We start from the raw sequence: 57671 nt of genomic DNA, 5'->3' as shown, positions 1-57671 counted from the left end.
GGTCTGCTCTGTAGAGGCAGCGTTCTCCTCTGAGATGGCGGAGAGATCGGAGATGATACCGGTTAGGGATTTCTTGGCCTGATCAAGCCCCTTGATCCTGGATGCGATCTCTGTAACTGCGTCAGCTACGCTGTTTACCTTGTCTCTCATAGAGCGGAGCTCATCTCTTGTCACATTGAGCTTCTGCTCCTGGACGTCGAAGCTTTCGTTCAGCCTGCCCATAGTTTCGACAGATGACTGTGAGCTTGCTAAAAGCTTGTCTACGATAGCAGAGATCTCATCAGCAGAGCTCTTGCTCTGATCGGCCAGATCCCTTATCTCATCAGCCACGACAGCGAAGCCCCGGCCTGCTTCTCCGGCTCTTGCTGCCTCGATGGAGGCGTTTAAGGAGAGCAGATTGGTCTGGCTGGCAATGTCCGTAATCGCTCCGGAGAACTTTGAGATTTCCTGAACGGAATCGTTTGTGGACTGGATGGTGTTTCCGATCTCGGAAACAGATGCGGTGACATCCTCAGACTGGCTTGCCAACTCTCTTATGGCATCGACGGTCTTGTCGCAGCTCTGCTTCATCGCCTTAGCATAGTCGGAAAGATTAGTGACGTTCTCAGAGATCTGGTCGATATCAGAATCCATATGGCTCGTGTCATTTGCGGCAGTCTGCACAGAATCGGCCTGGTTGGTAGCTCCCTTTGCGATATCATCTACCGCAGCCGAGACCTGAGTGGAGGCGCTGTTGGCCTGATCTGACGAACTTGAGAGATTCGCACTTGAGTCATGCAGCTCGGCTGTCATCTTCTTGGTGTCATGGATGACAGAAGAAAGCTTCTGATCGAGAGTCATTATATTTCTTGCTATTACTCCCAGCTCGTCGTTTCTTTCCATTACAGGCTTGCTGATCAGGATGCCGAGCTTACCGCTGCCCAAGGTATCGACTGCATTCGAGAGCTCTGCCATCTGTCCGGAGACTTTTTTGTTTACGAAATATCCGAGCAGGGCAAGGAATATCACACATGCCAGCTCGACAGCTATCATGGAGAACATGATCTTAAGGATCTTTGCCTCTGCCTCACTGGAGTTTTCTCCTGCGAAGGTATATCCGGCGATATTGCCGCTTGAGTCCTTTATAGGGAGATAGTAGGCGAAGTATTTCTGCCTGCCTACCGGCAGTCTCCTGTCAAAGAGATGTCCGCTTTTGGAGACGGCGTTCTTTACCTTAGGAGGGAGGCTTGTATTGCTGGATCCGTCAGGACCGACGTTAGTTATAGTCGAGATCGCATATGTGTCATTAAGGATAACGGCATAATCGAAGCCGGTTTCCTTTTTTGTGCTTGACAGTGTCTGGCCGTATTCCACAGTTACATCCTTGGCACCCTTTTTTACGATACCGTTATCGAAGCTCCACTGGCCGTCATACTCATTTGAGAGAGCCTTCCCCATCATATATGCTGAGGATTTCAGTGAATTCTCGACATTCCCGTAGTAGAGATGCCTCAACTGGTGGATCGCGGTGACAGTGATGAGCGTTGATACGATTATAACGACTAGTATCGTTATTGTGATCAGCCTCTGGATCATCTTCCCTTGTCTGGATTTAGTTTTTTTCATTTATCTGCTTGTCCTTTCCTTCGTGAGAACGAATGGTTAAAAATTAGTACATCTTTCTTTATAGTAATAATTTTTTCTATAATAGTCAAATTAAATCTGAATGTTTGACAAGGGCGGGGTTAGGGTGTAAGGTAGAGGTCAGAGGTCAGAGGTGCGAGGTCAGAGGTGCGAGGTCAGAGGTGAGAGGCCGAAAGCATAGAGATGAAGACGAGCGATAGCGAAGTCTGAATCCTATGCGAGGTCGTTCTCTGAGATTGGTGAGACCGAGCTGATAAGCGAAGGTCGAACCTAGCGAAGAGAACTTCCTTGGCCGAAAGCACAGAGACAAGAACGAGCATGAGCGAGGTGCGAGGTCAGAGGTCAGAGGTGAGAGGTGAGAGGCCGAAAGCTTGTAGGCGAGAGCAAGCTAAAAGCGCAGCTCAAGCCACAAGTGAGGCCGCTGTCTGAGGCCGAAAGCATAGAGATGAAGACGAGCGATAGCGAAGTCTGAATCCTATGCGAGGTCGTTCTGTGAGATTAGCGAAAGCAAGCCGTAGGCGAAGCTTGAGCTTAGCGAGCAGAACTTCATTATTAGCGAGAACGAGTCAAAGGCAATGCTCGAATTAAGCAAAAAAAACTTCCTTGACAAGAGGTGCGAGGTCAGAGGTCAGAGGTGAGAGGTAAACCATAACCCCTCAAACCTCACACCTCACACCTCGCACCTCAGACCTCACACCTCGCACCTCACACCTCGCACCTCATCCCTCACACCTGACAAGAAAGGACCCCCATGACTGAAGAAACAAACTCAATACGACTTGATAAATTCCTGAAGGTCTCCAGACTTATCAAGAGAAGGACTGTAGCGGCGGAGGCAGCGGATGCCGGACGGATAACTGTAAATGACAAGGTTGCCAAGGCTTCGACCAGAGTGCAGTCGGGCGATATCATAGAGATAGGCTTTGGAAACAGGACTGTAAGAGTAAAGGTGAAGAACATACTCTTAAGCACCAAGAAGGAGGATGTATCGGAGATGTATGAGTATTTATAGTGGGTGCCATCCCATATCTAGTGCTTGCAAAGAAACTGCTGCGGCCTTATAATAAAAGTTATCCTGATCACAGAGATTTTAGAAAAGGCGTATAAATGACAGTAGTGCAGGGAACGGTAAACAGCAGACAGATCACAGCTAAGAGAAGGCGTACCAGACGTGGCATCGTCTTTATTCTGTTTGCTGTGATCCTCGTGACTCTTCTCTGCCAGCTTCGCAGCCTGTATGGTAAGTACAGGACATACAGAGTGAGGGAGGCCACGGTCAAGGAGCAGATAGCAGCAGCTAAGGAGAAGCAGCAGGATCTGAAGGATTACGAGAAGTATACAAAGACCAGAGAATACACAGAGAGCACAGCTCGTTCGAAGCTGGGGCTTCTCTATGACAATGAGAAGATTTTCAAGGAAAAGTAGATTGGATTTTACTGAAGCCACATACAGCTTTATCAGAAGCAGCGGAATGTTCAGACAGAAAGGATCCGTAACCGTAGGCATATCGGGCGGCGCGGATTCGGTCTGTCTTTTTTTACAGTTAAATAAGCTGAAGGAACGCCTTGGCATAGACTTAAGGGCTATAACAGTAGAGCACGGTATCAGAGGCAGCGAAAGCGAGAAGGACTCGGAGTTCGCGAGAGAGCTCTGCCAGAGACATGGAGTGAGCTGTAAGGTTGTGAGGGTTGACGCTTCCGCAAGAGCCCGGGAGAAGGGTATTTCACTTGAGGAGGCAGCCAGACAGCTCAGATATCAGGCTTTTTTTGACAATACAAAGGAGGGAGACTATATAGCCATAGCCCATCATCTTGAGGATCAGGCAGAGACGGTCCTTTTCCATATGATCCGGGGAAGCGGGGTCAGGGGGCTGATCGGGATCAGGCCTGTTACGGAGATGAGAGGCAGGCATATAGTAAGACCACTCCTTTTTGCGACAAAGGATCAGATCCTGGCCGAGCTTTCAGTGCTGGGACAGGACTACCGTACCGATAAGACCAATTCAGATATACGTTACGCCAGGAACCGCATAAGAGAGGTCATAATGCCGGAGCTTATGAAGATAAATAAGGGCGCGATCAGACATATATGCGAGTCAGCCGAAAGCGTCGGAGAGCTTTATGACCACTTCATCTCTGAGGAAAAGGAATTGTACCAGAGGGCGCTCGTGCCGGGGGATCGGAAGGAGGAAAACAGGCTTATAGTAAAGGAGCTTATCGCGCTTCCTGACAGCTCGAGACGGATGATCATAATGGAGTATCTACGCGATACATTAAGCAGTATAAAGGACGTGGGGAGGGCGCATATAGAGCGGATCTCAGGGCTGATTGAGGACAGCACCCATTTTTCCTACAGCCTGCCGGGCAGAGCAGAGCTAAAGCTCGAATATGGCATGCTAAGCGTCACCTATCCCGAGGAGCAGACGGGGCTTTATTTGATAGACCTGTCGGGGCTTGAAAGCGATGGAGAATACAGTGCAGAGCTTGGCGGTATCACATTTGAAATGCGCATCATGAAGCCTGAGAGGGCATTAATTGAGCCAAAGACCTATGAAAAATGCCTCGATTATGATAAAATAAAAAAAGGTCTCTGTCTGCGTGATCACAGAGAAGGGGATTTCTTTACGATAGACAGGCAGGGCCATAGGAAAAGCTATAAGGATTACTGTAGAAATCAGAAGATCCAGACGACAGACCGTGGAAGGATCCCGCTGCTGGTATATGAGAATTCACATATAGCATGGGCAGTAGGATACAGGATCAGTGAGGATGTCAAGGTCACTGAGGCGACCAGGCGGGTGCTCTGGATAAAGGCAATACTGGAGGAAGATAATGGCAGACAGAATCAGAGTCATGCTCACTGAGGAGGAGCTTGACAAAAGGATCCGGGAGTTAGGGGCACAGATCAGCGAGGACTATAAGGGAGAGAGCATTTTTCTTGTATGCATACTTAAGGGAGCGGCAATGTTTGCCTGCGAGCTGGCAAAGAGGATCACAGTTCCGGTGACTATGGATTTCATGGCTACGTCTAGCTATGGATCAGGCACGTCATCAAGCGGCGAGGTAAAGATCAAGAAGGACCTTGACCTTCCTATGGAAGGAGCCAATGTCCTTATAGTAGAGGACATCATCGACAGCGGAAATACTCTTAATTTCCTCTCGCAGCTTTTTAAGGACAGAAATGCAAGGAGCGTCAGAATGTGTACAATGCTTGACAAGCCAGACAGACGCGAAGTGGATGTTGATGTGGATTACACTGGATTTACTATACCGGATGAGTTTGTGGTGGGATTCGGACTCGATTATGCACAGAAATACAGGAACCTTCCTTATATCGGTGTCATAGAGAATCCAGGAGAATAAAGAAAGAGGCAGATTTTGGAACAGAAGAGAAGAGGCTTCGGGGGGCTTTGGTTTTATCTGATACTGATTGTTGTGGTAATGGGATTCTGGCTTATGCTCACATCGCACAGGAGCCCCAACTACTCGCTTTCGCAGCTTGAGACTGCCATCGACAATGACAGGGTATCATCAATATCGATCCATCAGAACCGTGAGGTCCCTACAGGGGAGGTCGATGTAAAGCTCAAGCAGGACAGAACCAGCTATTATTTCTATGTGTCTGATGTAAAGGAGATAGAGAAGGAGCTTGCAAGCAGAAACGTAAGCTACTCTCTCGGGGATGTCCCTCAGGATAGCTGGGTTGGCGAGCTGCTGCCAATGCTTGTGATCACAGCCATGATATTCATCCTGTTCACAGTCATGTTCAACGGCAGGGCAGCTCAGGTCGGATCGCAGAATTCGAAGATGACGAATTTCGGCAAGAGCCGGGCCCAGATGATCACCAGGGAGAATGTCAAGGTCAGATTCAAGGACGTTGCAGGACTTGCAGAGGAGAAGAAGGAGCTCGAGGAGGTTGTGGATTTCCTCAAGGCTCCGGACAAATATACCCATATGGGAGCCAGAATACCAAAGGGTATGCTTCTCGTGGGTCCTCCGGGAACAGGAAAGACCCTTCTGGCCAAAGCAGTTGCAGGAGAGGCAGGAGTACCATTCTTTTCGATCTCAGGATCGGATTTCGTTGAGATGTTCGTCGGTGTCGGAGCAGCCAGGGTCAGGGATCTTTTTACCGATGCCAAGAAGAATTCACCGTGCATAGTCTTTATAGATGAGATAGATGCAGTTGCCAGACGCCGTGGAAGCGGAATGGGCGGCGGACATGATGAGAGAGAGCAGACATTGAATCAGATGCTTGTCGAGATGGACGGCTTCGAGGAGAATGAAGGCATTATAGTAATGGCTGCGACCAACCGTGAGGATATCTTAGATCCTGCTCTTACAAGGCCAGGCAGATTTGACAGAAGGATATACGTCGGACGTCCTGATATCAGGGGAAGAGAGGAGATCCTGAAGGTACATGCAGCCAACAAGCCGCTGGCAGACGACGTGGATCTGCATAATATAGCCCAGACGACAGTAGGATTCTCCGGAGCAGATCTTGAGAATCTTCTGAACGAAGCAGCTATTCTGGCTGCAAAGAACAGCAGATCGTATATCACAGAACGTGATATCAAGGACTCCTTCGTCAAGGTGAGCGTGGGGACAGAGAAGAAGAGCCGCGTGATCACAGATGAGGAAAAGAGGATAACAGCCTACCATGAGTCCGGACATGCCATACTTATGCATCTGCTCCCTAAGGCAGGCCCGGTAAACTGGATCTCGATCATTCCTACAGGCCCGGCAGGCGGATACACTATGCCCCTCAATGAAAAGGACAATATGTACGAGACCCGCGGACGTATGCTCGATGATATCATAGTTGATTTCGGCGGAAGGGTAGCCGAGGAGCTGATCTTTGATGACATCACGACAGGCGCCTCAAACGATATCAAGCAGGCTACCAAGACCGCACGCGACATGGTCACGGTCTATGGATTTTCTTCAGATATAGGACCTATCAATTACCAGAATGGGGATCCCGAGGAGATATTCCTTGGCAGGGATCTGGGTCATGCAAGACCATACGGAGAGGCTATAGCCACATCTATAGACGAGGAGGTCAAGCATATTATCGATAAGTGCTACGCAAAGGCCAGGAAGATCATAAGCGAGCACAGAGATGTCCTCGATAAGAGTGCAGCCCTTCTGATCGAAAAAGAGAAGATAAGCAGAGAAGAGTTTGAAGCTCTGTTTGAAGAGTAATGGAGATGACGAGATGAACAGAGAAGCCCTTTTTTCAGACGGTACCAGAGCATATACATCTCCTCCGGAGCCGGAGGCAAACGATACTGTTACACTGCGCCTTCGCAGCGCAAGGGGCGACGAACTCCGTGTTAGCGTGATAAGGGATGACGGACGCGAGTTTGAATGTATAAAGGAGGAGAGAAGACCGGACGACGGTATCTTTGACTACTATTGCTGTGAAATGGTATTAGGGACTGAGATGGTATCCTACTACTTCAAGATAGTCGGGGATGACGGCATTCTTTTCCTTGACAGATTCGGCGTCACTGACACGATGAGACCGCAGTATTTCTTCCGTATCTCACCGGGCTTCCATACTCCGGACTGGGCCAAGGGTGCGGTTATGTACCAGATCCTTGCCGACCGTTTCTGTAACGGTGACCCATCCAACGATGTGGTAAATAATGAGTACCACTATATCAATACCTATGTACATCATGTAGACAGCTGGTCGAAGCCGCCAGCTGATTTTGATGTTCCAAATTTTTATGGCGGGGACCTTGAGGGTGTCAGACAGAAGCTTAATTACCTGAAGAGTCTGGGAGTAGAGGTGATCTATTTCAACCCGCTCTTTGTCTCACCATCCAATCATAAATATGACATACAGGATTATGACCATATAGATCCGCATCTTGCTGTGATAAGGAAGGACGGTGGAGAGGCCCTTGCTGCTGGTGATTATGACAATACCCATGCCAGCAGATATCAGATAAGGACCACTGACCAGGAGAATCTCGACGCATCAAATGAGTTTTTTGCAGGCTTTGTCGAGGAGGCTCACAGCAAGGGCATAAGAGTGATCCTTGACGGAGTATTCAATCACTGCGGTTCATTCAATAAATGGCTGGACCGTGAGAGGATCTACGAGGGGAAGGGAGACTATAAGCCTGGGGCCTATATCAGAAAGGACAGTCCTTATCATGACTTTTTCCATTTCTATGAGGACTCCGATGATAAATGGCCCTATAATAATTCATACGATGGCTGGTGGGGCAATGATACTCTGCCAAAGCTCAATTATGAGGGCTCAAAGGAGCTTGAGGACTATATAATAGGCATAGGCAGGAAATGGGTCTCTGCCCCATATAACTGTGATGGATGGAGACTCGATGTGGCAGCGGATCTCGGACATTCTCCGGAATACAACCATCAGTTCTGGAGACGCTTCCGCAAAGAGGTCAAGGAAGCTAATCCGGATGCGGTCATCCTTGCAGAGCATTATGGAGATGCCAGCTCCTGGCTTTCCGGGGATCAGTGGGATACTATAATGAACTACGATGCCTTCATGGAGCCGTTGTCCTTTTTCCTGACGGGCATGGAAAAGCATTCGGACAGATATGAGGGCGATCTGTACGGAGACGGCAGGGTCTTTGAGATCACTATGAGACATGCCATGTGTGCCTTCCTGCCCGCATCGCTTTACTGTGCGATGAATGAGCTTGACAACCATGACCATTCGAGATTCCTGACCCGCACCAACCATAAGGTCGGTCGTGTGGCCGAGCTCGGAAGTGAGGCAGCAGGTCAGGATGTCGATACAGCAGTGCTTAAGCTTGCAGCTCTTATTCAGATGACCTGGCCGGGAGCACCTACCATCTATTATGGAGATGAAGCCGGAGTAGTTGGTTTTACAGATCCGGACAGCAGACGGACCTTCCCATGGGATAAGGCCTGTACTTATCTTATAGATTACTATAGGGATCTGATCCTTCTAAGGAAATCCGAGCCGGCCTTCAGGGATGGTTCTCTTAACTTCTTAAGCTGCGGAAGGAATTTCATAAGCTATGCCCGCTTCAATAATGAGCAGAGCTTGATCATAGCGGTTAATTCCGGAAATGATCCTATTGATGAGGACATTCCTGTCTGGAAAGGGAATGTGCCGGTAGAATGCACACTTACCCAGCTCTTTGCGACCACTCCAAAGGGCTATTCGCTGATGCCGGTGACTCTTACAGTCCAGAAGGGAATACTGCATATCAGCCTTTCGGGCCGCTCGGGGGTGATATGTTCCTATGAGAGATAAGCTTACACTGGGCATAGTTGCTCATGTTGATGCAGGAAAGACCACTCTGTCGGAAGCCATGCTCTATGGAGCGGGAGTCCTGAAAAGACATGGAAGTATAGATGCCGGCGATACGGCTCTTGATACCGATGAGATAGAGAAGAGACGCGGTATAACCATATATTCCAGAGAAGCCAGATTCGTCTGGGAGGATACTATGGTCCAGATTATAGATACTCCGGGCCATGTGGATTTCGGGACAGAGATGGAAAGGGTCCTCCCTGTACTGGACATAGCGGTGCTTCTTGTCAGTGCCATCTCAGCTATAGATGAGCATACAAAGACTCTTTTTAAGATGCTTTCCTACTATGAGATCCCGGTCATTATATTTGTAAACAAGATGGATATAGCACGGGTGAGCGCCCGGGAGATCTTCTCAGAGATCAGATCGGAGCTGTCGGACGAGGCAGTTGATTTTTCAGCACCAGAGGACAAGAGGGACGAGGAGATTGCTCTTAGCAGTGAAGAATTATTTAAAGAATTTGAAGAGAAAAGAAGCCTTTCAGAAGAATCACTCCGGAAGGCTTTTTCAGAAAGAAGGTTTTTTCCTGTCCTTTTTGGAAGCGCAAAGAGCTACGAGCGGTCAGAGGATGGGAGGGACATGGCGCCGGAAGGCGTGATAAGGCTAATGGATCTTATCGTGACACTGGGGCAGTCAGGGCCAAAGACAGAGGAATTCGGGGCCTATTGCTACAAGGTGACAAGAGAGGGCTCTACCCGTCTGGTCCATCTGAAGCTGACCGGAGGAAGCCTTAAGGTAAGAGAAAACATTGGAGACGATAAGGTCACCCGGATCAGGCTTGTAAACGGCGATAGGTTTGAAAGCGTTCCGGAGATCACAGCAGGTGATACTGCAAGCGTCGAGGGACTTTCTCATGTAAAGGCAGGCCAGACGATTGGACAGTGCAGAATAGAAAGAAAACCCTTGCTGGAGCCGGTCCTTTCATACAGAGTCCTGCCTCCGTCGGATGTCAGTCCTGAGCAGCTATATGATCAGCTGATGATCCTTGGTGAGGAGGATCCTTCCCTCAATGTAGCCTGGATAGAGGAGAGCAGGGAAGTCCATATAAGACTGATGGGTCAGGTCCAGCTTTCTGTAATAACGGAATCGATAAAGAATCGCTTCGGATATGTCGTGACTTTTGATGCCGGAAGGATAATGTATAAGGAGACCATAGGCAGCTCAGCGGAGGGAATAGGACATTTTGAACCGCTTAGACACTATGCCGAGGTGAGACTTCTGATCACTCCGGGAGAGCCCGGAAGCGGTATAGAGGTCGACAGTGAATGCCCTACAGATATACTCGACAGGAATTATCAGCAGCAGATCCTCTCAACACTTAGTGGCTACAGGCATAAGGGAGTCCTGACAGGAAGTCCGCTTACCGATGTCCATCTGACACTTGTCGGAGGCAAGTCGCATAATGCCCATACCATGGGAGGAGATTTCCGCAAGGCCACTATAAGGGCAGTGCGTCAGGGACTGATGAAGGCCTGCCCGGTGCTTTTAGAGCCATGGTACAGGGTCCATCTGATAATTCCGTCCGAGGCAGTCGGAAGTGCCTTAAATGATCTGATGCAGATGGGAGGCAGTACGGGACAGCCTTATTCCAGAGGAGAGCGGACAGAGATAGATGGGGAGGTTCCGGTCAGCTCCTTCATGGAGTATTCAAAGAGACTCATGGTCTATACCAGGGGCACCGAGAATATAGAGCTTTCAAGCGCCGGCTACAGGCCGTGCCATAACACAGACCAGGTAGTGGAGGAAAAGGGTTACGATCCGGTAAATGACGGAAGGAATCCGGTTTCATCGGTATTCTGCTTCCATGGAGTCGGAGAAAATGTGCCCTGGTATATGGTGGACCAGATCGCAAGAAGCGAGCCTGTCCTTAAGGGGGATGATCGTGTAGACTGGGAGCATAGCAGGGAGGCCGTAGAAAAGGCGGCAGCCGAGGCAGAGGAGATCCTGGAGGAAAAGGAGCAGAGGCTTTCGGGCCCTGGCGCCATGGAGAAAAAGGGCGTGAAAAGGAGCTCATATCAGGGCTACAGCGGCATGAGCCCTGAGCTCGAGGAGATATTCATAAGAGAATTCGGAGAGATAAAGCGTCCGCTTGCCGGGGATTTTTCTACCGAGAGGAATTATGACAGGGAACAGAACATAAAGGATGCCAGAGAGGACTATATCATGTCCCACCCGGCTATCAAGGAAAAGAGACGCAGTGAGAACAAGAAGGACAGATATCTGATAATAGACGGATATAATGTGATCCATGCGTCGGCAGAGCTGGCTGATCTTTTCAGAGAGAATATGGACTCAGCCAGGAATGCACTCGAGGATATGGTGGCAAACTATCAGGGCTTCGATCGGGCGGAAACGATCATAGTCTACGATGCCTACAACAGAAAGAATAATGCCGGAAGGACCCTGTCCAGAGGAAATATCACAGTGGTATTTACCAGAGAGGATCAGACAGCGGATGCCTATATAGAGAAGTTCACCCATGACCATAGAGACAGGGACAGCGTAAGGGTGGTGACATCGGACAATGCCGAGCAGACAATAGCCTATGGCAACGGGGCCGTCAGGGTATCATCAAGGGAATTTCTGTCAGAGCTGAAGGAAGCGCATATATGAAGATATTGCACTGTGCAGACATACATTTGGATTCAAAGATGGAGAACAGACTCTCTCCTGACCAGGCCAGAGAGAGAAGAAATGAGCTCCTGGAGGGATTTCACAGGATGATAAGCTATGCCGGAAGAAACAATATAGAGGCAGTGCTTATATCCGGGGATCTTTTTGACAGGAGACATATCAGAAAGGTCGTGAAGGAAGAGGTAAAGCAGGAGCTAACCTCGCATGGAGACATCGATTTTTACTATCTGAGAGGCAATCATGACATAACCGATTTCCTTGATGATCTGGAAGAGGTGCCTGCCAATCTGCATCTTTTTTCTGCAGACAGATGGACATCCTACCAGTGCCCGGACAATATAGTGATCACAGGAAGGGAAATGGACGCCAAGTCACAGACAGACCTTATCAGCGAAATGGTTCTCGATCCCTCCAAGGTCAACATCGTGATGCTTCATGGACAGGACAGACAGTACCAGTCACATGATAATGCATATACGATAGATATTCCCAAGCTCAGGGGCAGATACATAGATTATCTGGCACTCGGACACATTCACAGCTACAGGTGGGAGGAACTTGATGACAGAGGAGTGCTCTGCTATCCGGGATGTCCGGAAGGCAGAGGCTTTGATGAATGTGGGAAAAAGGGCTTCGTGGTTCTTGATATAGACAGCACAGGTGTGAAGTCGCATGAGTTTGTGTCGCTTGCAAGGCGGCAGTGCCACCAGATTAAGGTAGAGGTGGAAGCGGATGACGATCTTGACCGGGTCGTGTCAAAGGTAAGGGCGGTGCTTGAAAAGGCATCGTTAAATGACCTGATAAGAGTCGATCTGACAGGCAGGAAAAATATGGATTTAGAGATCGACTGTGACTGGATCAGGATGCAGACAGACAGAGGATTCTATGTATATGATGTGAAGGATGATACCAGTGTCAGGGTAAACTATGAGAACTTCGCCCATGATTGGTCATTAAAGGGGACCTTTGTCCGGACTGTTCAGGGACTTGATATAGACGAGGAGAGGAAGGCGGAGATAATAGAGCTTGGGATCAGAGCGATAATGGAAGGGAGCCTTACGGAATGAAACTGATATCAGCATATATAGCCGGTTTCGGAAGGATCACAGATACCAGGTTTTCCTTTACTCCCGGACTCAATCAGATACTCGATGATAACGGCAAGGGGAAGACGACGCTTGCAGTTTTCATAAAGGCCATGTTTTATGGAATGGAGTACTCTCCGAGGAAAAGCGCTCTGACCGAGAGGGACCATTACCGTCCATGGAATGGAGGAAGCTATGGCGGCAATCTTATCTTTTCGGTTGATCAGAAAACCTACCGTATTGAGCGGACCTTTGGAGGGACAGCAAAGGAGGATACATTTGCTGTTTTTGACCAGGACAGCGGAAGTGAGTCGGATGATTATACAGAAAAGATAGGAGAGGAGCTCTTTGAGGTAGACAGGGAGTCGTTTGAGAAAAGTATTTTTGTCCCGCAGGGGTCTCTGGAGACAAAGATCACAAGTCAGCTGAACGCCAAGATGGGAGGTCTGGGCTCGGTTCAGGATGATATGAACAGATATGACCAGGCTATGGAGGCGATAGACAATGCGAGAAAGGTTTATACTGCCAGCAGCAAGGTCAATCCCGGGCTTATAAAGCAGATAAATGACAGGATCCATCAGGAAAAGGAAAAGGCGGACCGTATACCCAAGCTGCAGGAGGCCTATGACACCAAGGCCCATATGCTTTTTGACAAGAGAAGCGAGCTCAGACGGATGGAGTACAAGAAGAGCACCCTGTCAGACCAGCTGGGTGTGATAGCCAGGAGCGAGAAGTCTGTAGGCGTCTATCAGGCCAAGATGGATTCTTTGAATAAGCAGGAGGAGGTGATCAGGGGCCTTGATGATTTTTTCGCGAACGGGCTGCCTGAGGAGGACTATATAGCTGGTCTTGAGAAAAGAGAAAGAGAGCTGAGCCTTAACAGAAACCGTCGTGATATCCTGAGGGAAAAGCTTCCAGAAAAGGAAGATGAGGAATTCCTGACAAGGCTCTTTGCGAGCAGAAGCCTGAGCGAGGAGGACATCGATCAGTGGAAGAAGGAGTCCGAGATGATCAGGTCCCTTCGCATCAAGGGAGAGCATGTGCAGATGTCTGATGAGGAGAAGGAACAGCTGGCCGAGCTTCGCGATTTCTTTAAAAACGGTACTCCTGATGATGAGCAGATTCAGGATACTCTTTCTGATATCAGCAGATGTAATGAGATATCAGGGCAGATGAAGACTCTTGGCGAGACCCACCAGAAGCACAGGGAGGCAGCGATCGGAGAAAGAGAGACCCGTTCTATAGAGGAAGGCTTTTCTGGGATTATTATAATAGGAATAATAACCGCTGTTTTCTTTCTGGCAAGTTCCGTTTTTTTTCGTTCGGCGGAGCCTGGAAAGCTGTCCATGGTCATTTCGATAGGTGCCTTTGTAGGTGGTGTTATCTGCGCAGTCGTTTTTATCATGCAGCTTCTGCACCGCATTTCCAACATGAGAAAGTCGAGGACAACTATCGAGGATGAGCTGTTTGAATCAGAAAAGGATCTGTCGAGGCTTTCCACAGAATATGACAGGCTGCGTCAGACCATATATTCCTTCATCGAGAAGTATCCGGTATCTGCTGATGATATGCAGCAGGCTCTTCTCGAGATCCACCGAAAGAAGGACAGATTTGACACATTAAATGCCGAGGAACAGAAGCTTTCCGAGAATACCTCCGGAATGGTCGATGAGCTGTCAGCCCTTCAGCTCAAGCTCTATACCTCGCTCGATCCATATGCAAAGGAATTCGGGATCAACCTTTATCAGGAGGATAAGGATTACGAGCTTATAAAGGCGATTTCCCAGAAGCTCAAGGAGTATAATGAATTCGAGGAGACATCCCAGGAGTATCAGCGTCTTGTCGCATCGATAAACAGCGAGACAAAGGCACTGCTGGTTTCACTGCGCTCATATCCGCTAAAGACCGATATAACGGATATAGCAGGTGCCCTGAGAGAGATCAGGCAGAATATGCTTCTCTATTCAAGCACCCAGAAGCAGATAGAGGAGATAAAGGATGAGCTAAGGCAGATTCATGTGGATGAAATAGCACATTCGGGAAGGACTCTGCAGGAGCTTCAGGATGAGCAGAAGAGACTTGATGACGATATTTCTAAGCAGAAGCAGTATATTGCCGAGGACTTAAAGGAGCTTGATGCCCGTTCTGCGACACTTGTGGAATGTGAGGAGGCAAGGGAGACATTAAGAGAGCTCAATGCCAAAAAAGCCTCATATGAGAAAAAGGTCGAACTGTTTGAGGAGACCAAGAAGTATCTGCGTATAGCAAGAGAAAATTTCCTGAAGGTATATATGGGCCCGCTGAGAGAGCGGCTGAATTACTATATGAAGTCACTCTATCCTGACTCAGACGAGGCTATCCTTACAGAGGATTTCGAGCTCGATATGAATCTTTCGGTATCGGTTTCCGGAAAGAGCGGAGGAGGACGTACAAGAAGCAGCGACTATCTTTCAAAGGGCTATCAGGATCTGGCATCCTTCTGCTCGAGAGCTGCCCTTATAGATGTGCTCTTCAGAAAAGAGGAGCCTGTGATCATACTTGATGATCCATTCGTCAATTTCGATCAGGACAAGCTTTCCGACGCAAGGAAGCTTATGAAGGAGCTTTCCGACAAATATCAGATCATATACATGACCTGTCACGAGAGCAGGTCGATGAGGTGAGAATATGGCAAATATCATGGATTATCTCGACTGGAGAGGAGACATTCCATTCGAGGTGGATGGCTACAATGAGGTAGACAACCTGGTCTTTTCTACGATGGCTTATATAGATTTTGATGGCGTCGTCGGAGGAATGGAGGATGATAAGCCGATTTCTATTGATCAGGTCAATGACAGGTACTGGAGGCTTCATTCTGAAAAGGAGATAAAGGACAGGAAGGCCTTCGTATCCGATGCTCCCTTTATCCTTAAGAAAATGGCAGGCAGCAGGCGTTACAGGGATATGAGGCTTTTGCATTATATAAATGCTGTAGATGAGAACCTGACCCTGCAGCTTTCAGCGATAACCATCATTCCGGGGGATGGGTCAGTATATGTCGCCTACCGTGGTACAGATGATTCTCTGATAGGCTGGAAGGAGGATTTCCTCTTTGCATACAAGGACATGACGGTAGGCCAGAAGGCCTCGGTCGAATATCTGGACACAACGCTTAATTCACTTCCGGGTGATCTGATCCCATATGTCGGAGGTCATTCCAAGGGCGGCAACTTCGCAGTATTTGCAGCAGCTTTCTGCAATCAGCATATCAGGGACCGGATAAAAAGTGTCTATTCAAATGACGGACCAGGCTTCGTTTCGGAGGTGATCCATACAAGGGAATATCAGGGCATTAAGGACAAGATAGTAAAGTACACGCCTGAGTTCTCATTTATAGGAGCACTTATGACTGAGGATGCAGACTCCATAATAGTAAAAAGCGATGAAAACGGAGCCTATCAGCATGATCCGTTCAGCTGGCAGGTCATGAGGAATCATCTGGTGCGTTCGGACGATATGACATCGTCGAGCAAGCTTTTAAACGATACGCTTGGACGATGGGTCTCAAATGAGCCAATGGAAAAAAGAGCCCTGTTTATAGATATCCTCTTTGACCTGTTCAAGGAGGCCGGCGTAACCAAGGCAAGCGAGCTTGGAAAGAACAGGATAAAGACATCGGTAGCCATGGTAAATGCACTGAGAAAGCTTCCGGCTGATGACAGGATGGATTTCCTTGGTATCCTTAAGGATCTGGCGAAAAGCGGCGGTGATGCATTAAAGGATGCTATACTTGATGTTGAGACAGAGGCAAGGAATAATACCTGGTAGGTCATGGCTTGAAAAACCATGGAAGTCTGTCATTGCCATGTGCCTTCAGGTCAGTATACTGGAGGCACTCATATTCCCATTCCTTCTGCCTGATAGCAGGATCTGCGTCCTTCCAGCTGTGGTAATTTCCATCATTTCCCAGATATCCCAGATGATTAAGGGCCGGGATCGATTTCTGCAGGTCCTTTAGATAATAATTGTAGTCGGACATTTCAAGCCCGCTGCATTCAAGCATCATGGTTCCAAGATAGTTTGTGCTTGTGACGACATCCTCCTTTTCTGGTATATCATAGTTTGCCCATATGAAAAACGGAGTAGCATACCATCTTTCCTTTTCGTTAAGAGGGAGATCGCTGATCTTTTTCCCGCCTGAGACTGCAGTAGTGAAGTAGTCAGGCAGATCAGGATAATGATCTCCGAACATTACAATAAGGGTAGGTTCATCATAATTCTTGAAATAATCTATGAGATAGCCCAGGGCCTTATCACTTAGCTTTTCGAGTGAAAGGAAATGATCGGCCTCGCTTACCATTATATTTTTGGTCCTGATATCGCATCCTATATCGTTTGACGAGTATCCCCCGTGGTTCTGCATGGTCACATCAAACAGGAAGAATGGCTGGTCCTTGCTCTTCTTGTTATTTATCACCTCTATAATCTTTTCATAATTAGCCTGATCGCTGATATGCTTATGATATTTAAGGACATTTTTGTTGAAATCCTTCTCTGTATAGAATCTGTTGAATCCCATAAGACCATAGGCCGCCTCCCGGTTCCAGTTGCTTCCCTTATAGGGATGCATCGCGGCAGATCTGTAGCCCTGTGCCTCAAGGGTAGAGACCAGGGAATACTGTTTCTGCGTATAATAGCTTACATATGGTACCATTCCGGGGAATCTCTTTACAGAGTTTCCTGTCAGGAATTCATATTCAGTTTTTGCGGTGCCTCCTCCGGTAATGCATACAAGGGTATGCCCCTTAATAGTGTTTTCCTTCATCGAATCATAGTAGGGCATTATCTGATCAGGCGTATTTAGCTTGCCGGCATATCTTAAGTCAGCCCATGATTCATTCATTATAGCGATAATATTTACGGGCTTTACGTTTGTTATAGTATTGGGCTCGCGCCTTCTTAGGGATTCTCTGGCGATCCGCTCTGTCTTCTCCGCTTTATATCCGTCAGGCGGAGTAAGCCTCATGAATTTCCCTACGCACAGAAAACCAAGAGTTGTTCCGTATTCATGGTAGGTCTTTATAGGAGCAAAGAGATCGGTCGTTATATCAAGGGCTCCATTCCATTCAGTATTTAGATAGAGGGGGAAGAGAGCGACCATAAAGGCGGCGATCCCAAGGCGTATAAGGAGTTTTTTTAGCTTTCCCTTTCTGACTAGAACATAATCATAAGGAAAGATGGTGTAAAAAATAGTAAGTCCGATTCCTGTAACTATATCTATTATAAAGGGTATAGTGGGCCTGAAGCTGTATGAGCCGGCAACGGTCAGTGCAGTCCCTATGCTGAATATGTCGATGGCCTGGAATGGTTCTCCTCTTTCTGCATATACTATGAAGAAAACAATAGTCAGAGCGGAGAAGAATATATGGGTGAACAGAACGGATCTCTTTACACTGTTAAACCAGAACATAGCAATGAGATTTGCAGCAGCAATGATAGCGATATTTATTATCATATAGTACCACTGCATCTTAAAAAAATCCGGATTATTTACCAGCTCCATAATAAAGAAGCACCATATATCCGGTATCAGGATAAGAAGCATATGCTTCAGTTCAAACTGTCCTTTATTTTTAGCCTTTGTATTCATGAGATGATTATAGCATAGTGCAGGGAAATTTATATGGAATTTTTACCACAGAAGTAGTATACTAAAAGATAGCCATCTGTTCGAGAGTAGGAACTCATCAAGTGTGAGCTCTGTGCTGACAACAGTGTTTTCTATTGCGTAGGCAGACGTGCTGATGTGTCGGCAGCAGATGGCGTATTTTGGGATTATAGCTCAGATAAATAGAGAAAAAGGTTTCAAAAAGGTTTCAGAAGTTGTATAATGTCATAGAAAGACAAGAACAAAAGACCTTGAAAACCATTTTAAGGGCTTATCGAGTCATTTACGGGATGATAGCTCAGCTGGGAGAGCACCTGGGTCACAACCAGGTTGTCGGGGGTTCGAGTCCCTTTCATCCCACTAAAAGGTGCAAATGAGAGTAAAGCTGGAAGATACAATAGATCTTAAGAAAATAGCAGATAGTGGTCAGTGCTTCCGTTGGAAGGAGGTTGCTGACAGTAGGTTCAGGGTCTGCGCATTTGGCAGGGTAAGGTATCTGACTCAGGAGGGAGAGAAGTCTTTTACTATCGACTGCGATCAGGAAGAATATCAGACAATCTGGAAGGACTATCTTGATATAGATACAGATTATGACGGCATAATCGCCTCGATAGACAGGGCTGATGATTTCCTTATCAGGGCAGGCCAGGCCGGAAGAGGCATAAGGATACTCAGACAGGATCCGCTTGAGACGCTTATTACATTTATCATTTCCCAGAGGAAGAATATACCAGCAATAAAGTCATGCGTAGAGAAGCTGTGTCATGCCTGTGGCAGCTTCTTGGGGAACTACGATGGTGAGGAGATTTATTCCTTCCCGGATCTGATGGGGCTGTCTGCCTTGTCATGTCAGAAGTGCGGGGGAGACTGCTGTACATATAAGAGGGCAGGCCTTGACAGCTGCTCGCTTGGATACAGAATGCCCTATATCCAGGATACAGTAAGCCGGCTGATAATGAATCCGTCACTGATCGAATACCTGGATCAGCTTGATGACAAGGCATTATATGAAGAGCTCCTTGGCTTCAAGGGAGTGGGAAAGAAGGTCGCTAACTGTACAGCACTGTTTGGCTTCCATCGTCTCGACTTTTTCCCGATAGATGTCTGGATAAAGAGAGTTATCGACCAGGAGTACGGCGGAAGTTTTGACCATACCTTGTATAGCCCGTTTGCCGGGGTCATACAGCAGTATATGTTTTATTACTACAGGCAGACTCACTGATCAGGCCTTCTTCATAGGCATTATGTATTTCTCTACCAGATAGTAGCCATAGTTGTTTCCGGCGGCCCAGCCTCTGGTCTGTGCGCGGTAGCTTGGAGAATGCTTCTCGCCGGTCGTATAGGGATTGTCCTTTATACCGAGCCACTGGACATATGGAGCATTGCCTACCCTGACATATTTGCCGCGTGGATCGATAGCATTGTTGATATGGTTCTGTGCACCGGCATAAAGGGACAGATGCAGAGCCTGTGAACGGATGCCGACAGAAATGGCATGGCTTTCAGCAGAAGAAGCAGAGGAGTAACCGAAGGCTCTGTAATGGGCTCTCGCATAGGATCTGAAGTCGAGCCCGCCAGCACCGTTTCCTACAGCGCCAACACCTCCGAAGTTGCACTGATAAATGCTTACGTCGCCGCCGAATCTGAGGAAGCCTGTTTCGTTCATCATCTGTGCAAACAGAACCTCGGCCTTTATATTGTATCTTGAAGCCTCCCTGTATACAATCCTTGTGAAATCATTGATCGTTGCAGCGCCCAGACTTTTATATGCGGATGGATAGGATGACCGCTTTGATTTGTAATATCTTGCCATCTGGGCAGCACTGACCGTGGATTTTCCCTTTATCAGATATCCTGTCCTGCCCGAGGCTTTCCTGCTTTTTTTGGAATATGTGATGGATTTTCCCTTTTTCTTGTAGGCACGTACACGGAAGGTGTATTTCTTGTTGGCGGAAAGACCGGTGATAGTGACCTGATTGACATCCATCCCGCTGATCGTCTTTTTGACCCTGCCCCGGCTGTCAAGCACCTGATAGCCGCTTGCGCCGTAGACCGGATACCAGTGCAGAGTAAGTGAGCTGCCTGTCCTGCTTGTGACCTTATCAGTATCAGCGTCATAGGGAGTCAGATAGTCGTAGCTGTCGTTATTATAATTGTATGAATCATAGGATTTCCTGTTCATACAGTCATTGTAGGGGCTTCTAAGCTTTATGGTTTTGCCTGAAAAGGAAGCATGGGCCTGGAGGGGGAAGGCCATGAGGGCAAGGCAGGAGATCAGAAGATATGGTATCGGACTGGTACATTTTTTATTTTTCATATGTGTATTTCCTCTTATCTGTGAGTAAGGATTTCATGGCGAAGCCGCTCCAGGGCCTCCTCGTCATGGTCGCTGTAGGCAGTTTTTATAGCGTCTTCAAAGACAGGAAGAGCATTTTCGAATTTTTCTATGCCGGTATTTTTCCATAGAAAGGCAGCGCCGTTCATTACAGACCAGACATCAGCAGCGGATCGCCTTAGCTTCTCCTCCGGTCTTACATCCACAAGCCCCAGAAGCTTCTTGCCATAGCTGTCAGAATCCATTGTACCTATATAAGAAGATGCTGAGTCATAAAGGGCAGCTGACATGATCTCCTCTGCCTCGGATCGCGGGAGCCCCTCACTTATGCATTTCTCCATAATATCAAATCCGAAGAGGTTGAACATGGAAAGGGACAGGCGGATCCGCTCGCGGGGACTTCCATAGCGTCTGCGTTCGTCAGATATCCTTATAAGCTCTGAGAAGCCTCTGATAAAGCAGTCACTGCCATCGGCCCTGATCCTTTTTTTCTCCAGAAGGTTTGAAAGATCCTCTTTATCTTCTATTTCCTGCATTATTATAACCTCATTTCCTGGCTGGATTTTATAAACATTATACAGTAATTATCGTTTGCGGGCAAATTTTAAGTAGAATCTTCAATATTCAGCATAAAATTTTCTATTCTTTTTGCGGGTGGAAAAATATATAGTAATACTCGTAAACGAACGAACGACACGGAGGGTGTCATTAACATGAAGGAGGAACGATTTATGAAGTCAAGAAAGGTAATAGCACTAGGGCTCGCAGCAGCTATGGCATTTTCACTGGCTGCCTGCGGCGGAGGCAAGGCATCAAAGGGCGGATCATCATCGGGATCAGGAAAGACCGCAAGCGGAACAGTAGCGAACAAGGACAAGCCGGTTGTCTGGTACAACCGTCAGCCATCAAACAGCTCGACAGGAGAGCTCGACAGCAATGCCCTTCATTTCAATGACAATACCTACTATGTAGGATTCGATGCAAATCAGGGTGCTGAGCTGCAGGGAACAATGATCGCTGACTACATCAAGGCACACAAGGATGAGATCGACAGAAATGGTGACGGAGTCATAGGATATGTGCTTGCGATCGGAGATATCGGACACAATGATTCGATAGCCCGTACAAGAGGAGTCAGAAAGGCTCTCGGAACAGCGGTAAAGGATGGAGACAGCATCGATTATCAGGCAGTCGGAACTAATACAGATGGATCTGCAAAGGATGTTCAGGACGGTAAGGTCGATGGAGTTGATCTAAAGATAAGAGAGCTCGCATCACAGGAGATGAAGAACTCAGCAGGAGCAACTTGGGACGCAGCAACAGCAGGAAACGCTATCCAGTCATGGTCCTCTTCATTCGGAGATCAGATCGATATCGTTATTTCCAATAATGATGGAATGGGAATGTCGATGTTTAATGCATGGTCAAAGGAGAAGAAGGTTCCTACCTTCGGATACGATGCAAACTCAGATGCAGTTGCAGCTATAGCAGATGGCTATGGCGGAACGATCTCACAGCATGCAGACGTACAGGCATATCTGACACTCAGGGTTCTCCGCAATGCGCTCGATGGTGTAGATGTGATGACAGGTATCTCAAAGAAGGACGATGCAGGGAATGTCCTCGAGGAAGGCAAGGACTTCAGATATGATGAGAAGGAGCGTTCCTTCTACGCATTGAACCTTGCAGTAACAGCTGATAATTATAAGGACTTCACAGATTCGACAAAGGTATATGATCCTGTATCAAAGCAGCTGAGCAGCGATAAGAAGAAGGTATGGCTCGATATCTATAATTCATCAGATAACTTCCTTGGATCGACCTATCAGCCGCTCCTCCAGAAGTACGATGATCTGATGAACCTCGATGTAGAGTACATTGGAGGTGATGGACAGACAGAGTCCAATATCACAAACCGTCTCGGAAATCCAAGCCAGTATGATGCATTCGCCATCAACATGGTAAAGACAGATAACGCAGCATCATATACAGCACTTCTGCAGTAAACCGGGGAACAGTTCAAATAACTGAAGGATTGTAAAGCAGAACAGGAGGCATCAGGAAAGTCACCTGGTGCCTCTTTTTTAGACAAGGCAGGAGATAGATATGTCAGAAGAAAAGAAGGAAGATATAGTTCTTTCCATTCGGGGAATGTGCAAATCCTTCGGAAGGAACCGGGTGCTTGATCATATCAATATGGATGTGAAGCGCGGCTCCATAATGGGTCTGATGGGTGAGAACGGAGCAGGCAAGTCAACAATGATGAAGTGCCTGTTTGGTACTTATCAGAAGGACGAAGGACAGATAATCCTCGATGGAAAGGAGATCAATTTCTCAGGGCCGAAGGAGGCCCTTGAAAACGGGATAGCCATGGTACATCAGGAGCTGAATCAGTGTCTTGAGAGAAGCGTGGTCGATAACCTTTTTCTTGGAAGATATCCTAAAGACTCTATCGGAGTGATAGACGAGGGAAGAATGAAAAAGGAGGCCTCGGAGCTTTTTAGAAAGCTCAATATGACAGTGAACCTGACACAGCCGATGAAGAGGATGTCGGTTTCACAGAGGCAGATGGTCGAGATAGCAAAGGCTATATCCTATAATTCAAAGATTATAGTGTTAGACGAGCCTACCTCATCCCTTACCATGCCGGAGGTCGAAAAGCTCTTCAAGATGATGAGAGCCCTGAAGGATCAGGGAATATCAATCATATATATCTCACACAAGATGGATGAGGTATTTGAGATCTGTGATGAGGTATCGGTATTAAGAGACGGAAGTCTTGTCATGACAAAGGATGTACATGACACCGACATGAATGAGCTTATAGCTGCTATGGTAGGAAGGTCATTAGACAACAGATTCCCGCCCGTAGACAACAAGCCTGGTGATGTGGTCCTGCAGGTATCGCATCTTTCGACCAAGTATGCACCTTATCTGAAGGACGTATCCTTTGAGGTGAGAAAAGGAGAGATCTTCGGCTTGTACGGACTTGTCGGAGCAGGAAGGTCGGAGCTTTTAGAGACGATCTTCGGAGTCAGGACAAGAGCCAGCGGAAGAGTATACTACAACGGCAAACTGATGAATTTCAACAGCTCCAAGGAAGCCATGGAGCATGGGTTTGCAATGATCACTGAGGAAAGAAAGGCAAACGGACTTTTCCTGAAGGGTGATATCACCTTTAATACCACGATAGCCAATCTGAATCATTACAAGTCAGGACCGGCATTGTCGGATCCTAAGATGACAAAGGCCACCTCGAATGAGATCACGGTCATGCATACAAAGACGATGGGACCTGAAGATATGATCTCCAATCTCTCAGGAGGAAATCAGCAGAAGGTGATCTTCGGAAAGTGGATGGAGAGAGACCCTAAGGTGTTCATGATGGATGAGCCTACCAGAGGAATAGACGTAGGCGCCAAGTACGAGATATACGAGCTTATCATCAAGATGGCAAAGCAGGGAAAGACCATAATCGTAGTATCATCAGAGATGCCTGAGATCCTTGGAATAACAAACAGGATAGGTGTGATGAGCAACGGACATCTTTCAGGTATAGTAAATACCAATGAGACGGACCAGGAGGAACTCCTGAGACTCTCTGCGAAGTATCTGTAAACGAAAAGGAGAAAAATTATGTCAGACAACAGAATTTTATCCGCAGAGGAGCAGGAAAAACTTCTCGCGCCAATCGACAAAGAGGTTGGTGGGATCCAGGCGGAGATAGACAAGCTTAGAGAAGACGGTTCACTTAAGGTAAGGAGCTATGAGAATATGATAGTCCTCTTAAAGGAGGACAAGACCCTCACAAAGGGCGAGAGGGCAAATGAGATAGCTGCCGCCAAAAAGGAGCTCGAAAAGGCAAAGGCGGTAGAGGCTGCAAATAAGGACAAGGTGGCTGCTCTTGTAAAAAAGGCAGAGGACTATCTGAAGGTCCACTACGACAGCGACTACTACAACAAGGTAAAGGAATCCTGTGATGCCAGACGTGAGCAGGCAAAAAGGGAATACGACACAGCTATCGGAAAGCTCACAAATGAGCATGAGGCAGAGCTTAAAAAGCTAAACGACAAGGCCGAGATAAAGGACGAGAATTACGTCTATAAGAACCGCAGATTCGATCTGAAGATGAGATATGATCAGAAGCTGCAGAGAATAAAGGACGATCAGCATGAGGCCTATATCTACAGATATCACCTGATAGACTTGCTTAGAATGTCGAGATATACACAGGGACAGAAGATGGCTCAGGGCTGGGAGAACTACAAGTACACCTTTAACTCGACCCAGTTCTTCCTTCAGAACGGACTTTATATCGTTATCATAGCGGTATTCGTTTTCTTAGGGATCATAACACCGGCGGTCAAGGGCTCGCCTCTTTTCACCTATAATAATATCTTGAATATCCTCCAGCAGGCCTCACCTAGAATGTTCTATGCCTTAGGAGTAGCAGGACTGATCCTCCTTACAGGAACCGACCTTTCGGTAGGCCGAATGGTAGGAATGGGAATGGTTGCAGCGACTATCATAATGCATCAGGGACCAAATACAGGAACGGTATTCGGACATGTATATGATTTCTCGGCGATGCCGGCAGGAGGCCGTGCGATCTTAGCCCTCATTGTCTGCATAGTGCTTACAACGGTATTTACTACGATAGCCGGATTCTTCACAGCCAAGTTCAAGATGCATCCATTCATCTCGACAATGGCCAACATGCTTATAATCTTCGGACTCGTAACCTACGCTACAAAGGGAGTATCCTTCGGATCAATAGACCAGAGCATACCTCAGATGGTAATCCCGAAGATCAATGGACGCTTCCCGACTATCATTCTCTGGGCAATAGCAGCCATAGCTATCGTATGGTTTATCTGGAACAAGACGACCTTTGGAAAGTATCTCTACGCAGTAGGAGGAAATCCGGAAGCTGCTTCAGCATCAGGTATTTCGGTATTTGCAGTAACTCTCGGAGCATTTGTCCTGGCAGGTATCCTCTATGGATTCGGTGACTGGCTCGAGTGTAACAGAATGGTAGGATCCGGATCAGCAGCCTATGGACAGGGCTGGGATATGGATGCGATCGCAGCCTGCGTCGTAGGTGGTGTATCATTCACAGGTGGTATCGGAAAGATCTCAGGAGTTGTCGTAGGTGTACTTATCTTCACAGCACTTACATACTCTCTTACAATTCTCGGAGTTGATACAAACCTTCAGTTCGTATTCGAAGGAATCATAATCCTTGCAGCAGTAACACTTGACTGCCTGAAGTACATCAGAAAGAAGTAAGTGATCTGACTGACAGGTAAAACGCTAATAAAGCAGGGACAGACCATAAGAGTCTGTCTCTGTTATTTTGCTATATAATTTGTTATAATCCGTTTATGGAAAAATACTCAGTTCTTCTGGTGGATGACGAGCCGGAAGTGATACAGATAATGCTAAAGAAAATAGACTGGGAGGGACTTGGTTTCACAGTAAGCGGCTATGCCGAAAACGGAGCCAGCGCTCTTGAGATGATAAACCAGAATCCTCCGGACGTGGTCATGACGGATATAAGGATGCCCTATATGGATGGAATGGAGCTGTCCGGACATATTAGGGAGCAGTATCCTGATATGAGGATAGTCCTCTTCACCGGATTTGACGAGTTCGAATATGCCAGAACGGCTATCCATCTGAATATTTCCGAATATATATTAAAGCCGGTCAATGCCGCCGAGCTTACAGAGACTCTTACAAGGATCAGGGCAGATCTGGACCGGGAGAGGAAGGAACAGCAGAATATAGACACGCTGATGAGATACTATAATGAGTCCCTTCCTGCAATGCAGTCCAGGTTTGCTGTCATGCTGCTTGAGAATCAGATAGCAGCCGATCAGATAGAGAGGCTGGCGGAGGAGTACAGGTTTTCTGTTGAAAAGCCCTTTGCCACAGTGGCTATCTTTCATGTCTCAAGGACCCATATGCCAGAGGGAGGAGACTATCAGGTCCTGAGGATGGCGGTCTGGAGATATGCCTATGACAGGCTGAAGGACAGATGGAGGGTTTTATTCTTTTCCTATCAGCATGATAATGTGATGATAGTCCAGCTTGATGAAAGCACAGATATAAGAAGACTTACAGATGAATGCTCGATAGTAGCGAGAAACGCCGGTCATGTCACGGGTGCGGTAGTTACTGTAGGCATCGGAAGAGTGATCAGATCGGTGTCAGAGATAAGGGACTGCTGGCTTGGCGCAAGGGAAGCCCTCTCATACAGGGTGATCTTCGGGACAGGACGAGCAATAAATATCAGGGAGGCCACACCGGGAGGCAAGGATACCTATGAGATCGGAGGAGAGGAGAGCATCCATAATATCCTGCAGAAGATCAGGATGGGGGATGATGCTTCTCTAAGGGAGGCAGTAGAGGAGTATTTCAGTCGACTCTCAGACCATTTCCTGTCACTTGGCCAGTACAGGACTGAGCTCACAGGACTGGTGACAGCCATCCTTCAGTTTGCGCGGAAGAATCAGATCAGGATGAACGAGGTGGCAGATCCTTATTCCAATATTACTGGAATGGACAGGGCGGCATTCGAGGACTGGATCCTTTCAGTCTGTCTGGATTTGCAGCACAGGCTCGCGGCAGCAAGGACCTCATCTGGAGTGTCCTATGTGGACAGCGCCAGGAGCATAGTCATGCAGAACTATCAGGACCCGGACCTTTCGATAGGAGATGTATGCAAGAGCCTGGGTGTCTCTGAATCCTATTTTTCAGGAGTCTTCAAAAAGACTACAGGAGAATCCTTCGTGTCCTATCTTACCAGGATCCGTATGGAGACAGCAGCCCAGCTTCTGACAGAGACCACAGACAAAAGCTATGTGATAGGAAAAAAGGTCGGCTTCCTCGACGCAAACTATTTCAGCTATGTATTCAAGAAGCAGTATGGCGTATCGCCAAGCAGATATCGTAAAAAGGAAGAGGATAAGTGAACAGGGATCGTGGCGGTATATTCCGTATAAAGGATCATTTCACATATGATGGCATTCAGTCCATAATGATGTTTACGTTTGCAGGGCTGTCTGTGCTGATAGTGATAGTCCTTGCCATTGTATTTGTGATGGGCTTCAGGAGCTCGGCAGAGAATGAGTATATCAGTAATGCGCAGGTGATTGTTGACGAGACCGGGAGAAATCTTGAGAATCATCTGCTTAACCTCCGCCATGTCTCTGATACAGTATCATACAATATTCTTTCTGAAAACGACGTGACACAGCCCCAGCTTGAGCGTGAGATCTACCTTCTCTATGAGGCAAACCAGAGTACCATAAGAAGCATAGCCTTATATAACGGATCCGGGTCGCTTCTCATGTCGGAGCCTACGGCCAACCAGAAGGAGGATCCGGATGTGACTAAGCAGGAATGGTTCTACGGGGCCATGAGAGAAATGGAAAACCTCTATTTTTCTACTCCGCATGTGCAGGATCTCTTTCAGGACGAGGCAGGCAAATACCATTGGGTCATCTCCATGTCAAGGACAATAGACATCACCTCCGGAACATCCCAGGCGACCGGCGTGCTTCTTGTCGATATGAACTACTCCGATGTGGAGAGGACAATGGAGCAGATCAACGATTCAGACAACGGAGCCTATTATTACCTGTGTGACGATACCGGAAATATGATCTTTCATCCATATATGGCAGGCTTTGAGCTGAATAAAAGGTCGGAACCTACCATAAAGACCGCTGTTTCTCACGGTGATGGAGTCCATACGGTCATGGCAGGTGGCAGGCTGTTACATGTGGTGGTCCGCACTATAGCCTATACAGGCTGGAAAATGGTCGCAGTGGTGCCTGATTCAGCTATAATGAAGGGGTCAGGAGCCAGCATATGGACTATACTTTTTTTCTTTACAATGGTGCTTATGCTTGCTCTTATAGTAAGCAGGCTGGCTGCAAAAAGGATATCAAAGCCTATCCTCGAGCTGAACGAGTCGGTTAAAAATCTTGAAGCATCAGACATGACAGCAGGGGCTGATATCTATATAGGAGGACCTTCAGAGATCAGGCATCTGGGATCTACCATCCAGAACTCATATGAGGAGATCAGGCGGCTGATGGCGGAGGTCGTAAGGGAGGAGAGGGAGAGAAGAAAAAATGAGATGGATGCCCTGCAGAGCCAGATCAATCCTCATTTCCTATATAATACGCTTGATTCCATTACCTGGATGATAGAGGGAGACAGGAATGAGGATGCCACATATATGATCACACAGCTTGCAAGACTCCTTCGCATATCGCTGTCAAAGGGAAGGACCATAATACCATTAAGAGATGAGATAAGTCATGCCAGAAGCTATATGAATATACAGAAATACAGATATAAGGACAGCTTTTCTGTGGACTATCAGCTACCTGAGGACTACGGTAATCTCTGCACGGTAAAGCTTGTGATCCAGCCAGTACTTGAAAACGCCATCTACTATGGAATGGAGGGAATGGTTGACGGGGATGGAGAGATCATGGTAAAGGCAGAAAAGCGGGGAGATGACCTGTATATCTCTGTAACAGACAATGGCTGTGGAATGGACGAGGAAACAGTAGAGGGACTTCTTACAGATGAAAATCGTGTCCATAAGCATGGATCCGGAGTAGGCCTTCTGAATGTGCACAACAGGATAAGGCTTATGTTCGGAGATGACTATGGCCTCATTATAGAAAGCGAGCCGGATGAGGGCACCTGTGTGACTATCCATATACCGGCTATAGAGTATGATGAGGATACCAGAAAGAGGCTGGAAGGGGGAAGCGGGCTATGAATGAAAGAGGACTGACCTTTGTCATTATAGAGCTTCTGCTTGGATGCTTCGCAGTTTTTTGCATAGCGATGATGATAGGCAGCAGGCGGACTCCGCATAAGAAGCAGATCGCAGTCATAGTCGAGGACTCTGAGAGCGATGTCTGGGTCCCGCTGAAGGAGGGAGCAAAGGAGGCGGCAAGGGAGAATAATGTGGATATACGCTTTGTGACCACAGGCACCTTTGATAATGCAGCCGATCAGGTCAACTCTGTTGATGAGGCGGTAAATGATGGCTGCAATGCTCTTCTTGTCGTTCCTGTAAATGACAGGGCAGCATGGCTTATAAAAAAGAAGAATTACAGGATTCCTGTCCTGCTTCTGATCTCGGATTCGAGCTGCGACATGAAAAGCATATCGATCGATCCTAGGGAAGCAGGCAAGAAGCTTGCAGAGATGATAATGGATGATACGGACGGGGCTCTTACGGTAGGATTTCTTACAGACAGACATGGGAGCAGGCTTACAGGCCAGATAAGGAAGGAAACGGCCTCTATACTTGAGAAGGCAGGCTATAAGGAGGCCTTTACCAAGGAAGGAGCAGACCAGAAATTTATAAAAGCCCACAGATCAGATATACTGGTATGTCTGACCGAGGAGTCATTATCCGCTGCAGCAGATCTGGCAGGTCAGAAAAGGCTTTCCGGTGTGGATGTCTATGGCTTTGGTTTTGCTACAGAGGATGTATATCAGCTTGATATGGAAAATATAAAGGGACTGGCCTATCCGGATATCTTCCGGACAGGCTATTATGGGGTAAAGGAAATGACCGCAAGGCTTAACGGCGATCCACTTAAGCCAAAGAGCCGGGTGATAAGGACAAGGAGCCTTCGGAAGGAGGATATTTTTGAAAATAAGGAGATCATGTATATCATCAGCCGCAGGTCCTGAAAGGATCATGGCTATATGCTGTATTTTTGCAGTGCTTTTATCATCCGTATCATGCCAGGCGCCGGCAAGAAAAAATAAAACAAAGATTAAGATAGGGGTCTTAGTCTACGATGAGGGCGATACCTTTCTCAAGGGTGCGATAAATGAGATGATAAAATCGGCAAAGGAGAAGAGCAGGGGCAAGGCTGATGTGACAATAACAGTGGGAGATGCATCAGGAGACCAGAATACCCAGAACGATCAGATGGAGGATATGATAGCAAATGGCTGTAATGTACTGGCTATAAACCTTGTCGACCGGACCGATCCTACTTATATCATAAATCTTGCCAGAAAGAACGATGTCCCGGTTGTATTCTTCAACAGGGAGCTGGTAAGGCATGATCTTGACCGCTGGAACCGTCTCTACTATGTAGGGGCGCCGGCAGTAAGAAGCGGGATGATGCAGGGAGAGGAGATAGCAGACTATGTGAAAAAGCATCCTGAGATAGACAGGAATGGAGACGGCAGCATACAGTATGTCCTGATCAAGGGAGAGCTTAATCATCAGGATACAATAATAAGAAGCGAAAAGTCAGTATCAACTGCAGCTTCATATGGTCTAAATCTCGACAGGCTGGCTGAGGAATCGGCTAACTGGAGCCGGGCCCAGGCCCAGAACAGGATGAGCCAGCTGATAAACGAGTACGGGGATAAGATAGAGCTCGTGATCTGCAATAACGATGATATGGCTCTGGGGGTCATAGATGATTATAAAAAACGGGGGAAAAAAACAAAGGAACTCCCTGCTGTATTTGGCGTTGATGGAACAGCAGAGGCGCTTAAATGTGTAGAGAAGGGAGAGCTGAAGGGGACTGTATATAATGACGCTATAAGTCAGGCTGATAAGATAATGGAGCTTTCCATAGCTCTGGCAGAGAAAAAGGATGTAAGCCAGGTGACAGGAAGCAATGAGAGAAGCTTTTATATAGACTACCAGAAGGTCACAAGGGACAATGCATCCTCCTTTGCTGCTAAGCTGGGAGATCAGGAGTGATATGTGGAGCTTTAATCATATTTACATTGAAAACGATATAAAGGACCATCCCAGGACAAGGGAGATCCTTTCGAAATGCAGCTGGCGCGGTATTTTCTATATAGACAGATATCTGAAGATATTCGGTAGAAAAAAACAGGATATACATTTTCAGATGAAGAACCGGTCGCTTATCCTGGCAAGGGCCAGCGGAGAGCTTCTCTACAGAGGTTCTCCCATGTGTCAGGATTACGGGAGAAAGCAGTTCTACTATACATCTACAATGAAGAACTGCCTCTATGACTGCGAATACTGCTACCTGAAGGGGATGTATGACTGTGGCTATATTGTCATATTTGTAAATATCGAGGATGTCTTTGCTCAGGCCGAAAGGAGGCTGGACTTACTGGCTGATGGGGAAAGAATGTATCTGTCGGTATCATTTGATACAGATCTTTACTCATTTGAGAGCCTGAGCGGATACTGCGGACTCTGGAAGGAATTCGCAAGGGAGCATCCCGGGGCAGAGATCGAGATCAGGACTAAGGGAGCACCTTCTCCTGATGGAGATGAGGGTGAGGTTCCTAATCTGATCCATGCCTATACCCTGTCTCCCCAGCAGATAATAGACAGGTTCGAGCATAATACAGCGCCTCTTTCGGCAAGGATCCGCTCTGTAGCCCGGATGCTTTCATCAGGAGGAACGGTAAGGATCTGCATCGATCCTATCATTTATGTGAGAGACTGGAAGGAGCTCTATGGCTCACTTATCGACTCTATGGTCAGGGCCTTTGATATTGACAGAGTCATGGATTTCGGAATAGGTACCTTTCGCATCTCAAGGGAGTATCTGAAGAGACTTCGCCGGGCAGAGCCACATAGCGAGGCGGTCTGGTATCCATTCGAGATAAAGGACGGATACGCCGTTTATCCGGAGACGCTGCAGGAACAGATGATCTTATTTACATCAGACCGGATAATGTCATTTAGTAAGAGCAGGAAAAATGATATAATATTTAGAGCTTGACAGGGGTTTATTAAAAGGAGGCTTATAATGGCAGAATATATTATGGCACTTGATGCAGGGACAACCAGCAACAGATGTATTTTGTTTGACAGACAGGGGAGAAAGGCGGCAGTCGCCCAGAAGGAATTCAGGCAGTTCTTTCCAAACCCGGGATGGGTAGAGCATGACGCCAACGAGATCTGGTCCACTATGCTTGGAGTGGCTGTCCAGGCCATGCAGACAGTAGGCGCAAAGGCGACTGATATAGCAGGGATAGGGATCACTAACCAGCGTGAGACAGTAGTCGTATGGGATAGGAATACAGGAGAGCCAGTCTATCATGCTATAGTCTGGCAGTGCCGCAGGACATCAGCTATAGCGGATGAGCTCAAGGCAAAGGGACTTACAGAGACGATCAGGAAAAAGACAGGACTTGTGATAGATGCATATTTCTCCGCGACAAAGATCAAGTGGATTCTTGACAATGTGGAGGGAGCACGTGAGAAGGCCAAGAGGGGCGAGCTTTTAGCCGGCACCATAGAGACCTGGCTTATCTATAAGCTGAGCGGAGGCAGGCTCCATGTCACCGATTATTCCAATGCATCAAGGACCATGCTCTTTAATATAAATACCCTGGAGTGGGATGAGGATATCCTTAAGGAACTCGATATTCCAAAGAGTATGCTTCCGGTTCCTGTGCCGAGCTCGCAGATCTATGGCTATACTGATCCGCTCCTGCTGGGAGGCCAGATACCTATCGCCGGGGCAGCAGGCGACCAGCAGGCAGCTCTGTTCGGTCATCTCTGCTTTGACAAGGGCTCTGTAAAGAATACCTATGGTACAGGCTGCTTTTTGCTGATGAATACAGGGGATAAGCCTGTATTTTCAAAGCACGGTCTTCTCACGACTATAGCCTGGGGAATAGACGGAAAGGTAAGCTATGCCCTTGAGGGATCTATATTTGTTGCCGGCGCTGCAATACAGTGGCTTAGAGACCAGATCAGGCTAATAGATTCAGCAGAGGACTCAGAGTACTGGGCCAATAAGGCACACGGGACCCATGGCTGCTATGTCGTCCCGGCATTTACCGGACTTGGCGCTCCATACTGGGATCAGTATGCGAGAGGGATAATAGTCGGTATCACAAGAGGTACGAATAAGTACCATATCATAAGAGCGACGCTTGAATCCATAGCCTATCAGGTCTGGGACGTGACAAATGCCATGGAGGAGGACTGCGGGCTTAAGCTTAAGTCATTGTGTGTGGACGGAGGCGCCTGTGCGAATGATTTCCTGATGCAGTTCCAGGCGGATATTCTGGGTAAACCAGTGCAGAGACCGTCAAACGTCGAATCGACAGCTCTTGGAGCGGCCTTTCTTGCCGGGCTTTCGACAGGATTCTGGAAGAATAGAAATGAAATAAAGGAGCTGCCCGATGAAAATTGCAGGGAGTTTTCTCCTCAGATGCAGTCAGATGAGAGGGAACAGAAGCTTGCCGGCTGGCATAAGGCAGTGAAGTGCTCGTTTGGCTGGGCAAAATGATAACTAAGCTTAAAGGGAGGCCTGTATATGGCTATTTTGAAGGAAATATATAGCAGATGCGTATCTATATCCGGAAATATATATTTCTTTATGGGTCTGCTTGGAATCATTCTTTCTATAGCAGGAAATATACTTATTCGAAAAAGAGCCGATAAGCGTTCGGTGACACTCAGGGATTCGGCAAGGAGGATCGCTGTCGTCACAGGAGCCTCAAGGGGACTTGGATGCGGATATGTAAGGGCAATAGCCAGACAGATGGATGCCTTCGATATTCAGGAACTCTGGATAATAGCCAGAAACAGGGATAAGCTTGTCGCACTTGCAAGGGAAACCGGGGTACCATGCCTTCCTATACCTGTTGACCTGACAAGCGGCAGGTCTATAGAGGTGATCCGTGAAATGCTCTCTACCAGAGACTATGATGTAAGGCTCCTGATAAACTGTGCTGGGGTCGGGAATTCGGGAACCTCGGAGCAGATCGGAAACAGGGGAGAGCAGATGGAGATAGTGCTTAATGATTCGGTGACCGTAGCAATGGTCCAGACCGTTCTTCCCTTTATGAGGGGAGGGAGCAGGATAGTAAATATAGCTTCGATAGCTGCCTTTCAGTCCATTCCGGGTTTTAATGTATATGCGGCATCGAAGGCCTTCGTGCTTTCCTATTCGAGAGGCCTGAGGTCTGAGCTTGCCTCACGGGGAATCTCGGTAACAGCAGTCTGCCCTTACTGGATCCGCGATACCGGCTTTATAGAGCATGCTACAGGGGAAAAGGCAGCCCCATTTCTTTCTAAGACCACGGATCAGGTCGTCCGCACAAGTCTTCGTGCAATAAAGGGGCGGAGAAGACTCTCCACCCCTTCGATAGCATCCTTTCTCGATCTGATAATAGGGCCTCTGCTGCCGGATATAGTCCTTTCAAGGATCGCTGCGGCCTTTAATCTCAAGAGGAGGAAATGATCAGCCGAGCATATCGAGGATCTGCTGCTTGCTGTGAACGCCGACGGCCTGATTTACGACCTCGCCGTTCTTTATCACTATAAGAGTCGGGATGCTCATCACATTGTACTTCTCTGCGATCTGTGGATTCTCATCCACATCAATCTTCCCGACCTTGATGTCTGTCTTCTCGTCAGCTATCTCCTCAACGATAGGTCCCTGCATTCTGCATGGGGCACACCAGGTGGCCCAGAAATCTATAAGCACAGGCTTGTCAGACTTTAAAACCTCTTCTTCAAAATTGTCAGTTGTAAACTTAAGTGCTGCCATTATTTTCTCCTTTCGTGTTTTCACTTATTTATGCACTATACCACAAAAAAAGATTGCGTGCAACCTATTTTTGAAAGAATCTGCATTTATTGACATATACCCGAAGGGGGTATAAGATATCTGTATTATTAAAAGAAATTCATGGAGGTATTTATCATGGAAGATATAAGACAGGAGGCTCTCTGTCCTCATTGCGTAAGCCAGAATGAGGCTGATCAGACAGAGGCGGAGGGTGGCTGCGCCGCCTGCACCGGCAGGACAAAGGAGAGGTCCGAAAAGGAAAAGAAGGATCTTTATAACAGGCTCTCAAGGATAGAGGGACAGATCCGCGGTATCAAGCGGATGATAGAGGAGGACTCCTACTGCATAGATGTGTTAAGACAGAGCACGGCAGCATCTGCAGCCCTGAACAGCTTCAACAAGGTGATCCTGGCCCGCCATATCAGAACCTGTGTGACAGAAAATGTCCGCAATGGAAATGATGAGGTGATAGATGAGCTCGTGGATACCATACAGAAGCTGATGAGATAAGACATGGAGTAAGGATTCTTGAAAGACAGGTCCTCTTTTAATATAATAGATAAAGACGCGCAAAAAAGGAGCATATAATGATAAATCAGAAGTACAAGGACAGACTGTCCAACAAGAACGTGATAAGAAGGCTTGCTGCCTTTGCTCATAAGAGAGGACAGGAGATCGGATACGAGAATGTATTCGATTATTCTCTTGGTAATCCTTCGGTAGCGACACCTGCTTCCTATAATGAAGCAGTGATAGATATGTATAAGACTATGGATTCCATGTCGCTTCATGGATACTCCCCTTCGCTCGGAAATACCCATGTCAGGGAGGTAATAGCTGATTCTCTGACGAGAAGGTTTCATCTCCCATATCAGGCAAAGCATATCTTTCCGACCTCGGGAGCAGCAGGCGCTATAGCACACGCAGTCAGGGCAGTGACGGCTCCCGGAGATACAGTTCTAACATTTGCTCCGTTTTTTCCGGAATATACTCCCTATGTGAATGATACTGGGGCAGTGCTTAAGGTTGTCCCGCCTGATATACCTGATTTCCAGATCAATTTCACAGAGCTTGAGAGGATGTTCGATGAAAATGTATCAGCTGTACTTATCAATTCTCCGAATAATCCATCTGGTGCCATATATACAGAGGAGACACTGACACGTCTTTCTGATTTTTTGAACAGGAAGCAGAAGGAGTACGGTCATGACATCTTTCTTATAAGCGATGAGCCATACAGGGAGATAGTTTTCGACGGGAGAAAATGCCCCTATCCATCGGCTTTCTATGACAATACACTCTCCTGCTACTCCTTTTCGAAGAGCATGTCCCTGCCGGGAGAGAGAATCGGCTATATAGCGGTAAATCCCAAGGCAACGGATGCAGACATACTTGTCGATATCTTTGGACAGATCAGCCGTGGCATAGGACATAACTGCCCGGCTTCGACATCACAGCTTGGTATCGCATCGGTTATCGACCAGACAGCGGATCTGTCGGTATATGAGACCAATATGAACCTGCTCTATGACGCTCTGACTGATATAGGCTTTGAGGTGGTACGCCCTCAGGGGACCTTCTATATCTTCCCTAAGTCTCTGGAGGAGGATGCTGTAGCCTTCAGCGATAAGGCGCTTGAGTATGATCTGATACTGGTACCTGCCGACAATTTTGGCGCTCCAGGGTATTTTAGAATGGCATACTGCATAGATACAGATAAGGTAAAGCGTTCTATACCTGTTCTAAGGAAATTCGCACACGAGGTATATGGTAAATGAGTCGTTTAGGGAATAATGATGACCGTCCTGTAAAGACGGTCGAGCTTTCGAGATCAGAGGTCACCCATGTGGTGATGCAGATAGATATAAACGGTCAGGGGAGGCTGTTTGGCGGCAGGCTTATGGAATGGATAGATGAGGTTGGTGGAATGACGGCTATGAGACATTCCACCCATGAGGTGATCACTGCATCAGTTGACAATCTGACCTTCAAGGCGGAGGCCAGACTAAATGATATGGTGGTGATGATCGGGAAGGTGACTCATGTAGGGAACTCGTCCATGGAGGTCAGAGTTGACTCTTACCGCGAGAATGAGGTCGGGATGCGTGTCCCTATAAACCGTGCTTATCTGACCTATGTCGCTGTCACCCCGGAGGGAAAGCCGATCCGGGTGCCTTACGGTCTCGAGGTAAGTGGCCCGGGTGAGGAAGCAGAGTGGGAGGGCGCGATAAAGCGCCAGAGGATGCGCCTGGAAAGGAAAAAGGAGGCATTCTGACATTTGCCGTAACCGATAAAGGCTATGGCGGAGAAGATCACAAGTGATATCACCGCCAGAGCCATAAGGGTCCTTATTATTACAGATTTTTTGATTGTGTAATATGACTGATCATCCGGGTTACCCCCTGGGAATTATCTCTTGTTTGAGGTCCTCCACATGCGAAGCTTCTCGGCATCCTTAATAAGCGCATCACGGCAGTCAGGATGAGCGATCGAGATCAGAGCCTCGGCTCTTTCCCAGGCAGAGAGTCCCTTCAGGTTTACCATACCATACTCTGTTACCACATACATGGTCTGAGGACGGGTATCGGTGACGATCGAGCCCTCTGCAAGAGTAGGACGGATACGGCTGTGAACTACGCCCTTCTTGTCTGTGAATGTAGAAGACATGCAGATGAAGCTCTTTCCACCATTTGAGAGGTAAGCGCCCTGAACGAAATCCTGCTGTCCGCCGGCACCTGAAATCTGACGGGTACCTGCAGATTCTCCGTTTACCTGCCCGTAGAGATCGATATCGATCGCATTGTTGATAGAAATGAAGTTATCTATCTGTGAGATCACCCTGACGTCGTTGGTATAGTCGACAGGTGCACTCATGCACTCCGGATTGTCATCCAGATAATCATAGAGCTTCTTTGTGCCGGCACCGAAGGCATAGACCTGACGGTATCTGTCTATGGTCTTCTTTGAACCGTTGATCTTGCCGGCCCTTGCTATATCTACGAAAGCGTCCACATACATCTCTGTATGTACAGCCAGATCCTTAAGGTCAGACCGAGCGATGAGGGAGCCGACGGCGTTAGGCATACCGCCGATGCCAAGCTGCAGGCAGGCTCCGTTCGGGATCTCATTTACAATGAGCTCCGCCACCTTCTTGTCGATCTCAGTAGCCTCGCCACAGGAAGCAAGCTCGCCAAGCGGTGGATTGTCGCCCTCGACTATGGCGCTTACCTTTGAGATATGGATCTCGGACTCATGACCACCGAGACAGCGAGGCATATTCTTGTTGACCTCGACGATGATTTCTTCGGCATTCTCGCAGACAGCACCGAGATGAGAGGCACTCGGACCGAAGGAGAAGTATCCGTGCTTGTCCATAGGAGCGACCTGGATCATTACGACTCGTGATGGAGTAGCATTATTGATACGATAGTAGCTAGGCAGTTCAGAATATTTGATAGGTGCAAAATATGAATTTGTGGTAGTGAGCATTTTTCTCTCAACTCCACTCATGTGCCATGAATTGTATGAAAAATGCTTGTCTGCATCCGGGACCTGCATGATAGCCGGTACATGGAACAGAATTCCACCACGTACATTTACATCCACGAGCTCGTCAGCCCTCTTCGCCAGAGCCTTGTCGAGAGCCTCCGGAGTGCCTACGCACCAGCCATAGTCAACCCAGTCGCCGCTTCTGACACACTTCACAGCCTCATCGGCAGTGGTCAGTTTCTGCTGATATTCCTGTTCGAAACCCATATTGCCTCCTTGTACTTTGACTTTGTGAAAAAATTAACTTACCATATTTTATCACTATTGGCATGAAAAAGATAGCGAATTTGCAATTTGCGTTTTACAATTATGAGATGACAGTTTAAAATAAAAAAGATAATAAGAAAAGACCCCGTTTCATATGATGGAGGTTCGATATGAACAGGATAGCAGAAGCAGTTCTCACGAGAGTGGATTCGGTGATAAAAGGCAAGGATGAGGTCGTGCTCAAAGTGTTTGCGGCGATGATCGCAGGTGGACACATCCTGATGGAGGATATACCGGGAGTCGGGAAGACGACACTCGCGAAGGCGTTTGCAAGGACGCTGTCACTCGATTACAGGAGGGTGCAGTTCACACCGGATGTGCTCCCGAGTGATATCCTGGGATTCTCAATGTATGAGAAGGAGAGCGGCAGGTTCGAATTTCATCCGGGACCGGTATTTTCCAATTTGTTCCTTGCAGACGAGATCAACCGTACATCACCGAAGACCCAGTCGGCTCTGCTTGAAGTAATGGAAGAGGGAACAGCGACAGTGGACGGAGTGACCAGAGAGCTTCCGGACCCGTTTGTCGTGATAGCAACAGAGAATCCGTACGGCTCATCAGGAACACAGCTGCTTCCTGAGTCACAGCTCGACAGATTTATGGTATGTCTGTCAATGGGGTATCCGGCGCATGATGACGCAGTGGCGATCCTCAAGGGCAATGCATCGAAGCCTGTCGAGAATATAAAGCCGGTGCTTACGGCAGATGACCTGAAGACCATCAGGACTGCCATCTCGCAGATGTATGTGAAGGATGAGATCTATGACTATATAGTGAGTCTGGTAGAGCATACGAGGAACGGCGGCAGCTTCGCGCAGGGAGCATCACCACGTGGAACCATAGCCATGCTCGGTATGGCAAAGTCCGTCGCCTTCATCAATGACAGGGACTATGTGACGGCTGAGGATGTGCAGAGTATTGCCAGGGATACGATTGGTCACAGAGTGAAGCTGTCTGCGCGTGCGAAGGCAGCAGGAATCACAATGGACGATGCAATACAGAAGCTGATAGAGGATGTAAGGGCACCAAGGACATGAGGATAAGAGTCGGACGGCTGATCGGATATATACTGGCAGTAGCAGTGACAGCTGCAATAGTGGCTGTTTTCGGAGGGACATTTCTTTTTATCATGCTTATGATGGAAATAGTTGCGCTGCCAATAGATATTATCACATCAATGCTGATGCTCAGGAAATCAGAGCTGCTTGTATCCCTTGGAACAGATCATACGCAAAAGGGAGACCTGGTTCTTATAGGCTATAATCTGCGGGCAGGTATGGCATTTTCCTCGTACGAGGCCGCCATCACACTGACGATCAGGAATACATTCTATGGCACCTCGGGACAGACACAGATTGCAATTCCTGTGAATCATGAGGGAGAGATGCATTATGTCCATCTCAGATTTTCACTGCTGGGATATTACGAGATCACAGCAGATCATGTCATGATCCGGGATGTGCTCGGACTTGCAGATCTGAAGAAGACAGTAGATAAGAGCGTCGGGGTCACTGTTTTTCCAAAGGGTGATAGAGATACGTGCTCGTACGCGCTGCATCCGTCCGGCGGTATGACAGAGGCCGAGGAGACTGACAGGTGCGGCAATGATTTCTCTGATGTGTCAGAGATTCGTGAATATGTACCAGGCGACAGACCACGGGATATTCACTGGAAGCTGTCAGCCAAGAGGGATGAGCTGATGATCAAGCAGAGAGAAGCCATGTCAGATGAGCAGCTGATCGTTGTGGTGGAGTTCACGGAGATTCTTGAGGAAAATGATGAGGTAGTAAGCGAGGCTTACAGTCTCATAAAGGAACTGGTACGAAGCAATGTGAATACGCAGCTGATGTGGTGGAGTGCAGCTGATGAGGACTTCAGGCGGAAGAGATTTCAGGATCAGGGAGATGTGGATGAGGCCTTTTCAGAGATGTTCGGTGAAAGGGCAGAGATGACTGAAGACATTGACAGGCTGATGAGATCGGTACATCCGGAGATTATGGGATATATCAGAGTTTACTCATCAGATGGCCAGGTGAAGGAGGCCGTGGTGGATGGCTCTCGGTAAAAGAAAAAAAGAACAGCCTCTTGTGCCTTCACCAGGTGTCACGGTGATCACGGCATACAGGGACACAAGGACAGAGAAGAATGGCAATACGGATATAATGATAAAGGCCATTGCGGTTTTTCTTCTGTCGGCAAGCTCGATCTATATGTATATAGATGGTATTGGTCTTTCCATGTCGCTGGTGGTCTTTTTCGGAACGCTTGCGGCAGAAGCGCTGATACTGTCATTATGCTATAGGAGCAGTAAGGGCGAGAATCTGGTGGCACTTCTTTTCCTGGCGGTATTCGTATTTGCAGGCATCAATTTCAGATATGAAATCAATTCAGGATTCTATGCAGTAGTCAATACCACCATCGACAGGATCACTGATTTCTTTGAACTCTCCGGAATGCGTACATATACAGAGAGAGTTGCAAACCGCTATGTCACGGTGACGGCCTTTTCAATAGCAGTCGGTATGATCCTTGAGTATATAGTGTTTAATCTCGTGATATGGAGCGCGTCATATGTCTGGTGCTTCATACTTACCATCATTCCAAATCTCGTGATCATATATCTGGACGGCCTTTCCTCATTGCCGGCCAGTGCGTGTGTCTGGCTTGTCATGATGGTATATATCGCTCTGGTCCGCGGCGGTGGTCATTTCAGGTTCAACCGTGGAAGCACGGAATATATACGGACAAGAAAGGGAATCTCGTACAGAGTAGATAAGGCCACGGACCTGAATATGTTTTTCATGGCAATAGTGATATGGGTGGCAGGTCTTATGCTGGCATTGGTATGCAGCAGGCTTAATATCTACAATGGTCAGAGCCGGATAAAGGAAAGCACAGAGCCGGCCGTGAAGGATGCTTTCCTGCGTGGTGCAGACGGTATTATGAACAGATATCCGGCTACGGGCGGACTGAACTCAGGAAGGCTTGGCGGAGTGAACAGGGTGACACAGGATGGTCAGCCCGATCTCGAGATCACCTTTACCCCGTATTCTACAGATACCCTGTATATCAGGAACTTCATAGGTGAATACTATAATCCTGTCGATAATTACTGGACAGGCACCGATGATAAGGATGATCAGGAGCAGGTCAGTGCCCTGAAGAAAAGCTATAAGAGTGGAAAGGGTGCCCGTGCCTGCATGGATATAAAGAATGTCGGGGCGGATGTGAGGCCGTATGAGCCGTATTATACTGATACGACTGAGATAACAGATGGAATAAGCGATGATGGAAAAGCTCTGCCATCTGGAGCTACTGAGACGGTGACATATTATCCTCTGATCAGTCTGGATGATATGCAGATAAAGAGCAGTGATCCGGGTGATGGCTATCGTGGTGTCCCGACAGATATCTATCAGACTGTATCAGATTTCTGCAGAAGGGCAGGCCTTAAAGCAGGAATGGACACAGAACAGGCTGTGGAGAGGCTGCGTGCATATTTTCAGAAGAATTATCCGTACACACTGAGCCCTGGCGCGACTCCTAAGGGAAGGGACTTTGTAGAATATTTCCTCAATGAAAATAAGAAGGGCTATTGCGCACACTATGCGAGCTCGGCAGTGCTCATATTCAGAAGTCTCGGGATTCCTGCCAGATACTGCGAGGGCTACGCAGTGTCAATGGAGAGTATGGCAAATAATGCTGAGAGAGAGGATGAGCTGTCCTATGATGACTACTATTCAGGACAGAATGCACTGAGGTCGTCAGCAGTGATAAGGACGACCGCAAGCGATATGAATGCCCATGCATGGGTTGAGGTATATGAGAAGGGGCATGGATGGGTAGTGGCCGATGTCACACCGGCAGCGACTGAGGACACCGGAGGCGGTGGATTCCTTTCAGATCTCATGAGTATACTGACAGGCGGAGGCAGCCGTAATGATACCATTCAGAATAATAACGTTTCTGATGATAATGGTACAGGTGACATCAGGGACAGCTTCAGAGGCCCAAGAGCGATGTGGCTGATGCTTGTCATGATACTTGTACTGGCATCTCCCCTTATATGGATCGGAATGAAATCATTGTATTCTGATATAAGGTACAGGAGAGCATTTGCGGCAGCCGGCAGCTCCGACAGGCTCATAATGCATTATCAGAGACAGACGGAGCGAAGACGCAGAAGGGATAAGGAATTCAGCAGAAGGGTAAATTATGAGGAGCAGCTTTTATACCTGTACCCGGATATGGCATCGGAGGACAGGCAGAGACTTAAGGATATTCTCGATAAGGCAGGATATTCCCCGCACGGGCTGTCAGATGAAGAGTATGAATGGGCAATGAACGAGCTCGGTCAGAGCTCGAGAAAACGCCGGCATACGGCCTCGAATTCCGACAGGGTGTGAATTTCATTTACCACCCTGCGGAAACGTATCCCGTTTCTCATGCCGGAGGTGTACCAGCCGGCGTGCTTCCTCATCTCGCGGATGGCCCGGTCCTCACCCTTCATCTCAACCTCCATCCTAGCATGCTTCATCAGCATATCCATGACATAGGTCGGGGAAGGCTTATCGGCAGGATGGCCGGTCCTTAGCTCTGTGAGTATTTCATTGAAGATCCACGGATTGCCTCTTGCGGCACGGCCGATCATGAAGCCGTCACAGCCGGTGACCTCGTACATTCTTTTTACATCAGAAGCATTGCGGAGGTCTCCGTTTCCGATCACGGGAATGGAGACACTTTCCTTTACCTGGCGGATGATATCCCAGTCGGCCTCACCGCTGTAATACTGTTCCCTTGTGCGTCCGTGCACAGCAACGGCGGATGCACCCGATTCCTCAATGATATGCGCGATCTCAGGCGCATTGATATGCTCTGCATCAACTCCGGCACGTATCTTCGCTGTGACAGGGCGGTCGGTGGACTTCACGAGGGCGGATACGATCTCGCCTACGAGCCTCGGATTCTTCATAAGGGCAGAGCCGTCGCCATTGCCAAATACCTTCGGCACGGGACAGCCCATATTTATATCGAGAATATCATACGGGACCTCATCTATCATCTTCGCTGCCTCGGACATGGAGGTGGGATCTGAGCCGAACAGCTGGAGGGAGACCGGATGCTCGTCGTCAGCAATTTCGAGCAGCTCCCTGGTATTCTTATTATGATAGCAAATAGCCTTGGCACTAACCATTTCCATGCACACGAGACCGGCTCCCATCCCATGACAGATCCGTCTGAAGGGCTCGTCGGTGACACCAGCCATCGGAGCCAGGATGAGAGGATTAGCGAGGGTTATATTTCCAATAGTAAGTGAATTCAGCATAAGAGGTCTCCTTCATAGGTGAAAAAGTATAATTTCTAATGGAGGATTTGTCAAGAAACAGACTTGCAAAATCGCAGTGATAATAATAATATCTAAAAGGAACGCACGGAATGACCCGCTCTTTACGGAATCATATAAATAGCTTATAATCATAAGAATGCAAAGGAGATTTGACAATGGATTTATATGGCAAGAGTTTTCTTAAAATGACAGACCTTTCAGCAGATGAGATAGAGGGACTTATCGATCTGTCGGCAAGACTTAAGGACGAGAAGAAAAAGGGCATATCACAGCTTGATTATCTGAAGGGAAAGAATATCGCCCTGATCTTTGAGAAGACCAGCACCAGGACGAGATGCTCCTTTGAGGTGGCAGCGCATGACATGGGAATGCAGACTACCTATCTGGATCCCAAGGGCTCACAGATAGGAAAGAAGGAGAGCATAAAGGATACGGCAAGGGTACTCGGGAGGATGTTTGACGGTATAGAGTACAGAGGCTTCGGTCAGGAAATAGTCGAGCAGCTCGCAAAGTATGCCGGAGTGCCGGTATGGAACGGCCTTACAAACGAAAGCCATCCTACCCAGATGATAGCTGATATGCTCACCATAAAGGAGCATCTGGGAAGACTTAAGGGAGTCAGGTTTGTCTATATGGGGGACGCCAGATACAATATGGGTAATTCCCTTATGGTCACCTGTGCCAAGCTGGGAATGGACTTTGTGGCATGTACGAATAAGGATTATTTCCCGGACAGCCATCTTGTTGAGTATGCAAAGAAGCAGGCTGATATTACAGGTGGAAGCGTGACTCTTACAGAAAGCGTTGAGGAGGCCTGCGCCGGTGCTGATGTGATCTATACGGATGTCTGGGTATCCATGGGAGAGCCTGAGAATGTATGGAAGGAAAGGATAAAGGCCTTAAAGCCTTATCAGGTCAATGAAAAGGCGCTTTCCTATGCTTCGGATTCAGTTATCTTCATGCACTGCCTTCCGGCCTTCCATGATCTCGATACGACTATAGGCAGACAGATCAATGAGAAATACGGCTTAAGAGAGATGGAGGTTACCGACGAGGTATTCGAAGGCCCGCATTCAGTCGTATTCGATGAGGCAGAGAACAGGATGCATTCTATAAAGGCTATAATCTACGCAACGATGAAGAAGTGATCATGTATCAGGACAGGATAGTGCTTTGCGCTGCAAGCGCATACAATAAAAAATATTATCTGAATCCGGATTTTGACGGACTTCCGGATCAGGTGAAGAAGGAGCTTCAAATCATGTGCGTCCTCTTTACAGAGGACATAGGAGGAGTGATCGAGCTGTATTTTGATGAGGAGGGAAGCCTTCATCTGATGACTGATTCAGAGGAGGGAGATCTGACCTATGACAATATAGGCGCACCTCTTAAGATCAAGCAGATACAAAAGGACCAGAGACAGCTCTTCAGAGAGCTTGAGGAATATTTCAGAGAATTCTTCTGATAAAAGGAGTAAGGATGCTTTTAGCAGTTGATGTCGGAAACACCAATATCACACTTGGAGTATTTGAGGATAGTGTGATAGTAGGAAATTTCAGACTTAATACAAGGATAGCCCGCACATCTGATGAGTATGGTATAGCTATTCGGAATATACTTTATAATAACGGTATAGATCATGACAGGATAAAAGACTGCATAATCGCCTCAGTAGTACCGGCAGTCATGCATTCGCTTACAAGTGCTGTGATCAAGTATTTTGATACCAGGCCTCTGGTGGTGGCGGCAGGCGTAAGGACAGGCATCAATATACAGACAGAGGTGCCTAGCCAGATAGGAGCCGACAGGATAGTAGACGCAGCCGGAGCCTATGAGCTATATGGAGGGCCTCTTATAGTTATAGATTTCGGTACAGCCACGACCTATGACTATGTGGATGAAAAGGGCTCATTCCGCTACGGAGTTACGGCTCCGGGAATAAGGATTGCTGCAAAGGCTCTCTGGGAGGATGCAGCAAAGCTTCCTGAGATCGAGATAGTAAAGCCAAAGTCTATCCTTGCCCGTGAGACCATAAGCTCCATGCAGGCCGGACTGGTATTCGGACAGATAGGAGCCACAGAATATATAATAAACCATATGAAGGACGAGATCGGGAAAAAGAATATAAAGGTGATCGCTACAGGAGGACTTGGAAAGATGATCTCCGGCGAGACTGACTGCATAGACCTTTACAATCCTGACCTGACTCTTCAGGGCATGCGGTTTATCTATGAGAAGCAGGACAGATAGGCTTATCGGACAAAGGCAGTCATAAGATAGGCCATTTCGTCAGGGATCTCGGAAAGGTCTCTATAGATCCTTTCATCGCTCATCCCGCAGTGACTTACTGCACCAAGAAAGGTATGATCTCCGGTCCTTATGGCTTGCCTTAAGGCCGGAGTTTTTTTGCCCAGCTTCATGAATATCTTTATTCCCTTAAGGGATAGGGCATCATTAAGATCAGCGGATCCCGGGATGATATGTATCTCTTCATCTTCCTGCCCCAGAAAAAGCGCGAGCCTGCCGGCACATGAAAGGAAGGATGGGATCCCGTTTATTATCTTCATCTCATAACCGTCCCTCTCAGCCATTTCACCTATATATGAAAATGTCGAATATATAAGCGGATCTCCTATAGTAATAAATGAAACCGTCTTTCCCCGATCCAGAAGATCACGGGTCCTTTTATAGATCTCACTGTGCCTTTTTATCAGATCGTCCCTGTCTCTTGTCATAGGGAAATCAAAGAATTCTGTTTCCTGTCCATCCTTTAGCACATCCCTTACTATAGTATATGCCCTGCAGTGCTCGCGGCTACCTGCGGGAAAGATCACTATGTCGCTATTTTCAATCGCGCTTTTTGCAGCATAGGTCAGATCAGCTGATGAGCCGCAGCCTACACCGATCCCTAGAAGCCTTCCTTTATTCATCATTGTCTCCTTTCAGTGTTTCCTGTCACATAATGTTACCATACCATTCACCGAATTTTAACAGTAATTATCGGATATTTGCGTTATAATTAAAAGAAAATCAAAAACCGGAGCAGTTTTATGGATGAAAATAACAGTATATACGGGCCTTACAGGCCAGAGCTTGAAAAAATAGAAAAGGAGCTTCTTGACGAGATCGATACGCTTAGGGAAAGGCTCAAGCAGAAGAATGGTATGGACCCTGTAGAGCACTGCCTCTCAAGGATCAAGTCAGAGGAGAGCATGAGAGAAAAGTGCGTAAGGAAGGGACTTCCGGTGACCACAGAGTCTGCTCTTACAAAGATCTACGATGCAGTCGGGATCCGCGTGGTATGCGCTTTTATAGACGATATCTACAGATTCAGGGATCATCTGATCGCACTTCCCGGTACGGAGGTCATAGAGGAGAAGGACTATATAAAGCATGCCAAGCCGAACGGCTACAGGAGCTATCATATGATCCTTCGTATGCATCAGAAATTCTATGCGGAGATCCAGCTTCGGACGATTTCCCAGGATACCTGGGCAGCGCTTGAGCACCATATCAGATACAAGCATGATATAGGAAAGTCGAATGAGGAGCTTATAGCATCTGAGCTTAAAAGATGCGCAGACGAGCTGGCATCGACTGATCTTTCTATGCAGACAATAAGAGATATGATATTTGAAGATAATGGAAAGAGTGAGACAGAATGAAAATTTTGCTGGCAGAGGATACACGCGACTTAAACAGGGCGGAGACGGCCATACTTACGCATGAGGGCTATGATGTCACAAGTGCATATGATGGTGAGCAGGCAGTAGACTGTCTTGAGCAGGACAGCTTCGATGCGGCCATACTTGACATAATGATGCCGAAGCTGGACGGAATAGGCGTCCTTAAATACATGAGGGAGAACAATATCCTTACCCCGGTTCTTCTGCTTACCGCAAAGACCGAGGTAGATGACAGGGTTGCCGGACTTGATGCCGGAGCTGATGATTATCTGGCCAAGCCATTTGATATGAGAGAACTCCTGGCCAGGGTAAGGGCTCTTGTCAGGAGAGGAAGGGAATATAATCCAAAGGATATGAGCTTCGGAGATGTGTCGCTTAAAGCAGAGGAGATGGAGCTGTCATGTGAGAATTCAGTAAGGCTTTCCGCAAGGGAGTTCGAACTCATGCAGCTGCTTATGACCCATGCCGATGGAGAGCTTTCGACTGATGATATCCTGCAGAAGGTCTGGGCAGCCGAGCCGGCAGCAGATGCTGATACTGTCTGGCTTTATATCTCATATCTGAAAAGGAAGCTTACTGCTATAGATTCCGATCTTACTATAAATGGAGAAAAGGGAGGCGGATTCAGGCTGGATACCGATCCTTCCGGGAGGTCGCATGAATGAAGAATCGATAAAAAAACTGAAAAATAAATTCCTTTTTGTATCCATGTGCTCCTTTATTGCTGTGATGCTTGTAGTTGGCGGGATTATATATGTGAGTACTCTGATGGTCACCAGAAAGGAAGCCCATCAAGTGACTCAGGCCATAATCGATAACGGAGGAGATCTGCCTTCGATAAAGATTACTGTTAGCAAGTATCCTTCAGATTCTGATGATGATAGTAATGATACTGTCAAACAGGATATCTCTGGGAACAGGTCAATAAAACAGGATGTAGAGGATTTCCTCAGTACGCTTTTTGGTAGCGGAAGAATAGCGCTTACAAACAAGGATCAGTGGTATTCTGTCAGATATTTTACAGTGACATTTGACAAGAACGACAGGGTCGCCGGAATAAATGCAGAGAGGATCGCCTCAATAAATATCACTGATGCCAAGGAATATGCTCTGGCTGTAAAGAACAATCTGAATCATTTTGGCAACATAGGCAATTATTATTATCAGGTCCAGAAGACAAAGAAGGGAACAATAGTCGCCTTTGTCGATTATACCAATCAGATCAGGATCACAAACAGGATCCTTTATCTGGCACTCATACTGATAGGATTTGGTTCTGTTATTTCGTTCTTTGTTCTTCGTGCTCTTTCTCTAAGAGTGATAGCTCCTGAGATCAGGAATGCTGAGCAGCAGAAGCAGTTTATCACTAATGCCAGTCATGAGCTGAAGACTCCCCTTGCAGTGATAAAGGCCAATGTCCAGGTCCAGGAGATGATAAGCGGAAGCGATGAATGGACAGAATCCACCAAGAGGCAGGTCGACCGCATGACGGGACTGATACAGAACCTTGTGACTATAGTGAGAGCCGAGGAAAAGGAGAGTTCTGAGGACAGGATCGATACTGACATCTCAGCGGCAATAAAGGATACAGTGAAAAGCTATCTTCCGGTAGCAGAAAATGCAGGGGAGACCTTCACCGAGGATATAGGGGATGGGGTCAGAATGCAGGCTGTAGAGAGTCAGATAAGACAGCTTGCCACCCTGCTAATAGACAATGCCATAAAGTACTGCGATGAAAAGGGGGCTATAAAGGTCTCACTTCAGCAGAAGGGAAAAAATATCAGACTTGCTGTTTCGAATACCTATGCAGATGGGAAAAATACAGATTACTCAAAATTCTTTGAAAGATTCTACCGTGCAGACCAGTCGCATAATGTGGACAAGGGAGGCTACGGGATCGGACTCTCTATTGCAGAAAGCCTGGTAAAGCAGTATGACGGCTCTATAGACGTATCCTGGAAGGATGATGTGATAACATTTGAATGTCTGCTTAAAGGCTAGCTGCCATTGACTTTTATACGGTATAAGTATATACTATTTAGGCAAAATTTTTAGATAATACAGGAAAGGACACTGTCATGGCTGAAAAAAAGAACCTGATGACAAAAGAGGGTAAGAAAAAACTAGAGGATGAGCTGCAGGATCTGATACATGTGCAGCGTCCAGCAATCACTAAGAAGATCGCCGAGGCCAGAGAGCAGGGAGATCTTTCGGAGAATGCCGAGTATGATGCAGCAATGGATGAGCAGGGTAAGATCGAGGACAGGATCAAGGATATCCAGGAGATCTTAAAGGATGCCGAGGTCGTTGCTCAGGATGATTCAGGTAAGATAAATATCGGCTACACAGTAAAGCTCGTTGACGAGGATGGAGAAGAGGATGAGTACAAGATCGTGGGTTCCAACGAGGTCGATATCCTCAATGGAAAGATCTCAAACGAGTCTCCGGTCGGAGCAGCCATAATAGGTCACGTAAGCGGAGACACAGTTACTGTAGAGACAGAGGCAGGAAGCTTCAGCTACAGGATAGCAGATGCATACAGGACCAACGATTGATCAGAACGAAGGAATACAATGCCAGCAAAGAATAATTCACAGGATAATAACCAGCTTTTACAGATCAGAAGGGACAAGCTTGCCGAGCTTCAGGCAGCAGGCCGCGATCCTTTCAGGATCACTAAGTATGACCAGACTAATCATACCAGTGATATACGAGAGCATTTCGATGAGCTCGAATTCGTACCTCCAGTTGACGAGGAAGGAAAGGCAAAGGTAGTACCGCTTGAGGATATACCGGAGGGAAAGGTAGTTTCCATAGCAGGACGTATGATGTTCAAGCGTGTGATGGGAAAGGCCTCATTTGCTAATCTCCGCGACCTCAAGGGCGATATGCAGATCTATGTCACAAGGAATGATCTCGGAGACGATGAATACGCATACTTCAAGAAGTATGATGTGGGTGATATCCTTGGAGTAAAGGGCTTTGTCTTCAAGACAAAGACAGGCGAGATCTCAGTTCATGCGAAGGAAGTCACACTTCTCTCCAAGAGTCTCCAGATCCTTCCTGAGAAGTTCCATGGACTCACAGATACCGATATCAGATACCGTCAGAGATACCTTGACCTGATCATGAATCCTGATGTCAAGGAGACTTTTGTAAAGAGATCCCAGATCATCGCAGAGATCAGGAATTTCCTTGCCAAGAGGAATTTCATGGAAGTCGAGACTCCTATGCTTGTTCACAACGCAGGCGGAGCCGCTGCCAGACCATTTGAGACTCATTACAATTCTCTCGATGAGGATGTCAAGCTTCGTATTTCTCTCGAGCTCTATCTGAAGAGACTCATCGTCGGCGGACTTGAGAGAGTCTACGAGATCGGACGAGTATTCAGGAATGAGGGCGTAGATACCAGGCACAATCCTGAGTTCACACTGATGGAGCTCTACCAGGCTTACACAGACTACAACGGAATGATGGAACTCACAGAGAGCATGTTCCGCCATCTGGCAGAAAAGGTCTGCGGCGGCACAAAGATCTATTACGGAGATAAGGAAAAGGGCACAGGAGTAGAGATCGACCTGGGTAAGCCATTCAGAAAGCTTACAATGACAGAGGCCATAAAGGAAGAGACGGGCGTGGACTTTGATGCTGTATCATCCGATGAGGAAGCAAAGAAGATAGCAGACGACCACCATATTGCCTATGAGGACCGTCATAAGAAGGGCGATATTGTCAATCTCTTCTTCGACGAATACTGTGAGGACAAGATGATCCAGCCTACCTTCATAATGGATCATCCTATCGAGATCTCTCCTCTGACCAAGAAGAAGCCATCTGATCCGTCAAAGGTTGAGAGATTCGAGCTCTATATCAACGGCTGGGAGATGTGCAACGCATACTCAGAGCTCAACGACCCAATCGATCAGAGAGAGCGTTTCGCAGAGCAGGACAAGCTGGCAGCTGCAGGAGATGAGGAGGCCAATCATACAGACGAGGACTTCCTGAATGCTATCGAGGTAGGAATGCCTCCTACAGGTGGTATCGGCTATGGTATCGACAGACTCTGCATGCTTCTGACAAACAGTGAGGCAATCAGGGATGTGATCCTCTTTCCAACGCTCAAGAGTCTGGATGCATCAGATACGAAATCTAGTTGCTCATCCACTCAGAATGGTGACAATAATGGATTCTTTACTCCGAATTCACAGATCGATTTCAGTGGCGTAAAGGTTGAGGACTTCCTGACAGATGAGGTAGACTTCGATACATTTTGTAAGTCTGATTTCAGAGCAGTAAAGGTAAAGGAATGCGTAGCAGTTCCGAAGAGTAAGAAGCTCCTTCAGTTTACACTTGATGATGGGACAGGAACAGATCGTACGATCCTTAGCGGAATCCATAAGTACTATGAGCCTGAAGAACTCGTAGGAAAGACTCTCCTTGCCATTGTAAACCTTCCACCAAGGAAGATGATGGGAATCGACAGCTGTGGAATGATCATCAGTGCAGTTGACGAACGCAATGGTGAAGAAGAACTCCATGTAGTGATGCTCGACAACCACATCCCGGCAGGTGCCAGGATGTGCTAATCAGGGAATAAAATTAAATAATTTGAATCATCAATAACAGTGAGACAGGATCTCACTGTTATTTTTTTGCTCAAATAGATATGAGAATGATCACCTTATCAGGATAATGTCAAAGGAATGGGAAACCGTGACGTCATTCTATTCCCGACATATATGTCGTTAGTGGTAAATATGGATGGAGCGGGAATTATGAATGGGTATGTTGAGAAAGTGAGTTTGTAGATATAAGAATAAAATATGAAAGAAAGTGATAACATTAACCTAATACTAATATACTTTAATACAGAAGAATCATGGGTTATGATCAGGATCGTTGAATTTCAATCCTCGGATACCCTACAGATCGAAATTATACTGGAGAAATCTGTAGGAGGTCAGGTAGAAAAGTTATGTATTCTGTGGTATTCTTACACAAATTAGAATTTGTCGGAAAGAAAGGATTTTGAGCATGTCTGATAAAATAAGCAATGTGGATGCTTTTGATCGGGAGTATAGGGAGTGGATTAAGAATATTAGTAGCCGGTTCCGTCAGAGTCAGATAAAGGCAGCAACTCATGTCAATGAGGAAATGCTGCGGTTTTATTGGACTCTTGGGCGGGATATAGTTTTGATGCGCGCGAAAAGTAAATGGGGAAGCGGATATATTGAAAAAATCAGCAGGGATATTCAGAAGTCGATTCCGGGAGTGAAGTCATTTTCAGTGACAAATCTCAAGTATATGAGGTCGTTCTATGAATTGTTTCCTGACGCAATGGAAAAAAGTCCCCAGGTTGGGGACGAATTAAAAAGCCCTCAACTTGGGGACGAAAGTGACGTTGCACTTGTGTTCAGGATTCCATGGGGACATAATAAACTGATCATTGATAAATGCAAGGGAGACAGGGCTAAGGCCTTATTCTTCGTGAAAGAGACTCTTTCCAACAACTGGTCTCGTGCTGTTCTGATGAACTTTCTTGATACGAATCTTTACGAGCGCAAGGGAAAGGCGGTCACCAATTTTAAACTGAGCCTTCCAGCAGAGCAGAGCGACCTGGCACAGCAGATAACGAAAGACCCATATAATTTCGATTTCCTGACACTCAGGACTGACTATAATGAAAAAGAACTGAAAGATGCTCTGATGGATAATCTTCAGGATTTTTTTCTGGAACTGGGGAAAGGATTTGCATTACTTGGAAGAGAATATAGGTTGGTAGTAGGCAATACAGAGCAATTTCTTGATATGCTTTTCTATAATGTCCATCTGCACTGCTATGTAGTGGTCGAGATAAAGGTAAGAGAATTTGATCCGAGGGATATGGGGCAGCTTACAACATATGCCGCGGCTGTTGATGGAATGCTGCGGTCTGATATGGACGGACAGACTATTGGACTGCTGATCTGTAAGACAAAGGATAATGTTCTGGCACAATATGCTGCAAACGGAATCAAATATCCTGTTGGTGTTTCAGAATATGAACTGACAAATGTTCTGCCTGAAGATATCAAGTCATCAATGCCAACCATTGAGGAAATAGAGGATGAACTGAATGATGATAACTGATCATCTCGACAACTTCCAGTTTGCAGAATTGTTTTCAAGAAATGTACTAAAATTGTGAAGAATTTGTGAAATTAGCACTCTATGCTTGACAGTGCTAACAAGTGGTGATATAACTATAGTCGAAGGGTGAGGGTGAAAGGAATGAGATGAGAACAAGCGAAGCGAAGTTCGAATCCATTCCGAACCCGTTCTTTGAGATTAATGAGAGCGAGCGGAAGCCAAGCTCGAATTTAGCGAGAAGAACTACCTTACAGAAGCGATGAACTTCAGAAAAAATATTTAGGCAGCGACAGCAGATAAGGTTCGGATGTCGCCGTACAGATCAGATTGGAGGAATGACGTATGATGATGCCGAGTATTTTTGGTGAGAGTTTATTTGATGATGATTTTGATGACTGGTTCGATTTCAGGATGCCACAGTTCCCGGATGTTGACAAGGTTCTTTATGGCAGACATGCAAAGAACATTATGAAGACAGATGTTAAGGAGAATGGCGACAAGTACGAGGTTTCAGTCGATCTCCCTGGATTCGATAAGGATAATGTCAAGGTAGAACTTAAGAATGGATATCTTACCATCAGCGCTGAGAAAGGCCTTGATAAGGAAGATAAGAATGAAGACAGGAAGTATCTGAGGAAAGAGAGATACGAAGGCTCGATGAGCAGAAGCTTCTATATAGGCGATGAGATCACTGAGAAGGAAATTAACGCAAGCTACAAGAACGGAGTCCTGACACTTGAACTTCCAAAGAAAGACCAGAAGAAGGTCGAAGCAGATACTTCACATATGATTGAAGTTCATTAATTTGATAGCTAGTTTTCCATAATGGGTTTATAGTTTTATCCAATCGGGGCGGTGCCATAAGGCACCGCTCCGTTTTTTGTTAAAGACAAATCAGAAGTCAGTCCCATTCCATCCCCAGTAATCAGTAGGGTGATAACTGATATAAATGTGATCAGGTGATATGGCAAGGACTTCGTTGAATATCTGTGTAATCTCTCCGGTCAGCTGTTCCATAGCAGATGCTGATGGTGTCCCATAAATCTGTACTTCAATGAACGCTGAAGGTTCAGAGTTTTCTCCTCGGAAATACAGGTGATAGTTGTCCTCAAATCCGGTCATGAGCCACTGCTCGCTCTTTCCGGGGATGACAGATATTGCCTGTCCGAGTCTGGTCTTAAGCTTTTTTTCCTGTTCAGGTGTGACCTGAACGCTTACTTTTGAATTGATAAATGGCATGGCGATACCTCCTTATTCTGATGCCTGGTTTATGAAATTATATCAGAAGAAGAAAGAGAAATTCAATATACGGCATAGGGGATAAAGCTGCTTGATGAACTGCTTAAAAAAGAGTAGACTGGAATGAAATACACAGGAAGGAACTATTCAACCGAGCGAAGCGAGGTGATGTTCTGGCTGCAAAGCAGACAGATGAGAGGGGCGTGGGGAGAATCTCCCCAACGAGCGGTCTGTTTTTGTGAGAGTATGAAAGTTTTTCTGTAAATTGAGATCTTTCACTAAAGGTTACTGTGATAGAAAGCCATAATACAGATAAAAATCATAATCAGTGGAATTCAAGTCACATGGTTACTTTTGTATCACAAAAAGACAGGCATGTCAATGACGCCCAGTGAATCTGGACGTCCCATTTTTTGATTGTTTATGTTATTTGTTATTATAATCAGTTTCAGTCTGGAAGCCTGTCGGGGTACATGATCTTCAGCTCACCGCGGACTTTGTGACAGTTTCTGATTGGCATTGTCCACTTTTTGGTTGCCTCAAATGTTGCCAGGTACAGGGCCTTCAGGAGTGCCTGAGAGCTGGGAAATACGCTCCTCTGGCGGTTCAGACGGCGCAGTGAGGAATTGAGCGATTCTATCGCATTCGTCGTGTAGAAAGCTGTTCTCACGTCCTTTGAGAATTTAAAGATCGGAGATATGGCATCCCAGTTGTCGTTCCAACGCTGCATGGCATATGGGTACTGTGGTTTCCACTTCTCTGTGACGGCCTCCAGCTGAGCCAGTGCTGCCTGTTCATCGGCAGCGGTATATATTGTCCTCAGATTCTTGGCAAAGGCCTTCATGTCTTTGTTTGGCACGTATTTGAGCGTGTTGCGTACCATGTGAACAATGCATCTCTGCTGCTCGGTCTTAGGGAATGCCGTAGTTATGGCATCCTTTATTCCTGAGAGATTATCAGAGCAGAGAACCAGTATATCCTGCACACCGCGGTTTTTAAGAGAATTCAGGACCTGCGACCAGCTTTCTGACCACACTGTCATCACGGACAGAAAAATGGATGGCATCGATAAAGACTATCGGATAGACGGATGAGAGCGGCCTGTTCTGCCATTCCTCAATCTGAGGCATGATCTTATCCGTGACATCAGAGATAAAGCCCTCACTGGCGTCAAAGCCGTATATATCGCGTATTATGTCAGATATCTGTGTTGTTGACATTCCCTTGGCATACATGGAGATGATCTTCTGATCTATCTCAGAAATGTCTTTCTGGCGCTTCTTTACGACCTTTGGCTCAAATGTTGAATTACGATCCTGGGGAACATCAATGTCCATGCTGCCATAGCTTGAATTGATCCGTTTGGTCTTGTAGCCATTGCGGTAATCACGGTCCTCGTCATCATCCCCGTTACGTTCGGATTTCTCATAGCCCAGATGGTCATCCATCTCAGCCTCCATAATCTCCTTGATGGTGCCTCCAAGCAGGTCTTTAAGAGCTTCCTGGATGTCGTTGGCATTCTGGATATCATTCTCCGAAAGAAGTCCCTGGATGATGGCTCTCTTGCCATCTGTCATTTGAACGTGGAGTATGGTTTCTTTTCTCTTCTAGCCATAATAAAAGGCACTTCATGAAATAAGATTGTATCATGAAAGACCTCACAAAGAAACTTTTACAGACTTTTTTTCAAACTCTCGAGACAGCTGATGATACCATATCTTGATCATCACTCTGAACTGTTTCAAGCTTTCGATTATCATTTTTTATCACATATGACTGAGGATAAACTGCCACAGTAAGTTTATGGCTTGTATACTCTGGGTGTCTCTTTTTATAGTCTTCTATTACTTTATCTGGATTAATGTACCTAATTGCCATGATACTCACCACCTTATAACTATCTAGCAACTGATTTTAGTTGTAATTCTAACAACCGCATCAGTAACCCCTCAGTCATCTTCTTCCATATATTCCTCAAGTAATATTGAAATTACAGTTCTCATCATTTACCTCCATTTCTATAGTTATTTGTTACTTTCAGTATTACACATTCTGAATTTCTGTAAACAGTTTTCCATGTTAACTGTCAAGTAAAAATGTACAAAAGGGGGTGCGGACAAAAACCTGGACCTGAATCAGGAACCAGAAGGAGGTCTGCGCAAACATGTATTCTTACGAGGATAGGATGAAGGCAGTACAGCTTTACATCCAATAT

At 46.9% G+C, this 57671-nt stretch carries 47 protein-coding genes, 1 tRNA gene and 1 pseudogene (1 of these 49 running past the window's edge); 38 read left to right on the top strand and 11 right to left on the bottom strand.

What is annotated here, in order from left to right; translation table 11 throughout:
* A protein-coding gene (locus ACTNCK_RS07260; protein WP_441081836.1) for a methyl-accepting chemotaxis protein crosses the window boundary here: on the bottom strand, positions 1 to 1605 show its 5' portion. 114 nt of this gene lie to the left of the window's left edge; only the first 1605 of its 1719 coding nucleotides appear in the window; it begins with the start codon at positions 1603 to 1605; its stop codon lies off the left edge, out of view.
* A gap of 790 nt (positions 1606 to 2395) precedes the next feature.
* Between ACTNCK_RS07260 and ACTNCK_RS07255 the strand changes: the two genes are divergently transcribed.
* From ACTNCK_RS07255 to ACTNCK_RS07210, 10 genes are all read left to right on the top strand, one after another.
* Positions 2396 to 2635 carry an RNA-binding S4 domain-containing protein gene (locus ACTNCK_RS07255; protein WP_441081859.1) on the top strand — a complete coding sequence of 80 codons (240 nt, stop codon included), beginning with the start codon at positions 2396 to 2398 and terminating at the stop codon, positions 2633 to 2635.
* A gap of 95 nt (positions 2636 to 2730) precedes the next feature.
* On the top strand, positions 2731 to 3048 hold the full coding sequence (locus ACTNCK_RS07250; RefSeq protein ID WP_441081835.1) for an FtsB family cell division protein: 318 nt from the start codon (positions 2731 to 2733) through the stop codon (positions 3046 to 3048).
* A gap of 1 nt (position 3049) precedes the next feature.
* Positions 3050 to 4486, top strand: a complete 1437-nt coding sequence (gene tilS / locus ACTNCK_RS07245; protein ID WP_441081834.1) for a tRNA lysidine(34) synthetase TilS — start codon at positions 3050 to 3052, stop codon at positions 4484 to 4486.
* Positions 4455 to 4985, top strand: a complete 531-nt coding sequence (gene hpt, locus ACTNCK_RS07240; RefSeq protein ID WP_441081833.1) for a hypoxanthine phosphoribosyltransferase — start codon at positions 4455 to 4457, stop codon at positions 4983 to 4985. Before tilS ends, hpt begins: the two co-directional genes overlap by 32 nt.
* A 15-nt stretch (positions 4986 to 5000) precedes the next feature.
* Positions 5001 to 6824: an ATP-dependent zinc metalloprotease FtsH gene (ftsH, locus tag ACTNCK_RS07235; RefSeq protein WP_441081832.1), complete on the top strand. Its 1824-nt coding sequence runs from the start codon at positions 5001 to 5003 to the stop codon at positions 6822 to 6824.
* A 13-nt stretch (positions 6825 to 6837) separates the two neighbouring features.
* The gene (locus ACTNCK_RS07230) at positions 6838 to 8889 is read left to right on the top strand and encodes an alpha amylase N-terminal ig-like domain-containing protein (RefSeq protein WP_441081831.1); all 2052 of its coding nucleotides are present in this window, start codon (positions 6838 to 6840) and stop codon (positions 8887 to 8889) included.
* A complete protein-coding gene (locus ACTNCK_RS07225) occupies positions 8879 to 11563 on the top strand; it encodes an NYN domain-containing protein (RefSeq protein ID WP_441081830.1) in 2685 nt (894 codons plus the stop codon). The genes ACTNCK_RS07230 and ACTNCK_RS07225 overlap by 11 nt, the downstream gene beginning before the upstream one ends.
* A complete protein-coding gene (locus tag ACTNCK_RS07220) occupies positions 11560 to 12651 on the top strand; it encodes a metallophosphoesterase family protein (RefSeq protein WP_441081829.1) in 1092 nt (363 codons plus the stop codon). Before ACTNCK_RS07225 ends, ACTNCK_RS07220 begins: the two co-directional genes overlap by 4 nt.
* Positions 12648 to 15332, top strand: coding sequence for an AAA family ATPase (locus tag ACTNCK_RS07215; protein ID WP_441081828.1), 2685 nt, complete (start codon positions 12648 to 12650; stop codon positions 15330 to 15332). Before ACTNCK_RS07220 ends, ACTNCK_RS07215 begins: the two co-directional genes overlap by 4 nt.
* 4 nt (positions 15333 to 15336) lie before the next feature.
* Complete coding sequence (locus tag ACTNCK_RS07210) at positions 15337 to 16479, top strand: Mbeg1-like protein (RefSeq protein ID WP_441081827.1); 1143 nt, start codon at positions 15337 to 15339, stop codon at positions 16477 to 16479.
* Between the two features lies 1 nt (position 16480).
* Here the strand turns inward: ACTNCK_RS07210 and ACTNCK_RS07205 are convergent, their stop codons facing one another.
* A complete protein-coding gene (locus ACTNCK_RS07205) occupies positions 16481 to 18301 on the bottom strand; it encodes an LTA synthase family protein (RefSeq protein ID WP_441081826.1) in 1821 nt (606 codons plus the stop codon).
* Between the two features lie 305 nt (positions 18302 to 18606).
* Between ACTNCK_RS07205 and ACTNCK_RS07200 the strand changes: the two genes are divergently transcribed.
* A tRNA-Val gene (locus tag ACTNCK_RS07200) sits at positions 18607 to 18679 on the top strand.
* A gap of 13 nt (positions 18680 to 18692) precedes the next feature.
* Positions 18693 to 19541, top strand: a complete 849-nt coding sequence (locus ACTNCK_RS07195) for a DNA glycosylase (RefSeq protein ID WP_441081825.1) — start codon at positions 18693 to 18695, stop codon at positions 19539 to 19541.
* Here ACTNCK_RS07195 and ACTNCK_RS07190 read toward each other — a convergent pair whose 3' ends face one another.
* Positions 19542 to 20636 carry a fibronectin type III domain-containing protein gene (locus tag ACTNCK_RS07190; RefSeq protein ID WP_441081824.1) on the bottom strand — a complete coding sequence of 365 codons (1095 nt, stop codon included), beginning with the start codon at positions 20634 to 20636 and terminating at the stop codon, positions 19542 to 19544. It abuts the gene before it with no gap.
* A gap of 14 nt (positions 20637 to 20650) precedes the next feature.
* Complete coding sequence (locus tag ACTNCK_RS07185) at positions 20651 to 21190, bottom strand: hypothetical protein (protein WP_441081823.1); 540 nt, start codon at positions 21188 to 21190, stop codon at positions 20651 to 20653.
* 195 nt (positions 21191 to 21385) lie between these two features.
* Between ACTNCK_RS07185 and ACTNCK_RS07180 the strand changes: the two genes are divergently transcribed.
* From ACTNCK_RS07180 to ACTNCK_RS07135, 10 genes are all read left to right on the top strand, one after another.
* Complete coding sequence (locus tag ACTNCK_RS07180) at positions 21386 to 22660, top strand: substrate-binding domain-containing protein (protein WP_441081822.1); 1275 nt, start codon at positions 21386 to 21388, stop codon at positions 22658 to 22660.
* Between the two features lie 100 nt (positions 22661 to 22760).
* Complete coding sequence (locus tag ACTNCK_RS07175) at positions 22761 to 24272, top strand: sugar ABC transporter ATP-binding protein (protein ID WP_441081821.1); 1512 nt, start codon at positions 22761 to 22763, stop codon at positions 24270 to 24272.
* An 18-nt stretch (positions 24273 to 24290) separates the two neighbouring features.
* The gene (locus tag ACTNCK_RS07170) at positions 24291 to 25943 is read left to right on the top strand and encodes an ABC transporter permease subunit (RefSeq protein WP_441081820.1); all 1653 of its coding nucleotides are present in this window, start codon (positions 24291 to 24293) and stop codon (positions 25941 to 25943) included.
* A gap of 95 nt (positions 25944 to 26038) precedes the next feature.
* Positions 26039 to 27631: a response regulator gene (locus ACTNCK_RS07165; protein WP_441081819.1), complete on the top strand. Its 1593-nt coding sequence runs from the start codon at positions 26039 to 26041 to the stop codon at positions 27629 to 27631.
* Positions 27628 to 29460, top strand: coding sequence for a sensor histidine kinase (locus ACTNCK_RS07160; protein ID WP_441081818.1), 1833 nt, complete (start codon positions 27628 to 27630; stop codon positions 29458 to 29460). The genes ACTNCK_RS07165 and ACTNCK_RS07160 overlap by 4 nt, the downstream gene beginning before the upstream one ends.
* Complete coding sequence (locus tag ACTNCK_RS07155; protein ID WP_441081817.1) at positions 29457 to 30389, top strand: sugar ABC transporter substrate-binding protein; 933 nt, start codon at positions 29457 to 29459, stop codon at positions 30387 to 30389. Before ACTNCK_RS07160 ends, ACTNCK_RS07155 begins: the two co-directional genes overlap by 4 nt.
* Positions 30346 to 31425, top strand: a complete 1080-nt coding sequence (locus tag ACTNCK_RS07150) for a galactose ABC transporter substrate-binding protein (protein ID WP_441081816.1) — start codon at positions 30346 to 30348, stop codon at positions 31423 to 31425. The genes ACTNCK_RS07155 and ACTNCK_RS07150 overlap by 44 nt, the downstream gene beginning before the upstream one ends.
* 1 nt (position 31426) lies before the next feature.
* A complete protein-coding gene (locus ACTNCK_RS07145) occupies positions 31427 to 32431 on the top strand; it encodes an SPL family radical SAM protein (RefSeq protein WP_441081815.1) in 1005 nt (334 codons plus the stop codon).
* Positions 32432 to 32458: 27 nt separating this feature from the next.
* Positions 32459 to 33952, top strand: coding sequence for a glycerol kinase GlpK (glpK, locus tag ACTNCK_RS07140; RefSeq protein WP_441081814.1), 1494 nt, complete (start codon positions 32459 to 32461; stop codon positions 33950 to 33952).
* Between the two features lie 27 nt (positions 33953 to 33979).
* Entirely contained in the window at positions 33980 to 34909 is a 930-nt protein-coding gene (locus tag ACTNCK_RS07135; RefSeq protein WP_441081813.1) for an SDR family NAD(P)-dependent oxidoreductase, read from the top strand.
* Here the strand turns inward: ACTNCK_RS07135 and trxA are convergent, their stop codons facing one another.
* Positions 34910 to 35242 carry a thioredoxin gene (trxA, locus tag ACTNCK_RS07130; RefSeq protein WP_441081812.1) on the bottom strand — a complete coding sequence of 111 codons (333 nt, stop codon included), beginning with the start codon at positions 35240 to 35242 and terminating at the stop codon, positions 34910 to 34912.
* A gap of 132 nt (positions 35243 to 35374) precedes the next feature.
* Here trxA and ACTNCK_RS07125 point away from each other — a divergent pair, with 132 nt between their 5' ends.
* From ACTNCK_RS07125 to ACTNCK_RS07115, 3 genes are all read left to right on the top strand, one after another.
* Complete coding sequence (locus ACTNCK_RS07125) at positions 35375 to 35749, top strand: metal-sensing transcriptional repressor (protein ID WP_441081811.1); 375 nt, start codon at positions 35375 to 35377, stop codon at positions 35747 to 35749.
* 77 nt (positions 35750 to 35826) lie between these two features.
* Positions 35827 to 37017, top strand: coding sequence for a pyridoxal phosphate-dependent aminotransferase (locus ACTNCK_RS07120; protein ID WP_441081810.1), 1191 nt, complete (start codon positions 35827 to 35829; stop codon positions 37015 to 37017).
* Positions 37014 to 37514 (top strand): acyl-CoA thioesterase, encoded by a 501-nt coding sequence (locus ACTNCK_RS07115; RefSeq protein ID WP_441081809.1) that lies wholly within the window; start codon positions 37014 to 37016, stop codon positions 37512 to 37514. The genes ACTNCK_RS07120 and ACTNCK_RS07115 overlap by 4 nt, the downstream gene beginning before the upstream one ends.
* A 134-nt stretch (positions 37515 to 37648) precedes the next feature.
* Here the strand turns inward: ACTNCK_RS07115 and ACTNCK_RS07110 are convergent, their stop codons facing one another.
* The gene (locus tag ACTNCK_RS07110) at positions 37649 to 38995 is read right to left on the bottom strand and encodes a butyryl-CoA:acetate CoA-transferase (RefSeq protein WP_441081808.1); all 1347 of its coding nucleotides are present in this window, start codon (positions 38993 to 38995) and stop codon (positions 37649 to 37651) included.
* 170 nt (positions 38996 to 39165) lie between these two features.
* On the opposite strand from ACTNCK_RS07110, the gene ACTNCK_RS07105 reads away from it, so the two are divergent.
* Genes ACTNCK_RS07105 through ACTNCK_RS07095 form a run of 3 tightly spaced genes read left to right on the top strand, consistent with a single transcriptional unit; the run spans position 39166 to position 43461 of the window.
* Positions 39166 to 40092, top strand: a complete 927-nt coding sequence (locus tag ACTNCK_RS07105; protein WP_441081807.1) for an AAA family ATPase — start codon at positions 39166 to 39168, stop codon at positions 40090 to 40092.
* Positions 40089 to 41120 carry a DUF58 domain-containing protein gene (locus ACTNCK_RS07100; protein ID WP_441081806.1) on the top strand — a complete coding sequence of 344 codons (1032 nt, stop codon included), beginning with the start codon at positions 40089 to 40091 and terminating at the stop codon, positions 41118 to 41120. Before ACTNCK_RS07105 ends, ACTNCK_RS07100 begins: the two co-directional genes overlap by 4 nt.
* Entirely contained in the window at positions 41107 to 43461 is a 2355-nt protein-coding gene (locus ACTNCK_RS07095) for a transglutaminase-like domain-containing protein (protein WP_441081805.1), read from the top strand. Before ACTNCK_RS07100 ends, ACTNCK_RS07095 begins: the two co-directional genes overlap by 14 nt.
* Here the strand turns inward: ACTNCK_RS07095 and dusB are convergent.
* Complete coding sequence (gene dusB / locus ACTNCK_RS07090) at positions 43410 to 44381, bottom strand: tRNA dihydrouridine synthase DusB (protein ID WP_441081804.1); 972 nt, start codon at positions 44379 to 44381, stop codon at positions 43410 to 43412. The genes ACTNCK_RS07095 and dusB overlap by 52 nt on opposite strands.
* Positions 44382 to 44557: 176 nt before the next feature.
* On the opposite strand from dusB, the gene argF reads away from it, so the two are divergent.
* From argF to ACTNCK_RS07075, 3 genes are read left to right on the top strand one after another with little or no spacing between them, the layout of a single operon-like run.
* Positions 44558 to 45550, top strand: a complete 993-nt coding sequence (argF, locus tag ACTNCK_RS07085; RefSeq protein WP_441081803.1) for an ornithine carbamoyltransferase — start codon at positions 44558 to 44560, stop codon at positions 45548 to 45550.
* Between the two features lie 2 nt (positions 45551 to 45552).
* Positions 45553 to 45867, top strand: a complete 315-nt coding sequence (locus ACTNCK_RS07080; RefSeq protein ID WP_441081858.1) for a DUF6145 family protein — start codon at positions 45553 to 45555, stop codon at positions 45865 to 45867.
* A gap of 14 nt (positions 45868 to 45881) precedes the next feature.
* The gene (locus tag ACTNCK_RS07075) at positions 45882 to 46652 is read left to right on the top strand and encodes a type III pantothenate kinase (protein ID WP_441081802.1); all 771 of its coding nucleotides are present in this window, start codon (positions 45882 to 45884) and stop codon (positions 46650 to 46652) included.
* A 2-nt stretch (positions 46653 to 46654) separates the two neighbouring features.
* Here ACTNCK_RS07075 and ACTNCK_RS07070 read toward each other — a convergent pair whose 3' ends face one another.
* Entirely contained in the window at positions 46655 to 47335 is a 681-nt protein-coding gene (locus ACTNCK_RS07070) for a precorrin-2 C(20)-methyltransferase (RefSeq protein ID WP_441081801.1), read from the bottom strand.
* 117 nt (positions 47336 to 47452) lie between these two features.
* On the opposite strand from ACTNCK_RS07070, the gene ACTNCK_RS07065 reads away from it, so the two are divergent.
* The 7 genes from ACTNCK_RS07065 to ACTNCK_RS07035 all read left to right on the top strand — a co-directional run bounded on the left by ACTNCK_RS07065 (position 47453) and on the right by ACTNCK_RS07035 (position 55021).
* Complete coding sequence (locus tag ACTNCK_RS07065; protein ID WP_441081800.1) at positions 47453 to 48067, top strand: GTP pyrophosphokinase; 615 nt, start codon at positions 47453 to 47455, stop codon at positions 48065 to 48067.
* A complete protein-coding gene (locus ACTNCK_RS07060) occupies positions 48064 to 48753 on the top strand; it encodes a response regulator transcription factor (RefSeq protein WP_441081799.1) in 690 nt (229 codons plus the stop codon). The genes ACTNCK_RS07065 and ACTNCK_RS07060 overlap by 4 nt, the downstream gene beginning before the upstream one ends.
* Positions 48746 to 50089, top strand: a complete 1344-nt coding sequence (locus tag ACTNCK_RS07055) for a sensor histidine kinase (protein ID WP_441081798.1) — start codon at positions 48746 to 48748, stop codon at positions 50087 to 50089. The genes ACTNCK_RS07060 and ACTNCK_RS07055 overlap by 8 nt, the downstream gene beginning before the upstream one ends.
* Positions 50090 to 50166: 77 nt before the next feature.
* The gene (gene greA, locus ACTNCK_RS07050; protein ID WP_441081797.1) at positions 50167 to 50643 is read left to right on the top strand and encodes a transcription elongation factor GreA; all 477 of its coding nucleotides are present in this window, start codon (positions 50167 to 50169) and stop codon (positions 50641 to 50643) included.
* An 18-nt stretch (positions 50644 to 50661) separates the two neighbouring features.
* On the top strand, positions 50662 to 52674 hold the full coding sequence (gene lysS, locus ACTNCK_RS07045; protein WP_441081796.1) for a lysine--tRNA ligase: 2013 nt from the start codon (positions 50662 to 50664) through the stop codon (positions 52672 to 52674).
* Positions 52675 to 53122: 448 nt separating this feature from the next.
* Complete coding sequence (locus ACTNCK_RS07040; protein WP_441081795.1) at positions 53123 to 54217, top strand: PDDEXK nuclease domain-containing protein; 1095 nt, start codon at positions 53123 to 53125, stop codon at positions 54215 to 54217.
* Between the two features lie 342 nt (positions 54218 to 54559).
* Positions 54560 to 55021, top strand: coding sequence for an Hsp20/alpha crystallin family protein (locus ACTNCK_RS07035; RefSeq protein WP_441081794.1), 462 nt, complete (start codon positions 54560 to 54562; stop codon positions 55019 to 55021).
* Positions 55022 to 55111: 90 nt separating this feature from the next.
* Here the strand turns inward: ACTNCK_RS07035 and ACTNCK_RS07030 are convergent, their stop codons facing one another.
* The 3 genes and pseudogenes from ACTNCK_RS07030 to ACTNCK_RS07020 form a co-directional block, all read right to left on the bottom strand.
* On the bottom strand, positions 55112 to 55456 hold the full coding sequence (locus ACTNCK_RS07030) for a phenylpyruvate tautomerase MIF-related protein (RefSeq protein ID WP_441081793.1): 345 nt from the start codon (positions 55454 to 55456) through the stop codon (positions 55112 to 55114).
* A gap of 448 nt (positions 55457 to 55904) precedes the next feature.
* A pseudogene (locus tag ACTNCK_RS07025) lies at positions 55905 to 57033 on the bottom strand (IS256 family transposase).
* 109 nt (positions 57034 to 57142) lie between these two features.
* On the bottom strand, positions 57143 to 57334 hold the full coding sequence (locus ACTNCK_RS07020) for a hypothetical protein (protein WP_441081792.1): 192 nt from the start codon (positions 57332 to 57334) through the stop codon (positions 57143 to 57145).
* Positions 57335 to 57671: the final 337 nt, after the last annotated feature.

It is taken from the genome of Candidatus Weimeria sp. HCP3S3_B5 (assembly GCF_052064335.1).
Classification (GTDB): domain Bacteria; phylum Bacillota; class Clostridia; order Lachnospirales; family Lachnospiraceae; genus Weimeria.
This window is presented reverse-complemented; position numbering and strand designations above follow the sequence as displayed.

Bases quoted from the DNA above. Each gene is read 5' to 3' on its own strand.
- ACTNCK_RS07155 (WP_441081817.1), top strand. From the start codon at position 29,457: ATGAATGAAAGAGGACTGACCTTTGTCATTATAGAGCTTCTGCTTGGA.
- ACTNCK_RS07250 (WP_441081835.1), top strand. From the start codon at position 2,731: ATGACAGTAGTGCAGGGAACGGTAAACAGCAGACAGATCACAGCTAAG.
- ACTNCK_RS07035 (WP_441081794.1), top strand. From the start codon at position 54,560: ATGATGATGCCGAGTATTTTTGGTGAGAGTTTATTTGATGATGATTTT.
- ACTNCK_RS07195 (WP_441081825.1), top strand. From the start codon at position 18,693: ATGAGAGTAAAGCTGGAAGATACAATAGATCTTAAGAAAATAGCAGAT.
- ACTNCK_RS07190 (WP_441081824.1), bottom strand. From the start codon at position 20,636: ATGAAAAATAAAAAATGTACCAGTCCGATACCATATCTTCTGATCTCC.
- ACTNCK_RS07080 (WP_441081858.1), top strand. From the start codon at position 45,553: ATGTATCAGGACAGGATAGTGCTTTGCGCTGCAAGCGCATACAATAAA.
- ACTNCK_RS07070 (WP_441081801.1), bottom strand. From the start codon at position 47,335: ATGATGAATAAAGGAAGGCTTCTAGGGATCGGTGTAGGCTGCGGCTCA.
- ACTNCK_RS07110 (WP_441081808.1), bottom strand. From the start codon at position 38,995: ATGGGTTTCGAACAGGAATATCAGCAGAAACTGACCACTGCCGATGAG.
- hpt (WP_441081833.1), top strand. From the start codon at position 4,455: ATGGCAGACAGAATCAGAGTCATGCTCACTGAGGAGGAGCTTGACAAA.
- ACTNCK_RS07205 (WP_441081826.1), bottom strand. From the start codon at position 18,301: ATGAATACAAAGGCTAAAAATAAAGGACAGTTTGAACTGAAGCATATG.
- ACTNCK_RS07180 (WP_441081822.1), top strand. From the start codon at position 21,386: ATGAAGTCAAGAAAGGTAATAGCACTAGGGCTCGCAGCAGCTATGGCA.
- ACTNCK_RS07210 (WP_441081827.1), top strand. From the start codon at position 15,337: ATGGCAAATATCATGGATTATCTCGACTGGAGAGGAGACATTCCATTC.
- ACTNCK_RS07075 (WP_441081802.1), top strand. From the start codon at position 45,882: ATGCTTTTAGCAGTTGATGTCGGAAACACCAATATCACACTTGGAGTA.
- lysS (WP_441081796.1), top strand. From the start codon at position 50,662: ATGCCAGCAAAGAATAATTCACAGGATAATAACCAGCTTTTACAGATC.
- ACTNCK_RS07165 (WP_441081819.1), top strand. From the start codon at position 26,039: ATGGAAAAATACTCAGTTCTTCTGGTGGATGACGAGCCGGAAGTGATA.
- ACTNCK_RS07175 (WP_441081821.1), top strand. From the start codon at position 22,761: ATGTCAGAAGAAAAGAAGGAAGATATAGTTCTTTCCATTCGGGGAATG.
- dusB (WP_441081804.1), bottom strand. From the start codon at position 44,381: ATGCTGAATTCACTTACTATTGGAAATATAACCCTCGCTAATCCTCTC.
- ACTNCK_RS07100 (WP_441081806.1), top strand. From the start codon at position 40,089: ATGAGGATAAGAGTCGGACGGCTGATCGGATATATACTGGCAGTAGCA.
- argF (WP_441081803.1), top strand. From the start codon at position 44,558: ATGGATTTATATGGCAAGAGTTTTCTTAAAATGACAGACCTTTCAGCA.
- ACTNCK_RS07060 (WP_441081799.1), top strand. From the start codon at position 48,064: ATGAAAATTTTGCTGGCAGAGGATACACGCGACTTAAACAGGGCGGAG.
- ACTNCK_RS07185 (WP_441081823.1), bottom strand. From the start codon at position 21,190: ATGCAGGAAATAGAAGATAAAGAGGATCTTTCAAACCTTCTGGAGAAA.
- ACTNCK_RS07095 (WP_441081805.1), top strand. From the start codon at position 41,107: ATGGCTCTCGGTAAAAGAAAAAAAGAACAGCCTCTTGTGCCTTCACCA.
- ACTNCK_RS07230 (WP_441081831.1), top strand. From the start codon at position 6,838: ATGAACAGAGAAGCCCTTTTTTCAGACGGTACCAGAGCATATACATCT.
- ACTNCK_RS07065 (WP_441081800.1), top strand. From the start codon at position 47,453: ATGGATGAAAATAACAGTATATACGGGCCTTACAGGCCAGAGCTTGAA.
- ACTNCK_RS07135 (WP_441081813.1), top strand. From the start codon at position 33,980: ATGGCTATTTTGAAGGAAATATATAGCAGATGCGTATCTATATCCGGA.
- ACTNCK_RS07145 (WP_441081815.1), top strand. From the start codon at position 31,427: ATGTGGAGCTTTAATCATATTTACATTGAAAACGATATAAAGGACCAT.
- ACTNCK_RS07040 (WP_441081795.1), top strand. From the start codon at position 53,123: ATGTCTGATAAAATAAGCAATGTGGATGCTTTTGATCGGGAGTATAGG.
- ACTNCK_RS07170 (WP_441081820.1), top strand. From the start codon at position 24,291: ATGTCAGACAACAGAATTTTATCCGCAGAGGAGCAGGAAAAACTTCTC.
- ACTNCK_RS07215 (WP_441081828.1), top strand. From the start codon at position 12,648: ATGAAACTGATATCAGCATATATAGCCGGTTTCGGAAGGATCACAGAT.
- ACTNCK_RS07120 (WP_441081810.1), top strand. From the start codon at position 35,827: ATGATAAATCAGAAGTACAAGGACAGACTGTCCAACAAGAACGTGATA.
- ACTNCK_RS07115 (WP_441081809.1), top strand. From the start codon at position 37,014: ATGAGTCGTTTAGGGAATAATGATGACCGTCCTGTAAAGACGGTCGAG.
- ACTNCK_RS07220 (WP_441081829.1), top strand. From the start codon at position 11,560: ATGAAGATATTGCACTGTGCAGACATACATTTGGATTCAAAGATGGAG.
- ACTNCK_RS07105 (WP_441081807.1), top strand. From the start codon at position 39,166: ATGAACAGGATAGCAGAAGCAGTTCTCACGAGAGTGGATTCGGTGATA.
- ACTNCK_RS07030 (WP_441081793.1), bottom strand. From the start codon at position 55,456: ATGCCATTTATCAATTCAAAAGTAAGCGTTCAGGTCACACCTGAACAG.
- greA (WP_441081797.1), top strand. From the start codon at position 50,167: ATGGCTGAAAAAAAGAACCTGATGACAAAAGAGGGTAAGAAAAAACTA.
- ACTNCK_RS07020 (WP_441081792.1), bottom strand. From the start codon at position 57,334: ATGGCAATTAGGTACATTAATCCAGATAAAGTAATAGAAGACTATAAA.
- ACTNCK_RS07125 (WP_441081811.1), top strand. From the start codon at position 35,375: ATGGAAGATATAAGACAGGAGGCTCTCTGTCCTCATTGCGTAAGCCAG.
- ACTNCK_RS07225 (WP_441081830.1), top strand. From the start codon at position 8,879: ATGAGAGATAAGCTTACACTGGGCATAGTTGCTCATGTTGATGCAGGA.
- ACTNCK_RS07055 (WP_441081798.1), top strand. From the start codon at position 48,746: ATGAATGAAGAATCGATAAAAAAACTGAAAAATAAATTCCTTTTTGTA.
- glpK (WP_441081814.1), top strand. From the start codon at position 32,459: ATGGCAGAATATATTATGGCACTTGATGCAGGGACAACCAGCAACAGA.